The following is a 55147-nucleotide window of genomic DNA, read 5'->3' as shown; positions in this document are numbered from 1 at the left end:
CACGCGACGTCCGCGGTCGCGGTGCTGCGCTACCACGCCGCGGCCGCCGCCCCACTGGCCCCTGAGGAACGCTTCGGCCGCCTGGCCGCGGTCCGGGACGCGCTGATGGCCGAGAACCTGCTCGCGATCCGTTCCGCCGAGGCACACCGCGGACCCACGCTCGTCTTCGGACACAACACGCACCTCCAGCGCCAGCCGGGCACGATGACGCTTGCCGACACGGAGGTGTCGTGGGCCGGCGCCGGCGCGATCGTCGCGACGCTGCTGGGTGACCGGTACGCGGTGATCGTCGGCAGCCTGGGCGCGAGCCCGGCGCTCGGCATCGAGGCCCCCGCCGCGTCGACCTACGAGGGCAGACTCCAGCAGGAGACCGACCTCCCCCGGTACGTGCCGGCGTCCGACATCGGGCCGGCCGAGCGGCGGACGCACGACTACCGATACTTCCCGCTGGGCCGGGCCACCATCGAGCACGCCGACGCGGTCCTGCACGTCCCGACCGGCGTCGACGCGGCCACGCTCGCCGACCGGATCGTCGCGCTGCCCGGAGTCGCGCAGGTCGTGGCGAGCGAGGAGAACGGATCACCCGAGGCGGCCTGGGGCGACCGGTTCTTCTTCGTCGGCCCGGACCACCGGCAGCCGTTCGCCACGATCGTCGAGCACGACGTGCCCGGCTTCGACGAGGCCGCGCAGCTGGACCGTCCCGGCGTCTTCCGCCTCAACCTGGACCTGGGCCGAGACGAGTTCGAGCGACGCTTCGGCTTTCCGCCCAAGGCGTTCGAGGAGCACCGGGACGACTTCGACTTCGCCCGGCTGGACACCCTCATGCCGCACCCGGGCTACGCGCTGTACGGCTTCGGCAGCATCGTCATGCCCGGCCCGCAACTGCTGCCCGAGATCGACCGGCTACTCGCGATCGCGTACGGCCGAGCAGCCGACCGTCACCAGCGCGCGGACCGCCGGGCAGCCGACCAGCAGGACTGAGCCAACCGCCAGCGCCACGGTCGCGCCGTTCTACGCTCGACGCGGCTGGTCCGTCGTGTCGTGGTCGGGCGGTTCGACTCCGGCGGTGCTGAGGTCGGTGATGCTGCGGCGGTGGCGTGGGAGGGGATCGCCGTCATCGACTGCCACGCCGATGGCGGTCATGGTGAGTATCTGCCAACCGGGTGCGACGCGCATGGTGTCGCGGAGGGCGTCGAGGTTGAAGGCGCGAAACTGCCGGCACGCCAGGCCCATGGAGTGGGCCTGCACGGTCATGTGCGCGACCGCTTGGCCGAGGTCGTAGTAGGCGAACTCGGAGTACTCCATCCCGCTGTCGTCCACTCCCCGCTGTGCGAGGTTCACGACAAGCGCGCTGGCCTGCGGGGCCCATCGGCGTGAACTCGCGGCGAGGTGGTCGACGAGCGCGGCGTGCCCCGCGTCGCCGCGTCGGCGGAAGTGGAACGCCCACGGTTGGGAGTTGCCGGCCGACGGCGCCCACCGGGCCGCCTCCAGCAGGACCGCCACCTCCCCGTCGGACAGGTGGTGGTCACTGTCGAAGCGCAGCGGGCTGAAGCGGCTCTGCAGCACCGGGGCGATCCTCGCGGCGGCGGTCAGGCGGCGGCTTCCGGCTCCCGCAGGTCCAGCCAGTCGGCCCAGCGGGGGTCGGGGGCGCGGTGCCCGAGCACCCGCCAGGCGGTGCCCTTCGGGGCGGCGGGAAGCGCGTGCAACCGCCACCCCATCTCCGCCGGCGTCTTGTCGCCCTTCGTGTGGTTGCACCGGGCACACGCGGCGACCACGTTCTCCCAGGCGTGCCGGCCACCCCGGCTGCGGGGGAAGACATGGTCGATGGTCTCGGCCGGGCCCCGACAGTAGGCGCACCGCCACCCGTCGCGGGCGAAGATCGCCCGCCGGGACAACCCCACGTGCGTCCGGTACGGCACGCGGACGAAGCGGGTCAGCCGGACCACGGAGGGCACCGGAAGCGCGTCGCGGGCGCTGTGCAGGATGCCATCGCCATCGGCGACGCAGACCGCCTTGGCGGAGAGAACGAGGATCGCGGCGCGACGCACCGACACGACACACAGCGGCTCGTAGGTGGCGTTGAGAACCAACGCGCCGGAGCCCACCGCGGGTCGTATGTCAGGCATCGCGATCACCCTCCCGGTTCAGCGGCTGCTGCGTACCGCCGTCGACCGCTGTCGGGCATGACCACCCACACGGTCGACGCCGGGCCGATCACCGACGTCCGTTGCGCCAATAGTCCCTGATCGGACCCCGGATTGCACGTACTAATCCCGCATGAGGTATGAGGATCATCCGCATCCGGGCGCATCGCCGTCTGGGCCTGGGAGAACACTGCCGTTGTCGGACACCGGACGACAGCTTCTGCCGGCCCCAGTCGTGCCGGATCCGTGCCCGATGATCTTCCGCCCCACCGTCGCCGAGGGTCATGCCGACACCACCCCAATCATCGCTAAATCTGGCTATCATCGCGCTATGGCGATTGATTGCACCCCCGGCCTGACTCCGGCCGTGGCGCTGTTCCGGTCCCTGGGGGACCCGACCCGGCTGGCGATCCTGCGACGGATCGCGTCCGGCGAGGCTCGGGTGGTCGACCTGACTGGAGAGCTGGGGCTCGCGCAGTCGACCGTGTCCAAGCACCTCGCCTGCCTTCGTGACTGTGGCCTGGTCGACTACCGGGTGGAAGGTCGCCAGTCGTTCTACGCCCTGACCCGGCCCGAACTGCTGGACCTGCTGCGCTCGGCGGAACTGGTTCTCGCCGCGACTGGCGAGGCCGTAGCCCTGTGCCCGGTCTACGGGGAGCCCGCCGACTCCACCACCTCGGGAGTGCACGCATGAGCGCGTCGTTGCTGACTCCGGAGCGACGGGCAGTGCTGTCACGCCGCAGCCTGTGGCTCGCCTACGCCACTGCTGGCTACAACCTCCTCGAGGGCCTGGTCGCCATTGCCGCTGGCGCAGCGGCCTCCTCCACGGCATTGATCGGCTTCGGCCTGGACTCGTTCGTCGAGGTATCCAGCGCAGCGGTGCTGATCTGGCAGTTCCGCTCTCGGGTGCCCGAGGATCGGGAACGAATGGCGCTGCGCCTCATCGGCGCGTCGTTCTTCGCCCTGGCTGCCTGGGTCACTTTCGACGCCGCTCGCTCGCTGCTGAGCGGTGGAGACGCCGAGGCCAGCCCGGTCGGCATCGGCCTCGCCGTCGCATCACTGCTCGTGATGCCGCTGCTCGTTCGGGCCAAGCGTCGCACCGGCCGGGAACTCGGCTCCGCAACAGTCATGGCCGACTCGACGCAGACGATGCTGTGCACGTACCTGTCTGCGGTGCTGCTCGTGGGCCTGGCCCTCAATGCGGCCTGGGGTTGGTCGTGGGCCGACCCGATCGCCGCACTCGTGATCGCGGGGGTAGCCGTCAAGGAAGGTATCGAGGCATGGCGCGGTGAGCACTGCGACGACTGCGCACCCCTCCCTGCCAGCGGTGCCGGCGGCCAGACCTCGGGTTGCGCCGACGGCTGCTGCGCGGACCAGAAGGCCTGAGGTCCGGCCTGGGTGTACGCCGTGGTGCTCGCGCTACTCAACGTCTTCGTGGCTGGGGTAACCGCCGCTACCTCTGCTGATTTCGCGGTGCACCCGGTTCCCTTCGCATCAACCCGCAACACTGACAATTGATGTTGATTGAGCCGTAAGACACACCACGCTCGCTCACGCCACCACCCCCGCCCTCCAGTTGGAGAGCGGGGAGGCGTCCCGGCATCAGCAGCGGCAACCGGTGGCCGGTTCCTTCTCGGCGGCGGGTGTGCAACAGGCGCTTTCGGTGGCCTTCTCCAACTGGTCGGAGTCGGCCTTCACGGTGTAGACCTCCCAGGGCTCGTTACCAGGGCCGCGCACCCACACCTTGTCCTGAAGGGCGTAGCAGCACTCGGTGCCGTTCTCCTCCAGGGTGATCAGACCGGAGCCGGTGAGGCGCGTGGTGGCCGCGTTGACGTCGTCGGTGCTGAACACCTCGACGCCCAGGTGGTCCATCACGGTGGGCTGGTCGGGCTCGCCTTCGAGCAGGACGAGCTTCAGCGGCGGGTTCTCGACGGCGAAGTTGGCGTAGCCGGGGCGGCGCTTGGCGGGCTCGACGCCGAACAGCGTGGAGTAGAAGGCGACGGAGCCTTCGAGGTCGGACACACGCAGGGCGAGCTGAACGCGGGACATGACTCTCCTTAGCGATCTGGAGGGTGTGATGGCTGGTCCGAGTGGGCCTCGGCGCGGCAGGCCGCCGTACAACGGCTTGCCCACCACGCCCTTGTCTTGATGCTTTTCGAAGCAGGACCAACGTTGCACCTTATTTTGAAATCTGTCAACCTAGAGAAATGTCGAAGCAAGCCCTGCCGGTGATGAGCCTGGACGCGGCGGCCTGCTGCGCGCCGATCGCGGTTCGCCCCATTGACACCGACCAGGCAGCAGTGGTCGCGCCACTGTTCAAGGCCTTGGGCGACCCGGTCCGGCTACGGCTGATGTCGATGATCGCTTCGGTGCCGGAGATGTGCGTCTGCGATCTGACCCCCGCGTTCGAGCTGTCCGGGCCGACCATCTCCCATCACCTGAAGGTCTTGCGGGAGGCTGGCCTGGTCGACTCCGAGCGGCGCGGCACGTGGGTCTGGTACCGGGTCCGCCCGGACGCGTTCCGGCAACTCCGCGCGCTTCTGGACCTCTCCGCCACCTCCGCGGAGGCCACCGCGTGATCTCGCCGCCTACGTCGCCGCCCAGGTCTGTGGCGCGATCACCGGGACCGTTCTGGCCAACCTGATGTTCGAACTACCAGCCGCCACGTGGTCCCGCACCGATCGCATCGGCGGAAACCTGTGGCTGGCCGAGATCATCGCCACCGCCGGCTTGATCGTCCTGATCTTCGCCCTCGCCCGCACCGGCCGCGGCAGTGCGGCTCCGGCCGCCGTGGGCGCCTACATCGGTGCCGCCTACTGGTTCACCTCGTCCACCTCATTCGCGAAGCCCGCCGTCACCATCGGCCGCGCCTTCACCGACACCTTCGCCGGAATCGCCCCCACCTCGCTTCCCGGCTTCGTCGGCGCGCAGCTCGTCGGCGGCCTGGTCGCCATCGCCGCCATCGCCGCCTGGTACCCCGGTGTCGAGAACTCCGCCGACGCCGTGGTCGCCCCCCGACTCTCTCCGGAGACAGAAGCCCGATGACCGACAAGCCCAGCGTCCTGTTCGTCTGCGTCCACAACGCCGGCCGCTCCCAGATGGCCGCCGGCTGGCTCCGACACCTCGCCGGCGACGCCATCGAGGTCCGCTCCGCGGGCAGCGAACCCGCCGACCAGATCAACCCCATCGCCGTCGAGGCCATGCACGAAGTCGGCATCGACATCACCGAACAAACCCCAGCCCGGCTCACCTGGGACGCCGCCCAGGCCGGCGACGTCATCATCACCATGGGCTGCGGCGACGCCTGCCCCGTCTTCCCCGGCAAACGCTACGAAGACTGGAAGCTCACCGCCCCCGCCGGCCAATCCGTCGACGTCGTCCGCCAGGTCCGCGACGACATCAGAACGAGGATCACCGAACTGCTCGCCAGCATCCAGCCCAAAGGCCAGGCGTAACATCCCCGCGCTCGCCCCCACCTGCCGGTGGGTCGGCGGTGGGCGCTCGGGCTCCTTGCGGTACGAAGACAGGGTGAGTGCCGCAAGCGTGATGCCCCTTGCCCTGTCCACCGGCGGGTCGGTGAACTGCCAGGGCAGTTCCTCCTGCAAATTCCTGTACGAGCTGACCAGTTCGGCCTGGTTCGCCGAGGGCAGTTACTGGATCCTGCTCAAGCCACTGCGGGTGCTGCTGATCCTGGCGCTGGCGATGGTGGCCCGCTGGGCGGTGCACCGCACGATCAACCGGTTGGTCCGCACCACGACCGACGGCGCGGTGCCGACGATGCTGCGACCACTGCGCGAGCGGGTGCCCAGCGCGGCCGTCGACCCGACCGAGTTCGTGCCCGAGCGGCGACGGCAGCGGGCCGAGGCGATCGGCTCGGTGTTGCGCAGTCTGACCACCGCGTTCGTCTTCGGCATCGCTCTGCTGATGATCCTGCGTGAGTTCAGCTTCGATCTGGCGCCGCTGCTGGCCAGCGCGGGGATTGCCGGCGTCGCGCTGGGCTTCGGCGCGCAGAGCCTGGTCAAGGACCTGATCGCCGGCCTGTTCATGCTGATCGAGGATCAGTACGGCGTGGGCGACAACGTCGACCTGGGCGAGGCGATGGGCGTGGTCGAGGCGGTCGGGCTCCGGGTGACAACTGTGCGCGACGGTCGCGGAGTGCTCTGGTACATCCGCAACGGCGAGATCATCCGGGTGGGCAACAAGAGCCAGGGCTGGGCGCTCGTGGTGGTGGACCTACCGATCGGGTTCAACAGCACCGAGGAGGCCACCGCCGTCCTGCGGACCGCGGCCGCCTCGGTCGCACTCGACCCGGAGCTGTCACCGGAGATCGTCGAGGCGCCGGAGGTGCTGGGTGTCGAGCAGGTGACGGTGGACGGTGCGGTCATCCGCACGGTGGTGAAGACGACAGCGGAGGGGCAGTTCGCGGTGGGCCGCGAGTTGCGTCGGCGGCTGGCGGAGGCGCTGGAGAACTCGGGGATCACCGCGCAGATCGCGGCGGCCCGCATCTTTCCCGGGCTTCCCCCCCGCCCGTTGCCGGACGGTGAAACTGGTCAGGGCGGTGCCACCTGACCCACCCGTCGTTGTCCTCGAATTCAGGGGGTCGCGAGCCGCCCGGCCCCTCAGGTATCGTCCGTTCGTTCAGTCGGGGATGCGACGAATGAGCCGTTCGGCCTAGATAGTTGTCAGACGATCGGGCAGAATCCGGAGCACGCGTTCCCGCCAAAGCGTGATCACAACCTCGCTGATCCGTAGATCTGACGAGCGCATCCGGCCGGGCTGCCACGAGCGGCCAACCCGGAGGCCGATGGAGGCGACGGTGCCCGACGAGCGACCTTCCGCGGAAGGCCCAGCTACTTTTCGCGAAGTGTTCGCCCAGCACGAGTTCCGCGCCGTGTTCATGGCGGGCGCGCTCTCCTGGGTCGGCGACTATGTCGCGAAGGCCGCCGTCACCGTGCTGGTCTATCAGAAGACCGATTCGGTCGGGCTCTCCGCGGCTGCCTTCGCGGTGAGTTTCCTGCCCTGGCTGCTCGGTGGTCCGGTGCTCGCCGCACTCGCGGAGCGATACCCGTACCGGCGGGTGATGGTGGCGTGTGACCTCATCCGGATGGGGTTGATGCTGCTCATCGCCATCCCGCAACTGCCGTACCAGGCGGTGCTGGTGCTGATCTTCGCCGCCACGCTCGCCAACCCGCCGAGCCAGGCGGCGAAGTCCGCGTTGATGCCGCAGATGCTCGCCGGGGACCGGCTGGTGCTCGGGCTGTCACTGAACGGCAGCGCGGGGCAGGCGGCCCAGATCGTCGGATACGTGCTCGGCGCCGCCGCCGCCTCCTACGACCCGCAGGTCGCGCTGCTGTTCAACGCGGCCACGTTCGGCGCGTCGGCGCTGCTGGTCCGCCTCGGTGTGCGACACCGCTCGGCGGTGCCGAACCCGGCGCAGCGCAGCCACCTGCTGCAGGAGACCCGCCAGGGCTTCACCATCGTGTTCGGCACACCGGTGCTGCGGGCTATCGCGGTGCTGGTGTTCAGCGCGATGCTCTTCTCGATCCTTCCCGAGGGGTTGGCCGTCGGCTGGGCCAACGAGGAGGGCCGCGGCGACATGAGCGCGACCACGGCCCAAGCAGTGATCATGGCGGCCAGCCCGGTCGGCTTCATCCTCGGCGGGTTGCTGGTGAGCCGCCTGTTCGGGCCGGACCGCCGGCTGAAGCTGATGCGACCGCTCGCGGTTCTCGCCCCGCTGGCGCTGGTGCCGACGTTGTTCGATCCGCCCCCGCTGGCGGTGGCTCTGCTGGCCGCTATCTGCGGGTTCGCGGTCGCCGGCATGCTACCGATGGCCAACGGGCTCTTCGTCCAGGCGATCCCCAACGGCTTCCGCGCCCGCGCCTTCGGGGTGATGGCGACCGGCGTCCAGGTCATCCAGGGCTTCGCGGTGCTGGCCACCGGGTTGATCGCCGATCGCTTCGACAACATCCCCCTCGTGGTGGGGCTGTGGAGCGCGGCCGGCGTGGTGCTGATGGTGGTGGCCGCGCTGCGCTGGCCGGATCGGCAGGCGTTCAGCGACGCGATCGCGGCAGCCACGGCGGCCAATGCCGAGCCGCCCGGCCAACCGGACGACGCCGCCGCCGGCGGTGCGGCGGCAGGCCCACCCGAGCCGCGTACCGGCGACGGCCACCGCCGGCACGCGGTCACCTGACCCGGCCCGCCCGTGCGGACCCGAGCGGGCCGGACGCGTGGCATCGGCCCGGCGTGATCCGACGCACGGTGCGCGGGTCGGTCTCGCGCCCGGCGCACCTGGCAGGATGGAACGGTGAACCCCGCAGGTGAATCCGAGCGTCCCGGTGCTTCGACGACCCTCTTCGAAGCGGTCGGCGGCGAGCCCACCTTCCGCAGGCTTGTCGACGAGTTCTATGCCGGTGTGGCCACAGATCCCCTGCTACGGCCCATGTACCCGGAGGGGGACCTGGCGCCGGCCGCGGATCGGATGACCCTGTTCCTGATGCAGTACTGGGGTGGACCGAACACCTACTCCGCCCAGCGTGGCCACCCGCGACTGCGGATGCGGCACGCGCCGTTCCGGATCGGGGCGGCCGAGCGGGACGCCTGGCTACGGAACATGCGCCGCGCCGTGGACCGGCTCGACCTCGAACCGGCGATCGCCGCCACGCTCTGGGACTACCTGGAGCGGGCCGCGTACTTCATGGTCAACGCCGAGGAGGACCCGGCCAACGGTGGCTGATCGCCGGGCCGGAGCAGCGTCAGAGCAACGCACCCTCGTCGTGCAGCCAGTCCACGAAGCTGGTGGCGACCGCCGCGCCGCAGTCGAGCATCTCGACGAGCAGCGCGTCGTGGGTGCCGGCGCCGAGCGGCACCTGAAGCTCGGCGTAGATCGGCAACTGGCCGCGCTCCGTCGGGTCGCCGATGTATGCCTTGCAGAACCGGCGGGTGTGGTTCCACTCGTTGACCACCCGGTAGGCCCGGTCGGCCCAGTCCGGCGGGACGGTGGCGTGCGGGCGTGCCCGCATGACCAGGATCTCGTCCTCCGGCCCTTCGAGGGTGACCAGCACGGCGTGCCGCTCCCACATGGCCAGCAGGTTGCCGTCGCCGTCGGCCAGGTAACGCACGTCGAGCAGGTCGAGTGCGTCGCACACGCGGCGCAGACTCACCGGCTCGACGGTGGCCAGCATCTCGGGCAAAGCCGGTCGCTCGCTGGCCGGGCAGTCGTCCCCCGGCTGGCGAGGGTTGGGCGGTCCGACCCGGACCGCGCTCTCCACTGTGATCCCGCTTCGGGTTTCCGGATCGCCGCCGTCGGCGGGACCGGGGCGCCATGACCACCACGGCATCGCTCGCGCACCTCACTCCCCAGCGGATCCAGTCGCCTACGGTGCGTTGGATCCGAGCATGGACGGTACCCGGACAGCCGAGTTGAAGCACCCCCCCAACGACCGCCCCGGCCCAGAAGAATGAGCAGGGGTCATCCGTTCGGAGGAGTACCGAGGGGTGTTACCGCAAGATCCGTGGCCGTCTGCAACCATGCCGCTCCGTATGGTCCCGCCAGGCCCACCCAACGTCCGGCCACCCGGACCTGAACGGTCGCCTCGTCGTGGTCGGTGGATGGGCCGTCGGCGGCGCCGAGGAAGCCCATCCGGACCACCCCCTGCACCAGCCGCTGCGACACCTCGACCGGCGGGGCGGGCGGCCCGTCCGGCGTGACGAGCACCGCAACGTGGTCGAGCAGCGCGTCCCGCAGCGCCCGCTGACCCACCGCGCGGCCGGCCACGCCCTGCTCGCTGGCCGTACGCAGGGTGCCCGCCGCCGCGTCCGCGATCCGCCGCAGCTCGGCAACGGGCAGCGCCTCCACCGTCCGGCTGCGCGTCGGGGGCAGCGGCCACCGCCACTGCGCGTCCCGGCGGGCCGGCCGGGCCGTACCGCCGCGTTCCAGCTCGGCGAGCAGCTCCGCGGCGGCCACCGTGACGTCCTCGGCGCTGCCGTCGGCCGGCTCACCGGCCACCGTGCGGACCACCAGCACCTGCCACGGCAGCCGGGCCCAGAGGGCGATCCGACCGGGCACACCGGCCGGCCGCAACCGGACCGGCGCGGCCCGATCCAGCCGGACCAGCCGGGCCAGGAAGGCACCGGCGTCAGCCACCCCGGCCACACCGTGCGTCGGGGTCGACGCCGCCGCCTGTCCCGTGCCCGGCCGGGTCATGCCAGGCCGCCCTGCGGTGCGTAGGTGAGCAGGAAGTCCCGCTCCTCCTGGGTGATCCGGCGGGGCACCTGGCGGGTCAGGTCGAACGGCACCAGCACCGAGCGGGCCCGGCTGGCCAGCACCTCGCCGTCGTACAGCTCGTAGGCGACGGTGAACGAGGCCGCCCGGATCTCCTCCACCCACAGCTCGATGCGGACGGTGGGCGCGGCCTCCGCGGTGGCCCGACCCAACGCGTAGTCGACGGGGCGCAGGTAGTCGACCTCGTGCCGGCGGATCACCACCCCGTCGGCGAACGAGCCGACCCCCCACGCCCGGCCACCGGCGAACATCAACGCCACCCGCGCCTCCTCGTACAGCGTGAGGAAGCGCGAGTTGTTGATGTGCCCGTACGCGTCCAGGTCGGACCAGCGCAGCGTGCAGTGGTAGACGAAGCGGTCAGACACCTTCTCGGCCGGTCAGTCGCGGGTCAGCTTGCGGTACGTCACCCGGTGCGGCCGGGCAGCCTCCGCGCCGAGGCGGTCGATCTTGTTCTTCTCGTACGCCTCGAAGTTGCCCTCGAACCAGAACCACTTGGTCGGGTCCTGGTCGTCGCCCTCCCAGGCCAGGATGTGCGTGGCGACCCGGTCCAGGAACATCCGGTCGTGCGAGATGACCACGGCGCAGCCGGGGAACTCCAGCAGCGCGTTCTCGAGGCTGGACAGCGTCTCCACGTCCAGGTCGTTCGTCGGCTCGTCGAGCAGGATGACGTTGCCGCCGATCTTCAGGGTCAGCGCCAGGTTGAGCCGGTTGCGCTCACCGCCGGAGAGCACCTTCGTCGGCTTCTGCTGGTCCGGTCCCTTGAAGCCGAACGCGGCGATGTACGCCCGCGACGGCATCTCGACCTTGCCCACCATCAGGTAGTCGAGCCCGTCGGAGACGACCTCCCAGACGGTCTTGTCACCGTTGAGGCCCTCGCGGTTCTGGTCGACGTACGACAGCGAGACCGTCTCGCCGACCCGGACCTGGCCGCCGGTCGGCTGCTCCAGCCCGACGATGGTCTTGAACAGCGTGGTCTTGCCGACGCCGTTGGGGCCGATGATGCCGACGATGCCGTTGCGCGGCAGCGAGAACGACAGGTTGTCGATCAACAGTCGGTCGCCGAAGCCCTTGCTGAGGTTTACCGCCTCGATCACCGTGCTGCCCAGTCGCGGGCCCGGCGGAATCTGGATCTCCTCGAAGTCGAGCTTGCGGGTCTTCTCCGCCTCGTTGGCCATCTCGTCGTACCGGTCCAGGCGGGCCTTGGACTTGGTCTGGCGGGCCTTGGCGTTGGAGCGGACCCACTCCAACTCCTCGGTGAGGCGCTTCTTCATCTTGGCGTCGCGGCGACCCTCGACGGCCAGGCGGGCGGCCTTCTTCTCCAGGTAGGTGGAGTAGTTGCCCTCGTAGCCGATGGCCCGGCCACGGTCCAGCTCGAGGATCCAGCCGGCCACGTTGTCGAGGAAGTACCTGTCGTGGGTGATCGCCATGACGGTGCCGGCGTACTTGGCCAGGTGCTGCTCCAGCCACGAGACGCTCTCCGCGTCCAGGTGGTTTGTGGGCTCGTCGAGCAGCAGCAGGTCGGGGGCCTCCAGCAGCAGTTTGCAGAGCGCGACCCGGCGACGCTCACCACCGGAGAGCTGGGTCACGTCGGCGTCCGGCGGCGGGCAGCGCAGGGCGTCCATGGCCAGTTCGAGCTTGGAGTCGACGTCCCAGGCGTCGAGGTGGTCCAGCTCCTCCTGGAGCTTGCCCATCTCCTCCATCAGCTCGTCGGAGTAGTCGGTCGCCATCTGCTCGGCGATCTTGTTGAACCGCTCCAGCTTGGCCTTGGTCTCGGCAACCGCCTCCTCGACGTTGCCGAGCACGGTCTTGGCGTCGTTGAGCGGGGGCTCCTGGGCGAGCATGCCGACGGTGTAGCCGGGCATGAGCCGGGCCTCGCCGTTGCTCGGCTTGTCCAGTCCTGCCATGATCTTGAGGAGGCTGGACTTACCCGCGCCGTTCGGACCGAGCACACCGATCTTGGCTCCCGGCAGGAAGCTCAACGTCACGTTGTCGAGCACGACCTTGTCGCCGTGCGCCTTGCGGGCCTTTTCCAGGACGTAGATGTACTGGGCCACGGTGCGGGCTACCTCCGTCGGTTGCTGTCGCTGATCGGCGGCGCGGGCGCGGGCTGCGAGGACCGCCCGCCGCCGCCGGCCGGTAGCCGGCCGCGCGCACGCCATCGTCAATCCTGACAGGTACGCCGCGCTTCGCCCACATCACCCCGCCCCAGGGGCACGCGGGCGCGCCTCCTTGCCAGAGCCGGTAAGGCAAATTACGGTTTTGGTATGACCAAGAAGATCACCATCAGCCTGCCCGACGATCTTGCGGAAAGACTGGCCGACGAGCCGAACGCTTCCGCCTACGTCGCCGAGTCTCTGCGACGGAGGGTGGCCGGGGAGAAGACGCGGGAGATCCTCCGGCGGGTCGGTTTCGAGATCAGCGACGAGGAGGTAGCGCGGGTGCACGCCGAAATGGAGCAGTTGCGGGCGAGCATCACCCCCGAACTACGCGAACAGGCGGCCCAACTCCAGGCCGAGGTTTTGGCGGCACGCGCGAGAGCCACCCGGTGACGGGCTACGGCTTGGCGCTGGACGCGACAGCCCTGCTGGCCTACTCGTCGTCGGAACGGGATGTCGGTCACCGCATCGCGGAAGCCGCCGACTATGGCGTGCACGTGCTGGTGCCGGCGCTCTGCCTCGTCCGTGCACACCAGGAGGCCACTCCCGGCCAGTGGGAAATGCTCGAAGTGCTCGCCGCGTTGCCGCACATCCGGGTAACCCCGGTCGAGCCGAACATGTGCTCGTTTCTCGGCGGATGGTCACGCCGCATGGCCGGGCACACGGACCTGGCCCAGCTGGCGATGGACGCCGCCGCCCACCCCCTCGTGCCGATCATGACGGATCGGCGGGAGTTGCTCGGCGAGGTGCTGCCCAAGGAATGGCCGATCATCGACCTCTGATCGACGGGCTGTCGACAAGATCACCCTGGGGATTCCAGCGCGTACGAGGCGGGTAGGAGACTCCGGCACGGGGCACAAGACGCCGCAGCTACGCTCAGTACGCTCATTCGCGGTGGACCCGTCAGTACCCGGAGGTGGCCGATCGTGACCGTCCGTAGCTCCTTTGTCGTAGTGGCGAACCGTCTGCCGGTCGACGAGGTGAGCACTCCCGAGGGCCGACAGTGGCGACGCAGCCCTGGCGGGCTGGTCACCGCGCTGCACCCCGTGCTCGCCGAACACCAGGGCACCTGGGTCGGCTGGGCCGGTGGCACCGGTGCCGCCCCCGAGCCGTTCGACCTGGAGGGGATCCGGCTGCACCCGGTCCCGCTGAGCGCCGAGGAGCTGGAGCGCTACTACGAGGGCCAGTCCAACGCGACGATCTGGCCGCTCTACCACGACGCGGTCGAGACACCTGCCTACAAGCGTCGCTGGCGGGAGGCGTACCGCCTGGTCAACGCCCGGTTCGCGGAGGCCGCCGCCGACGTGGCGGCCGAGGGCGCGACGGTCTGGGTGCAGGACTACCAGCTTCAACTCGTCCCGGCGATGCTCCGTGAGCTGCGCCCGGACCTGCGGATCGGGTTCTTCCTGCACATCCCGTTCCCGCCGATCGAGCTGTTCATGCAGATGCCGTTCCGCACCGAGATCCTGCGCGGCCTGCTCGGCGCCGACCTGGTCGGCTTCCAGCAGCGGTTGGCCGCGCAGAACTTCGTCCGGCTGGCCCGGCACCTGCTCGGGCTGCGTTACGAGGGGCAGATGATCCAGGTCGACGGTCGGCAGGTGAAGGCGGGCGCCTTCCCCATCTCGATCGACACCCAGGAGATGGAGCGGATGGCCGCCGACCCGGCGATCCAGGCTCGGGCCAAGCAGATCCGCGCCGAGTTGGGCGATCCGAAGACGATAATCCTGGGCGTGGACCGGCTGGATTACACAAAGGGCATCGAGTTGCGGCTCAAGGCCTTCCGCGAGTTGCTTGCTGACGGAAAGTTGACAGTTCCCGACGCGGTTATGGTGCAGGTGGCCACGCCCAGCCGCGAGCGGGTCGAGCACTACCAGGCACTACGGGTCAAGGTCGAGCGCGAGGTTGGCCGGATTAATGGCGAATTCGGCAGGGTCGGCGTGCCGGCGGTGCATTACCTGCATCAGTCGTACAGTCGCAGTGAACTCGCCGCGATGTACGTCGCCGCCGACGTGATGATGGTGACACCGCTACGCGACGGCATGAACCTGGTGGCCAAGGAGTACGTGGCGTCGCGCGCCGACCAGGGTGGCGCGCTCGTGCTCAGTGAGTTCGCTGGCGCCGCAACGGAGCTGCGTCAGGCATTTCTGTGTAACCCGCACGACCCGGACGCGGTCAAGGACGCCCTGCTCCGGGCAGTGCACGTGGAGAAAACCGAGGCACGCCGCCGGATGCGGACAATGCAACGTCACCTGCGTACCCACGACGTGGGCCACTGGGCCAAGTCTTTCCTCTCCGAGCTCGGAGTTCCCGAGGCGGAGGCCGAGTGAACACGACCGCCAACGATGGAGCCGCCATGGCCACCGGGGTGATGGACCCCGAGCTGCGCTCCGCCATCGGCCGGATCGCCCGGGTCCCCCAACTCCTGGTCGCCTGCGACTACGACGGCACACTCGCGCCGATCGTGGAGGACCCGAGCACGGCCGTCCCACTGCCCGAGTCGGTTGCCGCGGTCCGCGCGCTCGCCGCGCTGCCGCAGACAACCGTGGCGGTCGTCTCCGGCCGGGCGCTGCGCGACCTGGCCGCACTGTCCCGGCTGCCCAGCGAGGTGCACCTCGTCGGCAGCCACGGCTCCGAGTTCGACATCGGCTTCGTCGAGCGGCTCTCCCCAGAGCTGGTCGCGGTGCGCCAGCAGGTACGCAACGCGCTGCGCGAGATCGCCTCCGCGCACCCGGGCATCCGGCTGGAACGCAAACCGGCAAGCGTGGCCGTGCACACCCGCGGGGTCGACCCGGAGGTCGCCGCCGCCGCCATCGAGGCCGTCCGCAACGGCCCGGCCAGCTTCGACGGTGTCACCGTGACCCAGGGCAAGGAGGTCATCGAGCTCTCCGTCGTGGCCACCCACAAGGGCACCGCACTCGACCAACTGCGGACCCAACTCGCCTCCAGCGCGGTGCTGTTCATCGGCGACGACGTCACCGACGAGAACGCGTTCGGCCACCTGCACGGTCCCGACCTCGGCATCAAGATCGGCCCCGGGGACACCCAGGCCAGCTACCGGGTGGGCGACCCGCTGGAGGCCGCCCGCGCGCTGGCGCTGCTACTGGAGACCCGACGGCACTGGCTGTTCGGCGAGCGGGCGGTGCCGATCGAGCGGCACTCCATGCTGGCCAACGGCCGTACCGTCGCTCTGCTCACCCCCGAAGCCAAGGTGAGCTGGCTCTGTCACCCCAAGCCGGACTCGGCGGCGATCTTCGCCGACCTGGTCGGTGGCAGCCCGGCCGGTCACTTCAGCGTCGCCCCGGAACGCGGCGGCATCCCGCTGGGCCAGCGCTACCGTTCCGGCACGATGACAGTGGAGACCCGGTGGTCCGGGCTCACCGTCACCGACTGGCTGGACAAGCCGGCCCGGGAAACCACTCCGGACGACAGCCCCGCGGTCATCACCGGCGACTCGACCCTGATCCGGGTGCTCACCGGCAGCGGCAAGGCCCGGGTGGAGTTCGCGCCGAGGCCCGAGTTCGGTCAGGTCGCCGTGCAGTTGCAGCCGATCGGCGACGGTCTGCTGGTGCTCGGCTCCAACGAGCCGGTCGCGCTCTACGCCCCCGGCGTGGAGTGGGAGGTCGGCAACGACGGCGGGTACGAGACCGCCAAGGCGATCGTCGACCTCTCCGCCGCCGGCGGGCAGGTCGTGCTCGAGTTGCGCTTCGGCACGCACAGCCTGGAGCACCACCGGGTGCCGATCCACGAGCGGCAGGCCGCCGCCGAGCAGCCGTGGAAGGACTGGGTCGCCTCGCTGCGGCTGCCGTCCACCGCCCGTGACCTGGTCGCGCGCAGCGCCCTCACCCTGCGCGGGCTCTGTCACGAGGCCACCGGCTCGATCCTGGCCGCGGCGACCACCTCGCTCCCCGAGGAGCTGGGCGGCGTCCGCAACTGGGACTACCGCTACTGCTGGCTGCGCGACGCCGCGCTGACCGCCCGCGCGCTCGTCGACCTGGGCTCCGTCGAGGAGGCCGAGGCGCTGCTGCGCTGGGTGGACGGCTGCATCGAGCGCACCGGCGGCCACCCGGAGCGACTGCACCCGCTCTACACGATCGACGGGTACGAGCTGGGCGCCGAGGCGGTCATCGACACGCTGCCCGGCTACGCCGGCTCCCGGCCGGTCCGGGTCGGCAACCTCGCCAACCACCAGTTGCAGCTCGACGTCTTCGGCCCGATCGCCGACCTGATCGCGGCCGTCGCCGACGCTCGCGGCTCGGTCCGCGAGGACGAGTGGCGGGTCCTGGAAAACATGGTCGAGGCGGTCCGCCGCCGTTGGCACGAGCCCGACCACGGCATCTGGGAGGCGCGGCTGCCACCACGGCACCACGTCTTCTCCAAGGTGATGTGCTGGATGACCGTCGACCGGGCGCTGCACGTGATGCGCGAGCACGGCGGCGAGGACCGGCCGGAGTGGAAGGATCTGCGCGACCGGATCGGCGCCAACGTCCTGGAGCAGGGTTGGCACTCCGACGTCGAGGCGTACAGCGTCGCGTACGGGGACGAGGACATGGACGCCTCGTCGCTCTGGATCGGGCTCTCCGGCCTGCTCCCGGGTGACGACCCGCGCTTCCTGTCCACAGTCCTGCGCATCGAGGCGGACCTGCGCAGCGGCCCGGTCGTCTACCGCTACCACTGGGACGACGGCCTGCCCGGCCGTGAGGGCGGCTTCCACATCTGCACGGCGTGGCTGATCGAGGCGTACCTGCGCACCGGCCGCCGCACCGACGCCGAGGAGCTGTTCGCGCAGATGGTGCTGACCGCCGGCCCGACCGGGCTGCTCCCGGAGCAGTACGACCCGCTCGCCGAGCGCGGGCTGGGCAACCACCCGCAGGCGTACAGCCACCTCGGTCTGATCCGCTGTGCCCTGCTGCTGGACAACATGCTCAAGCAGTAGTTCGACCGCACGTGTGACGGGGCCGGAGCGCAAGCGCGCTCCGGCCCCGTCGTACGCCGCACGCGCCGACAGACGTCGGTCAGTGCGGGTACGGCAGGCTCGGTTGCCACCCGTACAGGCGGGCGTCGAGGTCGGTGGGCACCGTCCAGTGCGCGTACGGCAGCACCGCGCTGCTGCCGGTGTGGGTCAGGCACAGCAGTGGGGCGTCGCCGGTGTGGTCGAGCGCGAGCTTCGGTTTACGGGCCGCGCCGACGCCGCCGAGGCCGAACAGGACAACCGGATCCCGGACCGGCAGCCCCAGTGCCTGCCGGCCGTCACGCCACCCCCGGTACGCCGCGTCCAGCCGCCAGGGCGCGAGGTCGGCGAGACCGCGATACAGGTTCGCCACCCAGGTCGGGGTGAGTTCGGCGGCGGAGAGCCGGTACGGCACCCCGGTCAGCAACGCGTCGAGTTCCGGTTCCGTCTCCACCCCGGCGCTTGTCAGCGCCCCGGGCAAGGCGCCACGGCGGACGGCCGCGACCGCGGGGGCAGCCTGCTCGACCCGATCGACCTGCCAGCGAAGCCCCGCCGGGGTGCCCGCCTGTCGGCGGTCCCACAGCCAGCGGGAGGTGTCCCAGCGGTGCCGCTGGTTGGCCGGGATCAGCTCGTCGACGCCGATGACCAACTCCTCGCCCTCGACCCTTGCGGTGAGCCACCGGCCCCGCAGGTGCGGCCGCTGCTCGCCGTAGCCGGCCAGTGCGACAACCGCGGACCGCAGGTAGGCGCCTGTGTTCCCGCGCGGGAAGTGCCAGCACAACGCGGACCTGTCGATGGCGTCGACGTCGGCGGCGGCCTCGTCCGACACCGCGCCGATCCGGACCAGCGGCGATGTCGCGCTGGCCTGGCGATTGTCGAACTGTCGACGGTCCCGGCGCTGCCGCACCTCGGCCCGCTCGACCGGCGGGCTGACCGAGTACGCCGCCTTCTTCCCGGCCCATCGCAGCACCTCCGCCCCGGCCGCCTGCGGGTCACCGAAGAGCCGGAACGCCAGCAGCTCGTCCTCGTCGGACCCGTCGTCCTCGGTCACCTGCAGCTCGTACACCAGGTTGCCGGGCGCGTCCAGGTCGTAGCCGGTGTGCGGGTCACGGCCGAACTCGTTGCCGACGAGCGAGTCGCCGGGCTGTTGGGGATAGCCGCGGACCACCGTGACCAGGACGGCCCAGGAGCCGTCCGGGTCCGCGCACCGCAGAGTCCGGACCGGAGCGTCGCGCCATCGTGAGGGGAGGTCCTCGAAGGTGGTGGTCAGGCCGGGGCCTGCGCACCGCAGCGCGACAGGTGTGAGCAGTTCCGTCCGCCACGTCTCGTGAGGATCCTTCACGGTGAGCATGAGCGACATTCTGTCGACAGCCACCGACAACCGCCGCAGCGGGCAATCTTGGATAGTTTCCGTTACGCGCTAACGGAAACTATCCAAGATCTACCGTTCGGGTCGCCGGTCAGCCGTCGAGGGCGCCCACCACGTCACCGAGTACGACTACCGCGGGCGGGCGCAGGTCGGCGGCGAGCGCGTCGGCGGCCACCGCGCCGAGCGTGGATCGCAGCACCCGCTGGGCACCCGTCGTGGCTTCCTGCACCACGGCTGCCGGCGTCTGCGGGGACCGACCGTGGGCGATCAGGGTGGCCGTGATGGCGGCGAGGTTCTTCAACCCCATCAGGATCACCAGGGTGCCGCGCAGGCCCGCCATCGCCTCCCAGCGCACCAGCGACGCCGGTGAGTCGGGTGCCACATGCCCGGAGACCACTGTGAACTCGTGCGCCACCCCCCGATGGGTGACTGGAATCCCGGCCGCGGAGGGAGCGGCGATCGAGCTGGTCACCCCGGGCACCACGGTCACCGACACACCGGCCTGCGCGCACGCCAGCAGCTCCTCGCCGCCCCGGCCGAAGACGTACGGGTCGCCGCCCTTGAGCCGTACCACGAAGGCGCCGGCCAGCGCACGGTCGACCAGGATCTGGTTGATCTCCTCCTGGGCCCGGGACGGTCCGTAGGGGATCTTCGAGGCGTCCACCAGCTCGACGTCCGGGCGCAGCTCGTCGAGGAGCAGGCCGGGCACCAACCGGTCGGCGACCACCACGTCGGCCTCGGTGAGCAGCCGCCAACCCTTCACCGTGATCAGCTCCGGATCACCCGGCCCCGCCCCGACCAGCGCCACCCGCCCAGCCGGCCGCCCGGTCACACCAGCCGAGCCCGTCACGCCGGCCGAGCCCGTCACACCAGCCGAGCCGCTCGCGCCGGTCACGCCACCCGCGCCAGCCGCGCCAGCCGCGCCAGCCGCGCCAGCCGCGCCGGTCGCGCCGGTCGCAGCGGCGGGCCGGCTCTGTCCTCCGCCCGGTGCCAGGCGGACGGCGAGGAGGTCGCGGATCGCGTCCCGGACGGTCATCGCCCGGCGGGGGTCACCGCCGCCGAGCACCGCCACCGTGACCGGGCCGTGCCGGGTCACCGCCGGGGTCCAGGCGGTGGCGGCGGTCCGGTCGTCGGCCCGGACGCAGAAGATCCGCCGCTCGGCGGCGACGGCGCTCACCGAAGCGGCCGCCATCGGGTCGTCGACCGCCACCTGGACCAGCCACGCGCCGTCCAGGTCCTCGGGCAGGAACCGGCGTGGCACCCAGTGCAGCCGACCCGCGTCGACCCGGGCGCGCAGCGCCGGGGTCAGCTCCGGGGCCACCAGCAGGACGTCCGCGCCGGCGTCCAGCAGCGCGGGCACCCGCCGGGTGGCGACCGCGCCACCACCCACCACGACCACCCGCCGCCCGGCGAGCCGCAAACCAAGGGGGTACGGATTGGAGGTCACGCCGCACCACCGAAGCGGACGGCTCGCTCGCTGCGCCTCGTCACTTCTCGGCCACCCCGGCGGAGTCGAAGGTGGCCACCTCGTGCAGCACCCGCACCGCGCCGCTGACCACTGGCAACGCCAACAGCGCGCCGGTGCCCTCGCCGAGGCGCAGCCCCAGGTCGATGAGCGGGTCGAGGCCGAGGTGCCGCAGTCCCGCGGTCGCACCCGGCTCGGCCGAACGGTGCCCGGCGACCATGGCGCAGACCGCGTCCGGGGCGAACGCGGCGGCGGCCAGCGCGGCCGAGACCGCGATCACGCCGTCCAGCAGCACCGGCGTACGGCGGGCGGCGGCCCCCAGGATCAGCCCGGCCAGCGCGGCGTGCTCCAGGCCACCGACGGCGGCCAGCACACCCAGCGGGTCGGCCGGGTCGGGCGCGTGCCGGGTCAGCGCGGCGCGCACCACGGCAACCTTGTGCGCGTAGGTCGGGTCGTCGATGCCGGTGCCCCGACCGGTGGAGTCGAGCGGGTCGGCGCCGGTGAACGCGGCGATCAGCGCGGCGGCCGGGGTGGTGTTGCCGATGCCCATGTCACCGGTGAGCAGGATGCCGGCTCCCGCGTCGATCAGCTCGTCGGCGATCCGGATGCCGGTCTGCACCGCCGCCAGCGCCTCGTCCCGGGTGAGTGCGGCGGTCACCGTGAAATCGCGCGTGCCCCGGCGGACCGACGCGGCAACCAGCCGGGGCACCGCCGGATCGAGCACGGCCGAGCCGGACCCACCCGGGCCGGACCCACCCGGGCCGGACCCACCCGGGCCGGACCCACCCGGGCCGGACCCACCCGGGTCGAGCACGGCGGCGGCGAGCACCGCCGGGTCGGTGGCGGGCAGCGGGGTGGCCACCCCGACGTCGACAACGGTGACCGACGCGCCGGCCTGTCGGGCGAACGCGTTGACCACCGCCCCGCCGGCCAGGAAGTTGCCGATCATCTGCCCGGTGACCTCCTGCGGCCAGGGGCTGACCCCCTGGGCGTGCACCCCGTGGTCGCCCGCGAAGATCGCGACCGCGGCCGGCTCGGGCAGCGGTGGTGGGCAGGCCCCGGCGAGGCCGGCGAGGCGTACCGACAGCTCCTCCAACGCGCCCAGCGAGCCCGCCGGCTTGGTCAGCCGGCCGTGCAGCTCACGGGCGGCGGCCATGGCCGCTTCGTCCGCTGGTCGGATCGCCCCGATCGTGGTCTCCAGCATCATGCCTCCATGATCTCGCGCAGCGCCTCGATGAACGCGTCGGTCGTGTTTCGGTCGCGTACCGCCACCCGCAGCCAGTCCGGGCCGAGGCCGGGGAAGGTGTCGCCCCGGCGGACCGCCCAGCCGCGCTCGCGCAGGGCGGCCCGGATCGCTGTCGCGCCCGGCCGGTGCAGCAGGACGAACGCGCTGGCCGGGCGGCCGACGACGCGTACACCGGGCAGGTCGGCGAGGCGGGCGACCAGGTGGTCGCGGTCGGCGGCGAGGTCGGCGGCGATCGCGCGCTCGGCCTGGACCGCAACGGTGGTGGCGCAGGCCGACGCGGCGGCCAGCGCGGGTGTCGAGACGGCCCAGAGCGGCTGGACGGCGGCCAGCCGGGTCAGCAGCTCCGGAGCCCCAAGCAGATAGCCGATCCGGAGGCCGGCCAGGCCCCACGTCTTGGTGAGGCTGCGCAGGACGAGCAGACCGGGCAGGTCGCGCCGCCCGGCAAGCGACTCCGGTTCGCCGGGGTGCCCGGCGGCGATCGTGGTGTCGGCGAACGCCTCGTCGACCACGAGCACCCGGCCGGGGCGGGCCAGCGCGGCCACCGTCCCCGCAGGGTGCAGCACCGACGTCGGGTTCGTGGGATTGCCGATCATCACCAGGTCGGCGTCGGCGGGCACCCGGGAGGGGTCGAGCCGGAAGTCGTCGGCGGGGTCCAGCAGCACCCGCTCGACCGGATGCCCGGCGGCCCGCAGCGCCGCCTCCGGCTCGGTGAACTGGGGGTGCACCACCACCGGCCGGCGTACCCCGCGAAGCGCCTGGGCGATCAGCACGAAGCCCTCGGCGGCGCCGGCGGTGAGCAGCACCTCGTTCGGGTGACGGCCGTGTCGGGCCGCGACGGCCGCCCGGGCCGGCGCCGGGTCCGGGTAGTGGGCCAGATCGGTCAGGGTGGCGGCGATCGGGTCGGCCAACCAGGTGGGCGCCGGCGCCTGCCGGACGTTGACGGCCAGGTCGATCAGCCCGTCGCCGACCTCCGCGTCGCCGTGGTGCGCGAGGTCCGGTTCGACCCCGGCGGTGGCGACCATTCCGCTCGGCTGATCAGACATGCCCGCGATCCTGCCGGGAAGGCGGCCGGTGGGACAGCCGATCTCAGCGTAAGCCGCGTCACCACTTGCCGGTTTAAGAGTTCTTCTCAGGTACGAATCGGAAATGTCATAACTTGGCAATGTGAGTAACCGACCCCTTGCTGCCGCTGGTCGACTCGTCCCTCTTCTTCGCGCCGGACTGATCGCCGGAATCGTGATCGCCGCCGCCGCGTACCCACTCGTCGCCCTCACCGGGCTCGGCGCGAAGGCCACCGCGCACGCCGTGGAGCAGAAGACCCGAGTGCTGACCACCGCCCTGCCCGCCGAGACCTCCTACGTCTACGCCCCGGACGGCAAGACCGTGCTGACCATGTTCTACGAGGAGTACCGGCAGTACACCAAGCTGTCGGACATGTCGCCGAACATCCAGCAGGCGATCATCGCCGCCGAGGACTCGCGCTTCTACCAGCACCACGGCGTCGACCCGAAGGGCGTGGCCCGCGCCTTCGTGTCCAACGCCCGCTCCGGCGGCTCCCAGGGCGCGTCGACCCTGACCATGCAGTACGTCCGGATGGCCCTGCGGGACAGCGCGACCACGCCCAAGGAGGTCCAGGAAGCCACCCAGCAGACCAGCCTGCGCAAGGTCAAGGAAATGCGGATGGCGATGGACCTGGAGAAGGAGCTGAGCAAGGAGCAGATCCTGGAGCGCTACCTCAACTCGGCGTACTTCGGACACCGGGCGTACGGCATCTACGCGGCCAGCGAGATCTTCTTCTCCAAGACCCCGAAGGACCTCACCCCGGTCGAGGCCGCCACCCTCGCCGGGCTGGTCAAGTCCCCGTCGGAGTACGACCCGGCCGACTCCGACCAGAAGGAGGCCACCGGGCGGCGGGACTACGTGCTGGACCGGATGAGCCAGCTCGGTTACCTCTCCCCCGACTCGGCCGCCGCCGCCAGAGCCGAGCCGATCCGGCTGAAACTGACCACCCCGCCGCACGACTGCGCCGCGGTGGCGGAGAAGTACAACAGCTGGGGCTTCGCCTGCGACTACCTGAAGAACTGGTGGAGCGCGCAGCCCGCCTTCGGCGCGAACCCGCTGGAACGCATGGACAAGCTGCGCCGGGGCGGCTACCGGATCGTGCTCAGCCTCGACCCGAAGATCCAGGCGGCGGCGGAGAAGAACGTCGGCAGCAAGGAGGCCACCGGCAGCCCGTTCGCCAACGGGATCGTGGTCTCCGAGCCGGGCACCGGCCGGGTCAAGGCGATGGCGGTGAACCGGACGTACTCGCTGGACCTCGACGAGAACCCGCAGAGCTCCAACCCCGAGGCCGGGCCGAAGGTGAAGGCCAACTACCCGAACACGGTCGCGCCGTTGCTCGGCGGCGGTGACCTGGCGGGCTACCAGGCCGGGTCCACGTTCAAGATGTTCCCGATGCTTGCCGCGCTGGACTCGGGGATGACGCTCTCCACCTCGTTCAACGCCCCCTACCGCTACAAGTCGGCCGTCTACGACGGGTGGGCGCCCTCGAACGCCAGCGGCGCCATGACCGGGCAGCAGACCATGTGGTCCGGCTTCGGCAAGTCGGTGAACACGTACTTCGTGTGGCTGGAGGAGAAGGTCGGCGCGGACCGGGCGGTCCGGTTGGCCGAGCAACTCGGGCTGCGGTGGCGCACCGACGTCGACCGGGAACAGGCGTCCCCGACAAAGGTGAAGAAGTGGGGCGCGTTTACCCTGGGCGTCTCCGACGCCACCCCGTTGGAGATGGCGAACGCCTACGCCGCCATCGCCGCCGACGGCCGCTACTGCGAGGCGATCCCCGTTCAGTCGATCATGAATCGGGACGGCACGCCCGCCACGTACACCACCCCGGGAGGCATCCACCGCGAGGTGGCCAAGCCACGCTGCCGACAGGTGGTCAGCGCGGACGCCGCTCGGGCGGCCACCGACGCCGCCCGCTGCCCGACCGGAGACACCCCGGCGCGCGGCAGCTGCGGCGGCTGGTCCACCGCCGACAGCGTCCGAGGCACGGTCGGACGCCCGGTGGCCGGCAAGACCGGTACCACCGACAGCACCCGGTCCGCCTGGTTCGTCGGCTACACCCCGGAGCTGGCCGCGGCGAGCTTCATCTCCGACCCGGACAACCCGTTCAACGCCGTGGGTGACGGGCAGTCCCAGATCCCGATCAAGGCGGTCTCGGAAACCCTCCGCGACGGCCTGAAGGGCACACCGACCCGCCAGTTCACCCCACCGTCGGACGCGATCGTCGGCTGACCTGGCGGCGGTGGCGCACCGCCAGCCGAGGAATCAGGCCGGCACCCCGCCGGACTCCACCGGCACCACCTCGGTCGTCGGGTCGGTCGCCGCCGCGGCGACCAACCGGGCGGCCGTGGCCGGATGACCGGCCCAGTGCAGGGTGAGCTGCGAGGCGTGCACACTGCGCCAGACGAAGCCCTCCGGGGTGCCGCCCTCCCAGCTCCACGCCGGGCGCTGACCAGCGCGCGGGGTGAGCACCGCACGGTGCGCCTTGTGGCCGACAAGCACCGTGCCGTGGGCGGCGACCACGCTGTCGGTCTGGGCGGTCGCCTCCCGGTAGCCGGCCACCAGGCCGTCCCGACTGACACCTACCGCGTCGAGGACCCCGCACATCGGCAGCCCGTCCAGCTCACGGGCCAGCCAGAGCAACCCGGCGCCCTCGGCGATCACCGGACGCCCGGTCCGCGCCAACTCGGCCACCGCGATGCAGAGCCGCCGGTTGGCCGACAACTGCTCGGCGTACGCCTCGGGCAGCGCGCCCCCGACGACAAGCGCGCGGGTGCCGACCGGCAACGCCTCGTCGCGCAGCGGGTCGACCACGACGACCTCGGCACCCGCGGCCCGCAGCAGTTCGGTGGTCTCCGGGTGGCTGAAGCTGCCGCCCGGCCCACCGGCCACCGCCACCAGCGGCCGGTTCGCCGGGGGTGGGAACACGCCGAGCGCCTCCTCGGGAGACCAGGCCGGTGCCGGCAGCGGCGGGGCCGAGCGGGCCAACCCCAGAAGCCGTTCCAGATCCACCGTGGCGGCGACAGCCTCGCCCAGCCGGCTGACCGCACGGACGGCGTCGGCCGACCCGTCGACCACCGGCGCCACACCGTGCCGCCGCGACGGCAGCACCGCCGGCAGGTCGTGCCGACGCAGCGCACCGTAGACCGGCACACCCACGTCGTCCAACGCCTCGCGCAGCATGCCCTCGTGCCGCGAGGAGGCCACCCGGTTGAGGATCACCCCGCCGAGCCACAACTGCTCGTCGTACGAGCGGAAACCGTGCACCAGGGCCGCCACCGACTGACCCATCGCGGCCACGTCGACAACGAGCACCACCGGGCTGCGCAGCGCGGCCGCCGCGGCGGCGGTGGACTCCTGCTCGGGGCGGCCACCGACCGAGTCGTACAGCCCCATGCTGCCCTGGACCACGGCGAGCCCGGCGCCGGCCGCGCCGTGCGCCACCAGCGGGGCGAGCCGGTCGGTGCCGACCAGCCGGGGATCGATCACCCGGCCTGGCCGACCGGCGGCCAGGCCGAGGTACGCGGCGTCGACGTGGTCCGGCCCGAGCTTGAACCCGGCGACGTCGACCCCACGCTCAGCCAGGGCGGCGAGCAGCCCGATCGCCAGCGCGTTCTTACCGTGCCCGGAGGACGGCGCGCTGAGCACCAGGCGCGGCACGACGGTCATCATCGACTCCTCGCGAGCGGCGGCGGGTACGCGACGGGGACGACCGGGGCCGATCCGTCGGCGTGACGATACCCGTCCGGCTGTCGAGGCGAGCACCGCCAACCGGGGCCGGCGGCGCGGTCCCGGCCCGGTCCAGGTCAGTGGTGCCGGTCATACGGGTAGCCTCGTGCTGTGTACCGGTTCCTGCTGAGCCCACGCTGGCTGGGCGCTCTCGCGCTGACTCTGGTCGCCGCCGCCGTGATGGTGTTCCTCGGCAACTGGCAGCTGGACCGCTACCGGGGGCGTACCGCGGTCAACGAGCGGATCGACGCGGGCCAGCGGATGGCTCCCACGCCACTGGCCGACGCCCTGCGAGCCCCCACCGGCGGCGCGGGGACGGTCGGGCCCGCGCCGGCCGAGGACAAGGTCTGGACCCGGATCACCGTCACCGGCCGGTACGACCCGACGAACACCGTGCTGGTCCGTGGCCGCACGGTGGACAGCCGGGTCGGCTTCGAGGTGCTCACCCCACTGGTGCTCACCGACGGCACCGCGCTGCTCGTGGATCGGGGTTGGATCCCGCCGGCGCCGGGTGGGGCGACGGCCCAGCCGTCGGTGCCCGCCGTGCCGACCGGCGACGTGACGGTGGTCGGTCGGGTGCACGAGACCGAGAGCGGCGCCGGCGCGGTGGCGCGACGCGACGGGCGACTGGAGATCCGGCGGATCGGCGTCTCGCGACTCGCCGGCGAGCTGCCGTACCCCGTCTACGGCGCCTACCTGCTGCTCGACGAGCAGACCCCGGCGGCCGACCCGGTGTTCAAGGCGGTGCCCGTCGGGCACGCCAACAACTGGCAGAACTTCGGCTACGTCGTGCAGTGGTGGCTCTTCGCGGTGATGGCCCTGTTCGGCTACGGCTGGGTGGCGCGCCGGGAGGCTCGCCGCGCCGCCGGGATCGGCGTCACCGCGGCCCCGTTGGACCGGGCCGCCGAGCCGACGCCGAGCGCGTCGGCCTGACCGAGGCCCGGGTCCGCGTCCCACCCAGACACGCGGGGCATGCGGCACGACGGGGCAGCCGGTAGCCTGCGCCACGTGACGATCCCGCGTTGGAGGTCTCGGTGAGTTCGGATCCCACGGCCGCGGCGCCGGAGCCGGTGACCCAGCCGCAACCGCCGACCGATCCGTGGAGCGCCACCTCGTCCACCGGGGCGCTGCCGACCACCCCGCGCACGACGCCCTTCCCGAGCGTGCCGCCAGAGGCCACACCGCCTCCGGCACCGCCGTTCCCCGCGCCTCCGGCACCGTTCCCGGCGCAAGCGGCACCGCCGTTCCCGGCGCAAGCGGCACCGCCGTTCCCGGCGCAAGCGGCACCGCCGTTCCCGGCACCACCGGCACCGCCGTTCTCGGCACCACCGGCACCGCCGTTCTCGGCACCACCGTTCTCCGGCCCGCCCGCGCAGCACTCGACGCCGCCTGGCGGGGCGTGGCCGGTGTCCGGGCCGTACCCACCGGCGCAGGTGTCGGCGCACCCGGCGCCGCTCGGCCACGCCGGGCCGGAGGTGGTCGCGGTGCAGATCGCCGAAATCTCGGTGTGCCCGCCGATCATCCGCACGCCCACCGGGGTGCTGCCGTTGGCCGGCGCCACCTGGCACGTGGCCGACTACTGGCAACGCGAGGAGAAGGTGGCCACCTGGGCGCTTGTCTGCGCGATCGTCGGCTTCTTCTGCCTGGCCTTCTTCAGCCTGCTCTTCCTGCTGGTCAAGGAGACCCGCCACCACGGCACCGTGCAGGTCACGGTCACCAATGGCCATCAGCAGTACGTGGCCCGGATCCCGGTCAGCGACCAGAGTCAGGTGCAGCACGTCAACAACCAGGTCAACTACGCCCGGTCGTTGTCCGGCAGGTGACCGGGGCTGGCGCGGCCGTCAGCCGGTGACCCGGCCGGCGTGGATGGCGCGGACCGCGTCGATGGTGTCCGCCTCGGCGGCGGACTTGTCGTCGCGGTATCGCACCACCCGGGCGAACCGCAGCGCCATCCCGCCGGGATAGCGCGAGCTGGTCTGCACCCCGTCGAAGGCGATCTCCACCACCTGCTCGGGGCGGACCCGCACCACCCAGTCGCCGCGCTCCACGGCGAGGTCGAGGAAACGCTCGGTCTGCCAGCGCAGCAGCTCGTCGGTGAGCCCCTTGAACGTCTTGCCGAGCATGACGAAGCCGCCCGTGTGCGGGTCACGCGCGCCCAGATGCAGGTTTGACAGCCAGCCCTTGCGCCGGCCACTGCCCCATTCGACGGCGAGCACCACCAGGTCGAGGGTGTGTCGTGGCTTGACCTTGACCCAGGCGGCACCGCGCCGACCGGCGTCGTAGGGGGCGTCCGGCGCCTTGACCACCACGCCCTCCTGCCCGGCGTCGAGCGCGGCGGCGAACGCGGCGGCCGCCTGCTCCGGGCCGTCGACCTCCATCCGCCCGACCAGCAGCGACGAATCCATCGCACCGGCGAGGGCGGCCCACCGCTCCCGGCCGGGCCTGTCGATCAGATCGTCGCCGTCGAGGTGCAGCAGGTCGAAGAAGTACGGAGTCAGCACCGTCGCGCCCGTGCTGGCGGCCGCCGCGAGCACCGCCGGGGCGACAGGTGTGCGCCCGGTGGTGCTCGGGGTGGTGCGTCGGGCGGCCCGGCTCGACGTCTGCTGGAACGGCAGTGGTCGCCCCGTCTCGTCGAGGCCGATCGCCTCGCCGTCGAGCACCAACTCCCGCCCCGGCAGGGCCCGGACCGCGGCGACCACCTCCGGCACCCGGCTGGTGATCTCGTCGAGGCTGCGGGTGAAGACGGCGATGTCCATGCCGGAGCGGTGCACCTGGATGCGGATGCCGTCGAGCTTGACGTCGACCACCGCCGGCGTGCCCGTCGCGGCGAGCGCCTCGTCGACCGAGGGTGCGCTCTGCGCGAGCATCGGCGCCAACGGTCGGCCGACCCGCAGGCCGAACCCGGCCAGCTCGGCCGCTCCTCCGGCCAGCGCGGCCACCGCCACGGCGCGCAGGTCACCGGCGAGCAACAGCGCCCGGCGGACCGCCCCGACCGGCACGTCGGCGGCCCGCGCCACCGCGTCGGCGAGAAGCCCGGCCTGCGCGCCCTGCCGCAGCTCGCCGCTGAACAGGCCGGTGAGCAGGCGCTGCTCGTCGGCCGTCGCCGCCGCGTAGAGGGCACCGAGCAGCGCCCGACGCCGCGCCTGCGAACCCGTGCCGTGCACCGCGGCGATCTGCGCGATGGCCGCGTCGACGGCGGCCACGGTCAGCGTCGGCTCGACCGCCGGTGGCGGCAGGTCACGAAGGCTGGCATAGCCCACCCCGGTCTGCCGTTGACGCAGCTCACCCGCGAGGTAGCCGGCGCCGGGCTCGACCTCGGCCGGGTCGAGCCGGCGCAACGCGTCAGCGAGCAGCTCCACCTTGGCCCGCCGGCCGCTGGTGGCGCTCACGGCCGCGGAGGTCGCTGCCAGGTCGAGGAACCGCACGCCGCCCATCCTGCCAGTCACCTCCGACACCGCCCGGGCATTGCCGTGCCCGGGCGGTGTCGGCAGGGTGCCGCCCACGAACGCGGACGACGGATCAGGGCCTGAGAACAGGTCCTAGGCGGAGACGGGCTCCTCGATGCGCAAGCCCCGCGCGCGGACCTCGCCGGCGACCCGGGAGAGCACCGAGTCGAGGGCGACCAGAGCGGCGGAGAGCTCACCGAGCTGTTCGTTGAGCGTGTCCTCGGACCACGCGGAGACGTCGACATCTCCCAGTGCGCTGACAGCGGCCCCCAACCGGGCCATCACCTCGTTCGTACTCATGTACGAAAGGCTATAACAGACGGCCGTGCGACACGCCGTAAAGCCCCAGATCAGACCCAAGTTGCCGATCCGATACGCAACGTCCCTCCGAGTGCCCCGACCGGGAGCCAGGCGAAACAGGCTTAGGCGCCGGCCGCCACCGCCACCTTGCCCAGCAGCAGCGCCTCGGCCAGACAGACCTTCGCGAACTCCCCCAGGTGCAGACTCTCGTTCGGGCCGTGCGCGCGGGCGTGCGGGTCCTCCACGCCGGTCACCAGGATCGCCGCCTTCGGGAACATCTCCTGGAAGGTGGCGATGAACGGGATCGAGCCGCCGACGCCGATGTCCACCGGGTCGGTGCCGTCCCAGGCGGCCCGGAAGGCCGAACGGGCGGCGTCGAACACCGGCCCGGACGCATCGATCACGCACGGGTTGCCGTCGTGCTCGAAACTGACTGTCACCTGGGCGCCCCACGGCGCGTGCTGCTCCAGGTGCGCGCGCACCGCCGCGTACGCCCGCTTGGGGTCCTCGCCCGGCGCGAGCCGGATGCTGAGCTTCGCCTTCGCGGCCGGGACCAGGGCGTTCGGGGCCTCGCCGGTGGCCGGGGCGTCGATGCCGAGCACCGCCAGCGCCGGCTTGGTCCAGAGTCGGTCGGTGATCCGGCCGGTGCCGATGAACTGCACGCCCTCGGCCAACCCGGCCTCGGCCCGGAACCGGTCCTCCGGGTAGTCGACGGTGGCGCCCTCCCGGCCGACCAGCCCGGCCACCGCCACGTCACCGGCGTCGTCGTGCAGGGTCGCCAGCAACCGGGCCAGCGCGGTGAGCGCGTCCGGCGCCACACCACCGAACATGCCGCTGTGCACCGCGTGGTCCAGCGTGCGTACCTCGACAAAGCAGTTGACGAGGCCGCGCAGCGAGGTGGTCAACGCCGGTACGCCGATGTCCCAGTTGCCGGAGTCGGCAATCACGATGACGTCCGAGGCGATCTTGTCCCGGTGCTCGGCGAGCAGCCGCTCCAGCGAGTCGGAGCCGAACTCCTCCTCGCCCTCGACGAAGAGCACGACACCCACCGGCAGCGCGTCCCCGTACGCCCGCAGTGCCGCCACGTGCGCCATGATGCCGGCCTTGTCGTCAGCCGCACCCCGGGCGTAGAGCCGGCCGTCCCGTTCCACCGGCTCGAACGGGTCGGACTCCCACAGCGACAGGTCGCCGACCGGCTGCACGTCGTGGTGGGCGTAGAGCATGACGGTCGGCGCACCGGGCGGGGCGGCGCGACGGCCGATCACCGCCGGCTGACCCCCGGAACGCACGATGTCGACATCCAGGCCGCAGCCGCGTAGCAATTCGGCGACCGCCTCGGCGGAGCGTTCCACGTGCGAGTGGTCGAAGCCCTCGAAGGCGATGCCGGGGATGCGGACGAGACGTTCCAGGTCGGCGCGTACGCCGGGCATCTCCCGCTCGACGGCGGCCCGCACCTCGGACTCGGACAGGATCGGAGAGGTCATGACCGGAATCGTATGCCGGCCTTACCGGGGCGTGCCGGCGGAGCCCGTGCCAGCATCGCCGTCCGCCGGGGCGGCACCCGGGGCGGCCCGGCCGGCGCGCTGCGCGCGGCCCGCCGCCTCGGTGGCGGCATCCACCCAGGAGCGGGCCCGGCCGGCGGTGCCGCCGACCCACTCGCCGACGTCGCTCGCGCCGTCGCCGAACCGGCGCAGCAACCCGACAAGCGGGTCGGTGGAGCGGCTGAACTCCTCGCGGTACGAGTCGGCAGCCGCCTTGATCTCCTCGGAGACGCTTGTCGAGCTGTCGTCTTCACGGCGCGGATAGTCCCCGGCCAGCACCCGCCCGTACGCCCCGGAGTCGACCCACTGGCGCAGTTGTGCCGCCCGTGCCACCGGCGCGGGATGGGTGCTCCACGCCGTCATCCGGATCTTGTGCAGGCTGTCGCGCAGGTCGCCGCCCCCGGCGTACTCGGCGGCCTGCTCCAGGAACGCGGTCGTGTCGATCTGGGACAGGTCACCGCCGCCGGCGAGCTTCATCAGCAGCCGCAGCGCGGCGGCCGGGTCCTGCCCGGCGAGCAGACCGGCCCGATCGGCGGACAACTCCGCCTTGCGCCACCACTCCAGCATCGCCGCGATGATCGCCCGCAGCGCGATCGCGCCCACCGGCAACCAGCTCAGGTTCGTCGCCCACCGGGTGAGGATCATGAGCATGGTCTTGTAGACCGCGTGGCCGCTGCCCACGTGCCCCAACTCGTGGCCGAGCAGGCAGCGCAGCTCGTCCTCGTCGAGCTGCTGCACGCACGCGGAGTTCAGCACGATGAACGGCCGTTCCAGGCCAACCGCCTCGGCGCCCAACCAGGGCGACTGGGTCACGTACAGCTCCGGCAGCTCGGCCACGTCGAGCACCGCCGCCGCCTCGGTGTAGCGCTGCCACACGGCCGGATACTGCCGATGGTCGACCCGGATGCCGGAGGCCAGCACGGACAGCCGGAAGCCTCGCTCGTTCCACATACCGAAGAACGACCGCACCACGTCGTCGAAACCGCGCAGCTCCCGCAACGCCACAAGGGCGCCCCGGTCGGCCGGGTGCTCCCAGGCCCGCGAGCTGATCCCGGTGAGCGTGATCCGGCGCCGCGCGGGCGGGTCCGTTGCCGACATGATGAGTCCCCCGTTCGCCGTCGCGCATCGTGCCGCGGCCTCCTCGCATCGTGCCGCAGCCGATGCCGGGAGTCCACCGCCCACTCAGCGGATGCGCGCGTAGTACCGGTCCACGTCGTACGGCAGCGTCGGCGCGCCGTCCACCAACAGGTCCGCGCGGGCGGCCGTACCGTCGGCGGCGAAGTGCGCCCGCTCCCCGGCGTGCCAGCGACGCAGCTCCGGCAGGATCTCCGACCCGTCCCGAGCGACCGCGCGGGCCAGCCGCAACGACGCGGGCGCGGTGACGAACACCGCCAGGGTCAACTCCGGCCGGACCACCGCGCGGGCGGCGCTCACCCCCTCCGCCACCAGCACCGGCGCCGCCGGCACCGGCACCGGCCGGTCCAGGAAGCGTTGCCGCACCCAGCTGTAGCGCCGGTAGGCACCTGGTCTCCCCTCGCGCAGCGGGGCGAGCACCTGCTCGTCGAGCCGGGGCCAGAAGGTGACCTGGTCGTCCCAACCGTCGAGCAGGTCGTCGGTGTGCACCACGGGCGGGCGGTCACCGCCGAGCTGCGCCGCCAGGGCATCCGCGAGGTGCGCGGCGAACCGGCTCTTGCCCGCGCCGCTCGGCCCGTCGACCGCGACGAGCCGGGTCCGACCCAACCGCGCCGGGCCCGCGAGCACCCGACGAGCCAGTTCGGCGTACGCCTCGACAACCACCACGGCCAACCCACCACCCCGACGGCCAACCAACTCCCCGACCCCGCCGCCGTCCCCGACCTTGTCGACGCCCCCGACCCCGCCGGGCTTGTCGACACTCCCGGCCCCGTCGGCGTTCCCGGCCCCGTCGGTGTTCCCGGCCCCGTCGGTGTTCCCGGCCCCGTCGGTGTTCCCGGCCCCGTCGGTGTTCCCGGGCTTGTCTGCGCCCTCTAGCTCGTCGGCAGACCCGGCCTTGCCGGCCGGGGGTCCTGCGCTGTTCGGGGCGTCGCGGCCCGACACCGGACGGCCGGTGTCGGGACTCAACACAGCCTCGCCCGGTGCATGACCGAAGTATGCCGGCGCGACCGCAATCCGGGGATGGTCGACTCCACATCATTGATGTCGCGGTATCTGGATAGCGGGACACCCCGACATCCCTGAGGGCGAGTGGATCACGCTGCAGCGGTGGTCGACGTCGGCCGTGCTGACACGTCCGGCTGACCACCCTGGCCGGGTGCCGTCACGTCCGGGGGAATTGGGGCGGCGACGGGTGACGGGCGGCCGGTTCGCCGCCCGGGGTGCCACCAAATCGGCATGATCGGGTGGTGCTCCGAGACGTGATGAGCCCCGGTATCGACGCCCTACTCGAACAGGCCCGCGCCGGGCTGCACCGACTGACTCCGCAGCAGACCGTCGAGGCGGTCCGCGGCGGCGCGCTGCTGGTCGACACCCGCACCGACCTGCAACGCCGTGAACAGGGCGACCTGCCGGGGGCGGTCGTCGTCGACCGGACCGTACTGGAATGGCGGCTCGATCCGGCCAGCGCCTGGCGGATCCCGGAAGCCACCGGATACGACCGGGAGATCGTGCTGGTGTGTCGGCAGGGCTACAGCTCCAGCCTCGCCGCCGCCAGCCTGCAGACCCTCGGTCTACGCCGGGCGACCGACATGATCGGCGGTGTGGACGCCTGGCTCGCCGCCGGCCTCCCCACGACCGACCGGCCAGCCGACATCCGCCCCTGAATCCCGCCGCTCAACCAGTCCCCTCCTGTCGCCCACGAGGCCACTACGACCAGGATCGTGCACGATCATGCGGTGGTGGTGACCCGCGACACCGTCCGGAGCACGACCACGCCGTGAGCGCCCCGCGCGCGGCCCCGTCCCCGACACTCCGCAGGGGACGGTGGGTGGGTCAGGGCGGCGGGGCGCCGGGTGGAATGAAGGGTAGGCCGACGGGTGGGCCGGCTTCGATGAGACGCCAGAGGGCAGCCGTGTCCAGGTGCTCCTCGACCAGGTCACCGAGCAGATCGAGGGACCGTTCCCGAGCGGCGGCGAAGCTCGTCGTCGGCGCGACCCGGAACCCGGTGCGCCCGGCCAGGCGAGCCGCCTCGGTGAGGAACCAGCGGCGGAACCCGTCGGACTCGAACGCCCCGTGCCAGTGCGTGCCGTGCACGGTGCCGAGCACGGCTCCCTCGCCGACACCGTCGTCGCCGGTCAGCAACGGGGCCAGGGTGGGGTCGGTGTGCGAGACGTACCCGTGGTGGATCTCGTAACCGCGCACCGCGACGTCGCCGTGGGCGGTGCCCACCGACTGCCGGACAGTCTTGCGGGGATCGAAGGTGATCTCGATGGGCAGCAGACCGAGCCCCGCTACGCTGCCCCGTCTGCTCTCCACCGTGTCGTGGATGGCGCGGCCGAGCATCTGGAAACCGCCGCAGAGGCCGAGCAGCGGCTTACCGGCCGCCACGTGGGTGATCACCGCGTCGGCGAGGCCGGTCTCGCGCAGCCAGGCAAGGTCGGCGACGGTGGACTTGGAGCCGGGCAGGACGACCAGGTCGGCGGCGGCCAACTCGGCCGGCTCGATGGTGAGACGTACGCGAACGCCCGGCTCGGTGGCCAGCGCCTCCACGTCGGTGGCATTGCTGATCCGGGGTAGGCGGACGACCGCCACGTCCAACCACTCGCTGCCGTGCGGGGCCGCGGGGCGGCCGAGCACCCGGCCGTAGGCGAGGGAGTCCTCCGCGTCGAGCCACAGGTCCAGTGCCCAGGGCAGCACCCCGTACGTGGGCCGACCCGTGACCTGGCGCAACATGTCCAACCCCGGCTGGAGCAGCCCGCGGTCACCCCGGAACTTGTTGATCACGAAGCCGGCGATCAGCGCCTGGTCGGCCTGGTCCAGGAGAGCCACGGTGCCGAACATCGAGGCGAAGACGCCGCCACGGTCGATGTCGCCGACCACGATGGTGGGCAGGTTGGCGTGCCGGGCCAGCCCCATGTTGACGTAGTCACCGGCCCGTAGGTTGATCTCCGCGGGGCTGCCGGCGCCCTCGCAGATCACCACGTCGTACGCGTCGCGCAGCTCGGCGAGTGCCGCGTACGCGGTCTCGGCGAGCCGGGGGCGCAGGTGCCGGAACGTGCCCGCGGTGATCGTGTCGACCGCCTCGCCGAGCAGGACCACCTGGCTGGCCAGATCGCTGCCCGGCTTGAGCAGGACCGGGTTGAACCGCAGGTCGGGTGCGAGGCCACAGGCGGCGGCCTGCATGGCCTGGGCTCGTCCGATCTCGCCGCCGCGCCCGTCCGGCCCGACGACCACCGCCGAGTTGTTCGACATGTTCTGTGCCTTGTACGGCGCCACCTTCACGCCCTGTCGGTGCAGCCAGCGGCAGATGCCTGCGGTGAGCACGCTCTTGCCGGCGTCGGAGGTCGTGCCGGCGACCAGCAGCCCGCCGCTCATCGCCCGCTCCCCCGCCCCGCTTCGACAGCTCGCAGCCCGCGCCCGCCGGCACCAACCAGCCTGCGCCCATTGCCCACGGCAAGCCCACCGACCGCAGCGCCCATCCCACGCCCCGCAGTCAGGCCAGAGACCCCACGCCCCGCGATCAGGGCAGAGACACCGCGCCCCGCGATCAGGGCAGAAACCCCGCGCCCTGCGGTCAAGGCAGAAACCCCGCGCCCTGCGGTCAAGGCAGAAACCCCGCGCCCTGCGGACAGGGCAGACAGCCCGCGCCGGCTCGCGGCACCGACCAGACGGCCGAAGGTCACCGGGTAGGCGGCGGCCAGCCCGACCGCGGCCAGCCCGACCGCGCCGGAGATCCGGGCGGCCCGCTTGAGGTGACGCGCCTCCGGGCGGGGGCCGTCGCCGAGGAACGGCCGCACCTCGGAGCGCCCGAAGTAGACGTTGCGCCCGCCGAGGCGGACGCCGAGCGCACCGGCCATCGCCGCCTCGCACTGCCCGGCATTGGGGCTCGGGTGGTCGTTGCGGTCACGCCGCCACACCCGCCAGGCCCGTTGCCGATCCCCGTGGGCGACCGGCGCGACGGCGATGGTGAGCAGCCCGGTCATCCTCGACGGCACCAGGTTGAGGAGATCGTCCAACCGCGCGGCCGGTGTGCCGAACCGGGCGTAGCGCGCCGACCGGTGCCCGACCATCGCGTCGAGGGTGTTTGCCGCCCGGTAGCCCAGCAGGCCGGGCAGGCCGGCGACCGCACCCCAGACCAGGGGGGCGACGACCGCGTCGGAGGTGTTCTCGGCGACCGACTCGACGGTGGCGCGGGCCAACTCCGACTCGCCCAACGTCGACGGGTCCCGCCCACAGAGGTGGCCGAGGCGTCGCCGGGCAGCGGGCAGGTCACCGGCACGCAGCGTCCGGCCCATGGCCGTGGCCTCGTGGCGCAGGGTACGACCACCCAGCACGGTCCACGTGCCCGCGGCCACCAGCACCGCCCGGGTCACCGGCCGGTGCCGGGTAGCCGCGGCGGCTACCGCCCCGAGCAGTACCGGCCCGCCCACGGCCAGCGCGGTGAACGCCGCGCCCGCCGTCCGGTCCGGGCGGTAGAGGCGGCGTTCCAGCGCACCCGCGGCCTGCCCGAAGCCGGCCACCGGGTGCCACCGGTGTGGATCACCGAGCAGCCTGTCCAGCGCGTACCCGGCCAGCAGCCCCACCGCGTTCGCCACCGGCGCGGTCCGTCGCACGTGCACCACCTCCAAGCCGGCCAGCCTAGACGAGCGTCCCGAAAACCAGCCTGACCCACCGCGCGCTCGGGCGGCCAGCACCTCGTGGCGGACCGCGGCCGACGCGGCTCCGCTGACCCCACAGTTGTTGTCACGCGGGGTGACGGCGCTGGCCGCGCCGCCACCCCGCCCCCGTCGTGCCAGGCCACGTGGGCCGTCCTGCCGCAGCCATGACGATCAACACCGGAACCTCCTGTCGCCCGGTCCGTGATCGCCGAACCGCCAGGCTCGTCGAACCGGCCGGTCAGGCCGGCTGCGGGATCCGGCCTCGACCACGCCGCGCCCGGCCGGCCGGCACCGGCTCGGGCTGCCCCTCGTCCGGCACCGGCCCCAACTCGTCGTCCGGGTCGCGGTCGCTGCCGTTGTCATTCGCCTCGAGCGGGAGCCCCACCTCGGCGTCGAGACCGGTCGGGACCGCGCCCTGCCCGATCTGCCCGCTGGTCGGGGGAACCCGGTCGGACGTCGACAGCGCGCCGGACGAGTCGATCGGGGGAACATCGGCGTCCAGCGGGTCGTCGGCGAACGGGCTGGTCCGCAGCGCGGCGTAGTCGGGCAGCTCGAAGTCGTCGTCCAGCGGCCGGTCGTCCGGCAGCACGGGCTCGTCGCCGGGCGGCACCGGCTCGGTGGGTTCGCCGTGCACCCGACTCTCGGCCTCGGCGTCCTCCGTGGTGCTGGTGGTCATGCTCGGCCGGTTGCGCAGGAACCGGGCTCGACCCCGGGACAGGTCGTGGCCGACGGCAACCGCCTCCAACTCGTAGAGGGTGCGGTGGTTGCCCGCGTCGTCGGTCCAGTCGCGGGTGTAGAGCCGCCCGCAGACCACCACCGGATCGCCGACCATCACGGAGGCCGCCACACCTTCGGCGAGCTTGCGCCAGCAGTTGACGCGTACGCGGAGCGAATTGCCGTCGACCCACCGGCCGCTGTCGCGGTCGAGTCGGCGGGCGGTGGAGGCGACCTTGAAGTTGGCCACGAGCGTGTTGCTCTGGCTGGTGCGTCGCCATTCGGGAGCAGTCAGCACATTGCCGACAATTGTTACATAGGTGTCGAACATCGTCCCTCCAGGGGGATCGGGGCCTGCCAGCGCGAGTCGACTCGACATCGAGCCTCGGTGCTGCGGGCGAGCATCGCCAGCGCCCCGCTCGAACCTGTGGACAACGAACCCACCTGTGGACAACGCCCTGATCACGCCCTGATGTGGTACGGCCGACCCGCCCAGTCGGGCGTCGGCGGTTTCCGAGACCAACCACAGTGGGTAAGCACTTGATCAACGCACCACCGACTGCTCCACGTCGACGAGAGGTCAGCGCCATGATGATCACCAGAATCGGCTCCGCGATCGTTTCCGAGGCGCGGCGATGAGCGCCGCGGCGAACCCGGCCACCGTCGCCGAGTGTCTGCGGGTGGGCGCGGGGTTCTCGCAGGGCGACCGCAACTGGATCGCCGAGCAATTCACCACGCTCGACGCCCGGCTGGCCAGCTTCCACGCTGACGCCACCGAGCTGGAGGTGTCGGTGAAGGACCGGGAAGCACGGGGTCAGAAGGTCACCCTGGAGTGCTGGATCGCTGGCCGACAGAAGATCGTCACCACCTCCACGGAGGAGGACCTGCACGCCGCGCTCAACGACGTCCGCGACGACCTGCGCCGCCGGCTCAACGACGCCAAGACCCGCCAGGAGCCCCGGCACAACAAGCACCTGCGCGACATCCCCCAGCCCCAGGGCGGGCTGGACCTCACCGACGAGCAGGACCCCGAGCGCGCCGACGCCGAGACCGCCTGACCCCACCGCGCCCCGCGATCTTGCACTTTCGTATCCCGAAAAGCGGCCGTTCACGTGTTATGTCGCCGCAGTAAGTGCAAGATCGCGAGGGCGGGGCGCGACGGGCGAGACGAGGGCTACCGGTGGGTAGGTTGGCGGCGTAGCCTCGCGGTCGTGGAACCGGACGTGTTGGGACCGCCGTACGAGCGGCAGACGATCGACCTGGGCACCGACGACGAGGGACCTGTCGTCGCGACCCTGGTCCGGCGGCGGGCCGAGCGCCCCACCGGGCGGGCCGTCCTCTACGTCCACGGGTTCGTCGACTACTTCTTCCAGACCCACCTGGCCGACTTCTTCGCCGAGCGCGGCTGGGATTTCTACGCGCTCGACCTGCGCAAGTACGGTCGCAGTCTGCTCCCGGGCCAGACCCCGAACTTCTGCCGCGACATCAGCGACTACTTCGCCGAGCTGGACGCCGCCGCGGAGATCATCCGTGCCGACGACGGGCACGACACCCTGCTGGCGATGGGCCACTCCACCGGCGGTCTGATCATCTCGCTCTGGGCGGACGCCCGACGCGACACCGCCACCGTGGACGGCCTGGTGCTCAACAGCCCCTTCTTCGACCTGAACGCTCCCTGGGCGGTGCGTCGACCCCTCGCGGCCGCCGTCTCCCGGCTGGGCCGCAGGGCGCCGCACCGCATCCTGCCGCTCGGGCTGGGCACCGTGTACGGCGAGAGCCTCCACTCCGACCACCGCGGCGAGTGGACCTATGACCTGGCGTGGAAGCCGTTGGCCGGGTTCCCGGTCCGGGCCGGCTGGCTGAACGCTATCCGCACCGGCCAGCGCCGGCTACGCGCCGGTCTGGACATCCAGGTGCCGGTGCTGCTGGCCTGCTCGACCCGCTCCTTCCGAGGCACCCGGTGGCACGACAACGCCACCCTGGCCGACGCCGTGCTGGACGTCGAGCACATGGTCCGGTACGCGCCCCGCCTCGGCCGCCACGTCACCCTGGCCCGCTTCGACGGCGGGATGCACGACCTGACCCTCTCCGGTCCGGCCGTCCGCAAGAAGGTCTTCGACGAGGTCGGCCGCTGGGCCGAGGCGTTCCTCGCCGCCGGCCCCACCGCCCCGGCCGCCCCCCACCCTCCCAACCCCGTTGATCATGGGGTTACCGCCACCCACCTCGGCGTGTCGCAGCTATAACCTCATGATCAACCAGCGGCGCCGCTCGCGGAGCGGAGGGTGGCGGCGCTTGCGGGTCAGGCGTCGCCGGGGGTTGATGGGAGGACGGCCGGGAGGACCGCACGGATGCGGTCGAAGGTCGCCACCGGGTGCTCTCCGATGCCGGGCAGCACCAGACCCAGGCAGTACGGCGACAACTCCCCCGTGGCGTCGGGCTGGACGACGAAGACCGGCGCGCCGACGTACCCCTTCGGCAGTTCGGTGGTGATCCGCGCGGCGTCCCCGTCGCGGACCACCCGCTCGATCGCGACCTCCAGCGGGCGCGACCCGTCTTCGCGTACCCCATGGGCCAGCACGAAAGCGGAACCGGCCTCGGCGGTGACGCGGGCGACCACCTCGGGCCCGGCGGCGATCCCCGCGGGCACCGGCTGGACCCGCCACCGCCAGCCGCCGTCCCCGGCGTAGCGGTGCAGGCCGGCGGTCGGCAGCACCGCGACCCCGTCGCCCGGGAAACGGGACCAGCCGGGCACGATCTCGACCGCGGGGACGGCGGCCGGGGCGACCCCGGCCGGCTCGGTGATGCTCGCCCGCAACCCCAGCTCGCCACCCGGCGCGCCGACCAGGTCGGCCGCCGTCAGCAGCGACTCCCCCACCGGGTCCTCGCCGCCCTGGAAGAAGAACGCGGTGCCGACATCATCGCCCGACCGGTACGGGAGGATGGCCCGACCGACGATCTGGCACAGCTCGTAGGCGACGTCGTTCTCGACGTCGGGATCCAGCAGCACCAGCCAAAGGTACGGTCCGGGGCCAGCTCCGACCGCGGGAACCCGGATGCCCGCCGCGCGGTCGACGTGAGACCCTGCTCGGCAACGTGGACGCGGGCACCCTTTTCGCCGCCGGGCAGCAGGGCGGCGGTACCCTCTGGGCGCGACATCCACGCCACACGCGCCCGTAGCTCAGCGGATAGAGCAGGGGACTTCTAATCCCAAGGCCGCAGGTTCGAATCCTGCCGGGCGCACAGGTACTTCCTCAATCTGATCGGCTCCCGGAGGGCTATTAGTGGTGCGAGCTCCTGCGAGCGGTCGAAGGGCATGAAGACCGTGGGGCGCCGCCCGCACCCCGGCGCTCGGCGGCGTCAGCGCTGGCCGTGGCGCCTCGCCATCTCGGCGAGGATCGCGCAGGGACGCTCGGCCCCCTGGTGCCAGGCGCTGCCCGCTACCGCCACGGAATAGCTGATCTCTCTGACCTGCCGGTCGGCGGTCTCGACGGAGAACCGTATCGACAGCGGCTCGCTCCCGAAGGCCAGAGCGCACTCGATGCGCAGCTTGACGCTGATCCAGGCGGTGCCGCCGGGACGCACCAGTCGAGACTTGCCGGTGTCCTGGACCTGGACACCAGGTCGTTGACCGGTGGCCGACTTCACCGTGATGGGCGCGGGGCCGGCGTTGATGACCGCCAGTTGCCCGTCCATCTGGACGATCTCGGTGTCCCCACCCGAACTGCTGGTGGATGCGGGAAACGCCACGAGTGAGACCGTCGAGTTTCGCTGCCGCTCCTCCCGCGACGAACGCAACACACCGACACCGGCACCGCCGAGCACGGTGCCGACCGCGAAGGCGGCCACGAGCCGCACGTTCCACGTCCGGCTGGCCGCACGGCGGGCAGGGGCGGCTCGGTCCGCCGGCTGGCGGTCGTTCTCGACGAGGTCAATCACGTGGTGCTCGGCCGACATTGGGTCAGCCTAGGGCTCTGCGGGACCGGCCGACCGGCCCGAACCTGTTCGAAGGTGTTCGCGGAGAGCGGGAAGGCCGTACGCCTCGATGGCGGTGACGACCTCGCTCGCGACGTCCGTGGCCTCAACGTCCTCGTTCAGGTCCCACCAGACGTCCTCATTCACTGGCATCAGGTGGCCGATCCGCCAGGACCACACGAAGTCACCGTAGTAGGTGCCCGGCGAGGGCTTCAGGGGTAGCTGGCTCTGCTCACGCCTGCGGGACTGCCAGACGATCCGTGGTACGGCGCAGAGGTTGACCGTGAACGTCAGGCGTCCTCTGGTGTTGTACCGCGAGGACTGGAAGCCCAGCAGCGCCCAGGACTCCGGGTCCGGCAGGGTGTACCGCGAGCCCGAACCCGTGAAGCCGAGGGCGCGCAGAGCGGGAGCGACATCGTCGCGCAGCATCGCTCGATAGGCAGCCTGCACGTCGCCCATGTCCTCACCCGCTCGTGCTCGGAGAGCCGGAACCCGAAGTCAAGCATGGACGACCGGCTAGATCGAACCGGCGGCCCCCCGGCAGGTGTCCATCGTCAGGCACGGCCTCTTCAGCCGTCGCACACCGTCTTGGCGTAGCGGGCGAAGCCCTCGAGCGTATGGAACGTCGCGACGTAACCGCCCTGCTCCTCGCCCTCCCACCGCTTGGCGAGGATCACGGCGGAGCCGGTCCGGCCGCGCAACTCGCTGATCCGGAACGGGAAGTCTTCCACCGGCCCACCGTCGCTGTTCCACGAGCGCAGGTCGTAGATCTGGTCATCGTCCAACGTGGACGGCGTCAGCTTTGTCTGCCAGCCGTCCGCCGGGTTGAGCAGCACGACTTCCTCTGCCGTGCGGGGGCTGCGGCCGGGGTCCCGCTCGAGCTGAATCACCTTGTCGGTGACCCCGCCGTCAGCACTGCCGAGATAGAGGGTGATGTCGTCAGTCCCCTTGCCCCGGCACCAGTCGAACACCCCAACCAGCCGGCCGTCGGCGTCCAGCCGTACCCCGACCGCGCCCTCCTTGACCGGGCTGCAGCCGGTCAGCCCTGCCAGCACCAACGCGCAGATCAGTCCCAGCATCCCCGTCCGTCGCATCCCTTCAGCGTGAGCACCGACGGTCACCGGGTGGTCACGACGAGAGGACGGCTTGACGGCATCGAGGGTCGGCTTCTGCTCAAAGGCGCTGGGGAGGTCGGCACAGCGGCAGGCTTGACGCGGTGTGGGACGCTCACTTTCAGTAGGGATCCGGTTGCGCAGACAGGAGCCTGGTGAGCCACAAACCCCCCAAGCAGCGCTCGACCCGGATCCTGGTGGTGGGCCGGACCGGCGTGGGCAAGTCGAGCATCATCAACTCGGTTGTCGGCGCGGCGGTCGCCGAGACGGGAAAATACCGACCGACAACCGCCAAGATCGAGCGGTACGACGCCGAATATCGTGAGTCGACGATGGTTCTCATCGACACGCCCGGTTTCGGTGACGCCGGGTGGGACCGGTCCAACGACGAGCGTTATCTGGCGCTCATCGAGCAGGAGGCCGGCGAGATCGATCTTGTCCTGTTCGTCACCAAGCTCGACGACACCCGGGTCGAGCGCAGCGAATACGACACGCTCGGAGCGCTCACCAAGAAATTTGGCCACGGCGTGTGGGACCGTGCCGTCGTCGTGCTCACCCGTGCGGACAAGTTCACCCGCCGTGATTATCCCGAAGAACTTGCCCAGCGGAGCGCGGCGCTGCGCGAAGCGATGGAGAAGGTGGTCGGCGACCGCGCCCACCACATTCCCTTCGTCCCGGTGACGAACACTCGCGAACGTACCCCTGACCGGTCGCGATGGATGGCAAAGCTCTGGCTCGCCATGTTGGAACGCGTGAGCGCGCCCGGGTTCGACGCGTTCGTGCTGTCGACCATCTCGCGGGTCACCAGCGAGGACGCCTCGGAGGAGGGCGACCCTGACCCGCCGCGGCAGTCGACCCCGGCACCTCCCCGATCCCGGCGTGGCAAGGGCGTCGCAGTCGCCCCGGCGCCCACGCCCGCTCCGCCAACCACGCCCGCTCCGGCTCCGCGACGGGCAACCACGCCCACGCCGGCTCCGCGACGGGCAACCACGCCCGCTCCGGCTCCGCGACGGGCAACCACGCCCACGCCGGCTCCGCGACGGGCGACCACGCCGGTTGTCGCGACGCCGGCTGCCGTTGTCCGGCCCGCCGGTCGGCGCCCGACGTCCACCCCAACCACGACGACCCAGTCGTACGTCTCCGACGGGGTACCCGTTCAACACACGACGATCAACGTCGGGGCTGGTACCGCCAACATCACCGTGAACACTCAGCAGATCAACACCACTGAGTCCGTGATCGCCACGAGAGCGTCGACTGGCCTGTTGGACAAACTGAAGGCTGCCGGCTCCTGGCTTGTCTCGGGAATTGTGGCCGCAGCCGTCAAGTTCCTGGGACAGTAGCGGTCCGCCCGAGCCCCATCGATCCGTGAGCCGCACCGCCGTTCGCTGACCCGCCGCAGGACGCCCCTCCGGGACGACGAACGGTCCCTGCCCTGGTGGGAGGGACCGCGTGGCGTTCGGCGTCACAGGTGCGGGAGGCCGCAAGCGTGGGGTGTGTTCAGCCCTGCTGGTAGCGCTCGTTGCGTCGAAGGGCCTCTTCGAGTTGGTCCTCGAGAATGATGATCCGGCAGGCCGAGGCGATGTCGGTGCCCTGGTCGCACATCTCCCGGGCTCGCGCGGCAAGGCGCAGCTGATAGCGGGAGTAGCGGCGGTGCCCGCCACTGGAGCGCTGCGGGTCGATCAGTTTGGCGTCGCCGAGCCGACGGAGGAAGTCCTGCGAGCAGCCGAGGATCTCGGCGGCACGACCCATTGTGTAGGCGGGGTAGTCCTCGTCGTCGAGCATGTCGTCGGATTGGGTCAAGAAAACCTCCATCACGAGGGCCCCGGTGCTCGAAAGCACCGGGGCCCAAGGGTTGTGGGTCAGGAACACCATCTGCCGACGGAACGTCGGCTTGTCTTGTCCGCACCGGCCGTCGACGACGACATCGGGTGCGAGGATCGCATAAGCGTGACCGGAGACCACCTCTCGTTCGATGGAAACTGCGGTGTCCGCATCCAGCCCACGAGTGCGGCTGGCAGCGGGCGATCCAACGGTGTAATGCCCTCCCTTGCCTCTGATTTCCTCTGTCATTCCTCGTGCTGTCCGTCGGTGTCCGAGCCCCACGCGACTTCTTGGCCCTGACACGTACGACGAATCTTGCCTACCTCGGGTGAAGCCCTGAACGAGCCTCGGCCTCACCCGCTACTTCTCGTGCGTGAAACCAACTGCGGCAGAACCGAGCGGGCCCACGAACGTCCTGGCCCAGCTCCTTCGCCCTCGGGTGGGGCGGTCACGTCAGCGTCTTTACGTGCTCCGTCTTCGACCTCAGGAACGTTATCCCACGGCGGCAAGAATATCTAGCGCTTCGCGCAGAGATTTTCTCTGCCGGCGGAAGCAGCCCGTCGGCCGTGCGGCGGAGAGCGACGCCGGCGGGCCGGGCAGACGCCGCGCAGCCGACGGAAACACCCGGCGGATGTCTACGGGCCGGCCAAGCTACGGCGTTAATAGGGCGTGACGTTCGAGGAGTACGCGTTCGCTCGCACTTCGGCGCTGATCCGGCTCGCCCGGCTGCTGACCGATGACGAGCACCGAGCCGAGGATCTCGTTCAGGAGGTCCTCGCCAGGGCGTACGCCCGGTGGGGGCGCATCTCCCGGACGGACCGACCGGATGCCTACGTCCGTCGGATGCTCGTCAACGCCCACAACTCGTGGTGGCGTCGGCGCAGCAGCCGGGAGGTCTCGGTCGCCGCCGTGACGGACCGGGCGGGCAGTGCGGACGAGGCCGCCTTGGTCGCCGAACGCGACGCGTTGTGGCGGCTCGTCCGTGAGCTGCCGACCCGTCAGCGCACCGTGATCGTTCTGCGGTACTACGAGGATCTGGACGACGTGCTGATCGCCGAGATCCTGGCGTGTTCGGCAGGCACCGTTCGCACTCACGCGAAGCGTGCCCTGGCGACGCTGAGGAAGCGACAGGAAGCCACGATCCCCGCCCGGACAGGAGGGTTCTGATGTTCAGCGACCTCGATCAGCGGCTCACCGCGACGCTCACGCAGCGCGCGGGTGGCGACGTGGACCCGACACCCATCGTGGCACAGGCCCGCCATCGGGGTCGACGGCTTCGACGGCGTCGCCGTGGGTTCGTCGCCGGGGGCGTGGCAGCGATGTGCGTCGCCCTCACCGCGGCGGTGCTGACGATGCCGATCGACGGGAGCACCGATGACCCGATCGTGCCGGCCGCGGCGCTCATGCTGCCGGAAGCGTCGGGGCAGATCGGTGCCACCGCACGCCCCGAGGACGTCGGCGTCGATCCTGACACGGTGCACTTCTCGACCGACTCCCTCGTCGACGGCGCCGAGTACGCGACCTGGCGCGCCGGGCGCGGCGTCGAGAGCGTCGAGTTTCGGGGACCGACCGGTCAGGCTCGGTTCGCGTTGGCGCGCACGGTGACGTCGTTGGACGAGTTACCGCAGACGTTGTCCTCGGCGGGACGGCCGCAGGCCCGCACCGACGTGCGAGTCGGTGACCGCCCGGGGGTCGCCTGGTTCGACACGTCCGGTGACCAGAGGCTCTGGTTCGTGCGCTGGCAACCCGGCGACGGGCTCTGGGCCCAACTGGACACGTACGCCGGCAGTCGCGACGAGGCGACAGCCACGGCGAGCCGGGTCCGGTTCGACGCGGCCCACCGCTGTGTCGTGCCGTTCCGCCTGGAGTCGCTACCTCCCGGCGCACGGTTGCGCGAGTGCGAGGTCACGCTCGGCCGGTCGGAGCGTGGCGACTTCGTCAAGGGCTCACTCGTCGTCGGTGACGATGCGGGTCGCTGGCTGACGGTGCGGGCGCAACTCGCCCCCGACGGCGACAAGGCCCGGTCCGGGGATCTCGTCGCGGGCCCCTACCGGGCTCGCCGGCAGGGCAGCGACGTGCTGGAGATGACCGTGAAGCCCTGCGTCGTCGAGGCGTTCCGCAAGGGTTGGGGACAGGGCTACGGTGAGTCGGACGGCCTGGTGGTCCTCGGCGGTTACCGGCCGACCCGCGACCTGGACCGCCCCGACACCTGGTGACGCCACCGCAGCCCCCAGGTGTCACCCTCGGGTCCGGCGGGCCGGCTCAGACCGGCCCCAGCAGGGCCGCCAGTGCGTCGTCGCCCTGGCCGAGTTGCCCGCCACCGGCCGACGCCGCGACCAGAAAACGTCGGCAGCCGTCGAGTTCCACGTACCGGTCGGGGCCGGCGCCACCGTCCAGCGGGCGCAGCACCGCGAAGCGGGACGCCGGTGTGGCGCAGTCGGCAACCGCCCGGCGATTGGAAAGCGCCCGCAGCACACCCGCCTGGCGCTCGGCGGGCAGCGGCCCGCCGTACACGAAGTCGCCTGCCGGTTTGCCACCGCCCCGCTGCGCCGGTGGCACCTCGTAGACGCAGAGGCGCAGCGGCCCGGCGGCCGGCGAGGTGGCTGGCGCGGGTGGCGCCGGCCGGCCGTTGCGGGTCTCCACGGACACCAGGTCCGTCCACCGCTGCGCGCATCCGGAGGCCTCGGCGGCCGGGTCCTCGACCTGCTCGACCACCCGGCTGTCCACGGTGGTCGTCGACAACTCGTCAAGTGCCGTCCGCACCTCCGGGCGTGGCTTGCCGCAGCCGCCGGACGGCAGGTACGGCCGCAGCCAACGGCCCCGGTCGTCGAGCAGGGCCAACCACGGTGGGACGAGCATTTCCAGGCTGCAGACGGTGTCCCGGTCGGATTCCTGATCGGGCAGACGCAGCGCGGCGACAAGCGACTCGATCTGGGTGGCGCGTCGCTCGGTGGCGACCTGGTCCCGCCCTCCGCCGGCGCCCGGACGGATCCCCCGCCCGCAGAGCACTGCCGCGACCGGGGTGAACGCGGAATCGATGCGCCCGATCCTCGGTTCGACAGCGGCCGGTGTCGGCGCCCCAGTGCTTGGCACGGACAGGATCGCGCCAGCCTGTGGTGCCGCTTCGGCGCAGGAGGTCCACGTCTCGACGATTTCCGCCGGGCCGGGCCTGTCACCCCCGCCCGGCCCGATGTCCGTGCCACCGCAGCCGCTCAGCGCCACGCCGAGCAGTGCCACCGTCAGTGCCGTTCGACCCGAGCGCATCCGGCTCACCACCTTTCCACCCGGGGATAGGACGAGCGGCGGGCGCGCTCGGTTCCGACCACCTGGTCGCGACGCCGTGCCGTCGCGCGTGACGCGCCTGACCGGCGGGGACGCCGCCGGGCAGAGGGGCGACGTCCGCCGGCATGATGACCGAATGGCACATCTGGGACTTGTCGCGCTGCTGGTCAGGGAGTACGACGAGGCGATCGATTTCTATGTCGGCGACCTCGGTTTCGAGTTGCTGGAGGACACCGCCCGACCGGACGGTTCCCGCTGGGTGGTGGTGCGCCCGGCGGGTGCCCGGGAGACGGCGTTGCTGCTGGCCCGGCCGAGCACGGCCGAGCAGCGGGCCCGGGTCGGCGACCAGACCGGCGGCCGGGTCGGGCTGTTCCTCTACACCGAGGACTTCGCGCGCGACCACGCCCGGATGGTGGCTGCGGGGGTGCGTTTCCTGGAGGAGCCGCGGCACGAGGCGTACGGCTCGGTGGCGGTCTTCACCGATCTCTACGGCAATCGGTGGGACCTGCTGCAACCCCGCAGCACACCGTGACGCATCGGCGATATTGCACGTACAGTGGGTTACGCTCAACCTAGCTCGTGCTATTCTCCGATGTCGATCTCTGCCGCGCGGACCCCTACCGGGTCGTTGTCGGAAGGACACTTCCCGATGCCGGCCGTTGCCGCCCCCGCCGTGCCGCCCACGCTGGACAATCCGGCCGGTGGCGCGCTGGGCCTCATCTTCACCACCATCCCGGCGTTGCTGCGCCTGACCTGCGGCGTGATCGGCGGGGCGGTGGCGCTGTCGGTGCAGGCCCCGCCTGTCGATCCGGCCGTGCTGCTACCCGTGGTGGCCACGCTCACCGGCTGGTCCCTCTGGTACGCCTACCGGGCGATACGCCACGGCATCACTGGGCACCTGGTCGCCGCCGACGTCGCGCTCACCGCGGTGGCCTGCCTTCTCATCCCCGTGCTTGTCGCGCCCGGTGTGCTGCCCGGCGAGGGCAGTTGGATCGCCGTGCTGGCCAGCACTACGGTGATCAACGCACAGGCCGCCGCCCCGGCACGCTGGTCGATTGCGGCCGGGCTGCTCGTCACCGCCACCTACGCGACGGGCGCGCAGGCCGCGGGTGATCCCACCGAGGCTCGGGCGCACGCGACGACCCTGCTGGTGCAGACCGCCTGCACGGCGATGATGGTGGCGGTGATGCGTCGGCGCATCGGTCGTGCCGACCGCGCGTTCGTCGAGCACCAGCGGCTGACCCGGGCGGCGCTTGTCGCGCGCGCCGCCCGTGACGCCGAACGCCAGCACAACCGCGACCTGCACGACACGGTGCTCGGCACCCTCACCATGGTCGGGCTCGGCGCGGTGGCCGAGTCCTCGGCCAGCTTCCGCGACCGGTGCGGTGGCGACCTGCGTACCCTCGTCGCGCTCAGCGAGGTCGGCCCGGTGGCCGGCGACGGACCGGTGCCGCTGGACGGGCGGTTGCGGGCGGTGGCGGGCCGCCTGCCCGAGCTTTCCGCGCACCTGGACCTGACGCCCTGCACGGTTCCGTCCGGTGTGGCCGACGCGATGAGCGAGAGCGCCTACGCGGCGCTGTCGAACGTGGTCCGCCACGCGCCGGGCGCGCGGGTCAGGATGCGGTTGAGCCGGGACGCGATCGGCGTCGCGGTCGAGGTCGACGACGACGGCCCCGGCTTCGACCCGGCCACCGTCCCACCCCACCGGTACGGGTTGCGCGAGTCGATCCACGGCCGGATGGCAGCGGTCGGCGGGCGAGCCGACGTGCGATCGGCACCCGGGGCTGGCACCCGGATCCGACTGGAGTGGCCAGGTGTCGGCTGATCTCGGCGCTCCGGCGCCCCCCACCGTCGCGACGGAGGCACCGGACCGGACCAGCGTGCCCCCACCCCGGGAGCCGGCGACCACGGCGAGCGTCGCCGCGCCGGCCGCCGTGGCGCAGGCGTCCGACCGGGGCGCCCGGATCGCCGCCGTGGCCATCGCACTGGCCTGGCACGTCGCGATCGGGCTGCCGGCGGTGCTGGCCGCCCGCGCGGACTTCACCGCGCCACCTGTGGTCCTCGGCGGCTGGGTGGTGGTCGCGGTGGCCGGCGCGGTGGCCGGAGTGCGGCTGCTGCGCGGCTCACCGCTGCCGCCGTGGCCGCTGGCCGGACTGCTGCTGACCGTCGACGTGGCGGTCTTCGCCGCCGTCGGCGAGGCGCAGTTGTTCACCGCCGCCAACTGGGTCTGGGGCACGCTCGGCTGGTTCTTCGTGCTGGCGCTCTGGGGCCGGCGGGTGCCGGGGCTGGTCGCGCTGCTGAGCTCGCATGCGGCGATCGCGCTGCTCGCGGTGCTCGGGCACGGCCCCGACCCGGCCGACGTGGCCCGCTACGTGATGTACGAATACGGCACGTTCTCCCTACCGGTGGCGGTGTTCGTGGGCAGCGCGACGATCGTGAGCCTGGCGCGTGAACGGGCGGCCGTCTCCGCCGCCGGCCACGCGATCGCGGCGGAGCGCGACGCCGCCGAGCGTGGCCTGCGGGAACGCCGGGACCGGCTCGCGCTGGTCGGCTCGACGGCCGGGCGTGTGCTCGGGGAGTTGGCCGCCGGCCAGGCCGACCCGGACGACCCCGAGGTGCAGCGGCGCTGCGTGTTGGCCGCCGCCCGGCTGCGCCGACTGATCGCCGAGTCCGACGACGTGCCCGACCCGCTGCTGCACGAGCTGCGAGCGGCCGCCGACCTCGCCGAACGCGGCGGCCTGCCGATCGACCTGGTCACCATCGGCACGCCGCCGCCGCTGCCGGTGGAGATCCGACGTCGGCTGGCCGACCCGCTCACCGGCGTCCTCGCCGACGCCCGTGACTGGGCCCGGCTGACCGTGGTCTCCGGTCCGGACGAGGTGGTGGTCAGTCTGGTCACACCGGACCGGGAGGGTCCGGACGCCACGGGTCCACCCCCTGGGGAGCACGACGACGGACGGGTGGAGCACCTCTACGAACGGGACGGAAGCATCAGATGGGCGCAGACCCAGTGGCGGCGGTGACCGGCGACCGGCCGATCGGGGTGGCGATCGTCGACGACCACCCGGTGGTGGTCGATGGGGTCCGCGCCTGGCTCGCCACCGAGCCGCGGCTGACCGTACTGGCCACCGGGGACGACCCGGACGAGGTGCTGCGGACGGCGCCGGACGCCGACGTCATCCTGCTCGACCTGCGGCTGCACGGGCGGATGGCGCTGGACAAGCTGGCCGAGCTGAGCGCCGCCGGGCGGCGGGTGGTGGTCTACTCGGAGCACACCGACCCGCCGACAATGCTCGCCGCGCTGGACGCCGGGGCGGTGGCGTTCCTGGCCAAGCACGAGGGCCGGGAGCACTGCGTGGCGACAGTGCTGGCCGCCGCGAGCGACCGCCCGTACGTGCCGCCCGCGCTGGCCGGGGCGATGGTCGGCGACCCACGGCCGGACCGGCCGATGCTGTCCGACAAGGAGCGTGAGGCGCTGCTGCTCTGGTTCCAGTCGATGTCCAAGGCGTCGGTGGCCCGCCGGATGCAGATCAGTGAGCACACCGTGAAGCAGTACGTCGACCGGGCGCGGATCAAGTACACCCGGGCGGGGCGGCCGGCGGCCACGAAGTCGGCGCTGCTCGCCCGCGCGATCGAGGACGGCCTCGTCCGCCCGGAGGAGATCGGCATCTACCGGTCACACGCGACACACGACCGGCCGACCCCCTAACAGGCGTCATGACAGCGTCCCTCCGATCCGCCAGGCTGCTTACACAAGCCAGCTGACCGGAAGGTCGTGACGATGCACGCCGACACGTCCCCCTTCTTTATCGGTCCCCACCGGTTCGACGCTGCGGACGACGACGTGGGGCCAATCCTGGATCGCCGCTACGACCTGCGCCCCGCGCCCGGTGAGCGGGTGCTCGGGCGGCACCGGCTGCTGGTCGCGGGCTACCTGCTCGGGCCGAGCGAGGCACGGCGGCGCTGGCAGCTACCCGGGCCGGTCTCGGTGACCGTCACCGACCAGCGGATCTGTTGGGTGGGCAGCGGCGCCCAGCTGTCGCTTGTCGTCGACGACACGCCCCGGGCACGGCCGCCCGCGCGGCTGAACGGCCTGATGAGCGGGCAGATCCGCTGGCAGTGGCCGTCCCGGTTGGAGTTACCGACGGCCGAGCCGGACGTGCCGACACAGTTGTTCATCGTCTGCGACGCGTTGCGCACCATCCAGCAGCCGGCGCTGGCCCTGGGTGGGCCGTCCGCGGCGGTGGCGGCGCTGGCCAGGCAGGTCCGTCGGGCGGTGGCCGAGTTCCGGCTCACCCGTCCCCAACTTGTCGACCTCTCCGCCCAGGAGCGCGACGTGCTGCTGCTGCGGGCCGGGCCGGGCCTGCTGGCCGGGGACTCCCGGGTCACGCTGCCCGGTTCGCTCCCGGTGGAGTTCTACTCCCGAGACGACTACTACCGCTCCGGGCCGGACCCGGCACCGTGGGGCGGGCTCGCAGGCGGCGCAGCGTCCGGGCATCGGTGAAGCCGACGGCCCGAGCCGGCCACCGTGACGTCAGACGCTCGTGGCGCGTCGCTGCTCCTCGGCGGCCTCCAGGGCGGCGGCCTCCTCCGGAGTGGGGGCGCTGCCGCCCAGGTGCGCGGGCAGCCACCAGGTGTCGTCCGGGCCGGTCGGCGCGTCCGGGTATTCCCGCTGGGCCCGGTCGACGAGCGCGCCGAGCCGGGTGTTCAGCTCGGTGGCCAGCAGGTTCGGGTTCGGGAAGTCCGCCGGGTCGATCGGCTCACCGATCAGGATGGTGATCGGCGTGTGCCGGCGGGTGAGAGTGCGCGGGCGGCCCTTGGTCCAGAGCCGCTGGGTCCCCCACAGCGCGACCGGCAGCACCGGGACCTTCGCCGAGCGGGCCATCCGGACCGTGCCGCTCTTCAACTCCTTGACGGTGAACGACTGGCTGATCGTCGCCTCCGGGAAGACGCCGACGATCTCGCCGCGCTTGAGGGCGGCGACGGCGGTGCGGAACGAGGCCGCGCCGGCGTCCCGGTCCACCTCGATGTGCCGCATCCCGCGCATCAGCGGGCCGGAGACCCGGTGCGTGAAGACCGACTTCTTGGCCATGAAACGCACCAGCCGACCCGACGCGTTCGCGCCGAAACCGGCGAAGATGAAGTCGAGGTAGCTGATGTGGTTGCCGGCCAGAACCGCCCCGCCGGTACGCGGCACGTGGTGGGCGCCCTCGATGGTGATCTTCAGATCGAGAAGACGGAACATCGTCTTGGCAGCGGCGATAACGGGCGGGTACACGAGCTCCGGCATCCGCAGAATCTACCCTGCCCGGCTGGGTGGTGGACCGGCGGCGGCGCGGGTCGCGCGCCGCCGCCGGCTCGGCGGGCCGGTCGGTCAGTCGGAGAGCTTGTCCAGGTCCAGTCGGCCCCGGGCGAACGCGTCCACCCGACCCCAGCGACCAGGGATGTCCAGCACCTCGATCCGCCCCATGCCCACCGGCAGTCGTGGCTCGACCGCCAGGTGACCGTCGTGCGGCTCCAGACCGAGCATCGTCCGCAGCAGCAGCAGCGGGGTGCCCGTCGACCAGGCCTGCGGGCTGCACGCCGTCGGGTACTCCACCGGGAACTTGGTGAGGTCCCGCGGGTAGCCGCCGAACGCCTCCGGCAACCGGCCGTCGAAGTACGTGGCCGCGTCGAGGATGCCGTTGGCGATGGTGGCGGCCTCCTCGGCGAAGCCGTACCGGCGCAGGCCCCAGGCGATGAACGAGTTGTCGAACGGCCAGATCGTGCCGTTGTGGTAGCCGATGGGGTTGTACCGGGCCTCCCCCTCGGCGAGCGTCCGCACGCCCCAACCGGAGAAGAGCCGCGGCCCCACCAGGTGCTGGGCGAGCTTCTCCGCCCGCTCGGGTTCGACGATCCCACTCCACAGCAGGTGGCCGATGTTGGAGCTGAGGATGTCGCACTGGCGGCCGTCCGGGTCCAGGGCCAGGGCGTAGAACTCGCCGTCGGCCACCCACCAGTCCCGGTTGAACCGCTCCTTCAGCGCTGCCGCCTCTCGCTCCAATTCGTCGGCGAACTCCGGGTCACCCCAGAACTGGCGGGCCATCCGGGCCGCGCGGACCTTCGCGTCGTACGCGTACCCCTGCACCTCGCAGGTGGCCCGCGGAAACGGTGGCAGCGTGCCGTCGGAGTAGGAGATGGAGTCCCAGGAGTCCTTCCAGCACTGGTTCTCCAGACCGGTGTCGGTGTTGCGCCGCTCGTACCAGATGTAGCCGTTGCCGACCAGGTCGGCGTAGTTGTCGATCCAGCGCAGCGCCGCGCGGGCCTCCTGCTCCAACTCCTTGACCAGCGCGACGTCCCCGGTCCACCGCTCGTACTCGTCGAGCAGCACCACGAACAGCGGCGTCGCGTCCACCGAGCCGTAGTACGGCGAGTGCGGCTGCTCCTCGAAGGCGGCGGTCTCGCCGTACCGCATCTCGTGCAGGATGCGCCCCGGGTCCTCGTCGCGGAAGTCGTCGAACCGGCTGCCCTGCAACGAGGCGAGGATCCGCAGCGTCGTCTTCGACAACTGCGGGGTGAACGGCAGCGTCTGCAGGCAGGTGAAGATGCTGTCCCGACCGAACATGGTCATGAACCAGGGCAGGCCGGCGGCAGGCAGGGTGGCGCCGCCCAGCGACAGGGGCGAGAAGCGCAGCGCGGCCAGGTCGATCAGGCTGCGCCGGTAGGTGCTGGCCACCCGACCGTGCTGACTGTTGACCTTCGGAGCGTCGGCGATCCACTGCTCC

At 71.8% G+C, this 55147-nt stretch carries 54 protein-coding genes, 1 tRNA gene and 1 pseudogene (2 of these 56 cut by a window edge); 28 read left to right on the top strand and 28 right to left on the bottom strand.

The window, feature by feature from the left end; all coding sequences use genetic code 11:
• Positions 1 to 981: the 3' portion of a DUF6194 family protein gene (locus ACLQ29_RS06285; protein WP_425770670.1), read on the top strand. The gene continues 609 nt to the left of window position 1, outside the view; 981 of the gene's 1590 nt are visible here — the last part of the coding sequence; its start codon lies beyond the left edge, outside the window; its stop codon occupies positions 979 to 981.
• Positions 982 to 1011: 30 nt separating this feature from the next.
• Here the strand turns inward: ACLQ29_RS06285 and ACLQ29_RS06280 are convergent, their stop codons facing one another.
• Both ACLQ29_RS06280 and ACLQ29_RS06275 read right to left on the bottom strand, forming a co-directional pair.
• Positions 1012 to 1566: a nitroreductase family protein gene (locus tag ACLQ29_RS06280; RefSeq protein ID WP_425770668.1), complete on the bottom strand. Its 555-nt coding sequence runs from the start codon at positions 1564 to 1566 to the stop codon at positions 1012 to 1014.
• A gap of 23 nt (positions 1567 to 1589) precedes the next feature.
• Entirely contained in the window at positions 1590 to 2126 is a 537-nt protein-coding gene (locus ACLQ29_RS06275; RefSeq protein ID WP_179780615.1) for an HNH endonuclease, read from the bottom strand.
• A 349-nt stretch (positions 2127 to 2475) separates the two neighbouring features.
• On the opposite strand from ACLQ29_RS06275, the gene ACLQ29_RS06270 reads away from it, so the two are divergent.
• Both ACLQ29_RS06270 and ACLQ29_RS06265 read left to right on the top strand, forming a co-directional pair.
• The gene (locus tag ACLQ29_RS06270) at positions 2476 to 2838 is read left to right on the top strand and encodes an ArsR/SmtB family transcription factor (protein ID WP_425770665.1); all 363 of its coding nucleotides are present in this window, start codon (positions 2476 to 2478) and stop codon (positions 2836 to 2838) included.
• Positions 2835 to 3530 carry a cation diffusion facilitator family transporter gene (locus tag ACLQ29_RS06265; protein ID WP_425760691.1) on the top strand — a complete coding sequence of 232 codons (696 nt, stop codon included), beginning with the start codon at positions 2835 to 2837 and terminating at the stop codon, positions 3528 to 3530. The genes ACLQ29_RS06270 and ACLQ29_RS06265 overlap by 4 nt, the downstream gene beginning before the upstream one ends.
• 216 nt (positions 3531 to 3746) lie before the next feature.
• On the opposite strand, the gene ACLQ29_RS06260 is transcribed toward ACLQ29_RS06265, so the two are convergent.
• The gene (locus tag ACLQ29_RS06260) at positions 3747 to 4193 is read right to left on the bottom strand and encodes an ArsI/CadI family heavy metal resistance metalloenzyme (protein ID WP_425770663.1); all 447 of its coding nucleotides are present in this window, start codon (positions 4191 to 4193) and stop codon (positions 3747 to 3749) included.
• Between the two features lie 158 nt (positions 4194 to 4351).
• Between ACLQ29_RS06260 and ACLQ29_RS06255 the strand changes: the two genes are divergently transcribed.
• The 6 genes from ACLQ29_RS06255 (at position 4352) to ACLQ29_RS06230 (ending at position 8877) form a co-directional block, all read left to right on the top strand.
• Complete coding sequence (locus tag ACLQ29_RS06255) at positions 4352 to 4723, top strand: ArsR/SmtB family transcription factor (protein WP_425770661.1); 372 nt, start codon at positions 4352 to 4354, stop codon at positions 4721 to 4723.
• Positions 4724 to 4787: 64 nt separating this feature from the next.
• On the top strand, positions 4788 to 5189 hold the full coding sequence (locus ACLQ29_RS06250; RefSeq protein WP_425770659.1) for a hypothetical protein: 402 nt from the start codon (positions 4788 to 4790) through the stop codon (positions 5187 to 5189).
• Positions 5186 to 5599 (top strand): arsenate reductase ArsC, encoded by a 414-nt coding sequence (locus ACLQ29_RS06245; RefSeq protein ID WP_425770657.1) that lies wholly within the window; start codon positions 5186 to 5188, stop codon positions 5597 to 5599. Before ACLQ29_RS06250 ends, ACLQ29_RS06245 begins: the two co-directional genes overlap by 4 nt.
• A 91-nt stretch (positions 5600 to 5690) precedes the next feature.
• Positions 5691 to 6713, top strand: coding sequence for a mechanosensitive ion channel family protein (locus ACLQ29_RS06240; protein WP_425770779.1), 1023 nt, complete (start codon positions 5691 to 5693; stop codon positions 6711 to 6713).
• A gap of 235 nt (positions 6714 to 6948) precedes the next feature.
• Entirely contained in the window at positions 6949 to 8334 is a 1386-nt protein-coding gene (locus ACLQ29_RS06235; RefSeq protein WP_425770655.1) for an MFS transporter, read from the top strand.
• Positions 8335 to 8448: 114 nt separating this feature from the next.
• Positions 8449 to 8877 (top strand): globin, encoded by a 429-nt coding sequence (locus ACLQ29_RS06230; protein WP_425770654.1) that lies wholly within the window; start codon positions 8449 to 8451, stop codon positions 8875 to 8877.
• A gap of 19 nt (positions 8878 to 8896) precedes the next feature.
• Here the strand turns inward: ACLQ29_RS06230 and ACLQ29_RS06225 are convergent, their stop codons facing one another.
• From ACLQ29_RS06225 to ettA, 4 genes are all read right to left on the bottom strand, one after another.
• On the bottom strand, positions 8897 to 9481 hold the full coding sequence (locus ACLQ29_RS06225) for a YbjN domain-containing protein (RefSeq protein ID WP_393373764.1): 585 nt from the start codon (positions 9479 to 9481) through the stop codon (positions 8897 to 8899).
• Between the two features lie 131 nt (positions 9482 to 9612).
• On the bottom strand, positions 9613 to 10347 hold the full coding sequence (locus tag ACLQ29_RS06220; protein WP_425770652.1) for a hypothetical protein: 735 nt from the start codon (positions 10345 to 10347) through the stop codon (positions 9613 to 9615).
• A complete protein-coding gene (locus tag ACLQ29_RS06215) occupies positions 10344 to 10790 on the bottom strand; it encodes an acyl-CoA thioesterase (protein ID WP_425770650.1) in 447 nt (148 codons plus the stop codon). Before ACLQ29_RS06215 ends, ACLQ29_RS06220 begins: the two co-directional genes overlap by 4 nt.
• 12 nt (positions 10791 to 10802) lie before the next feature.
• Positions 10803 to 12479 (bottom strand): energy-dependent translational throttle protein EttA, encoded by a 1677-nt coding sequence (ettA, locus tag ACLQ29_RS06210; RefSeq protein WP_393373771.1) that lies wholly within the window; start codon positions 12477 to 12479, stop codon positions 10803 to 10805.
• A gap of 210 nt (positions 12480 to 12689) precedes the next feature.
• Here ettA and ACLQ29_RS06205 point away from each other — a divergent pair, with 210 nt between their 5' ends.
• The 4 genes from ACLQ29_RS06205 (at position 12690) to otsB (ending at position 17514) form a co-directional block, all read left to right on the top strand.
• Positions 12690 to 12974, top strand: coding sequence for a hypothetical protein (locus ACLQ29_RS06205; RefSeq protein ID WP_425770648.1), 285 nt, complete (start codon positions 12690 to 12692; stop codon positions 12972 to 12974).
• Positions 12971 to 13363 carry a hypothetical protein gene (locus ACLQ29_RS06200; RefSeq protein ID WP_393242248.1) on the top strand — a complete coding sequence of 131 codons (393 nt, stop codon included), beginning with the start codon at positions 12971 to 12973 and terminating at the stop codon, positions 13361 to 13363. Before ACLQ29_RS06205 ends, ACLQ29_RS06200 begins: the two co-directional genes overlap by 4 nt.
• Before the next feature lie 144 nt (positions 13364 to 13507).
• Entirely contained in the window at positions 13508 to 14908 is a 1401-nt protein-coding gene (locus ACLQ29_RS06195; RefSeq protein WP_030488230.1) for an alpha,alpha-trehalose-phosphate synthase (UDP-forming), read from the top strand.
• 26 nt (positions 14909 to 14934) lie between these two features.
• Entirely contained in the window at positions 14935 to 17514 is a 2580-nt protein-coding gene (gene otsB / locus ACLQ29_RS06190; RefSeq protein ID WP_425770778.1) for a trehalose-phosphatase, read from the top strand.
• A 79-nt stretch (positions 17515 to 17593) separates the two neighbouring features.
• Here otsB and ACLQ29_RS06185 read toward each other — a convergent pair whose 3' ends face one another.
• The 4 genes from ACLQ29_RS06185 to cobC all read right to left on the bottom strand — a co-directional run bounded on the left by ACLQ29_RS06185 (position 17594) and on the right by cobC (position 22652).
• Positions 17594 to 18880, bottom strand: coding sequence for a hypothetical protein (locus ACLQ29_RS06185; RefSeq protein WP_425770646.1), 1287 nt, complete (start codon positions 18878 to 18880; stop codon positions 17594 to 17596).
• 109 nt (positions 18881 to 18989) lie between these two features.
• On the bottom strand, positions 18990 to 20345 hold the full coding sequence (cobA, locus tag ACLQ29_RS06180) for a uroporphyrinogen-III C-methyltransferase (protein ID WP_425770644.1): 1356 nt from the start codon (positions 20343 to 20345) through the stop codon (positions 18990 to 18992).
• A gap of 40 nt (positions 20346 to 20385) precedes the next feature.
• On the bottom strand, positions 20386 to 21567 hold the full coding sequence (locus tag ACLQ29_RS06175) for a nicotinate-nucleotide--dimethylbenzimidazole phosphoribosyltransferase (RefSeq protein WP_425770777.1): 1182 nt from the start codon (positions 21565 to 21567) through the stop codon (positions 20386 to 20388).
• The gene (gene cobC / locus ACLQ29_RS06170; protein WP_425770642.1) at positions 21567 to 22652 is read right to left on the bottom strand and encodes an Rv2231c family pyridoxal phosphate-dependent protein CobC; all 1086 of its coding nucleotides are present in this window, start codon (positions 22650 to 22652) and stop codon (positions 21567 to 21569) included. Before cobC ends, ACLQ29_RS06175 begins: the two co-directional genes overlap by 1 nt.
• A gap of 121 nt (positions 22653 to 22773) precedes the next feature.
• On the opposite strand from cobC, the gene ACLQ29_RS06165 reads away from it, so the two are divergent.
• A complete protein-coding gene (locus tag ACLQ29_RS06165) occupies positions 22774 to 24903 on the top strand; it encodes a transglycosylase domain-containing protein (protein WP_425770640.1) in 2130 nt (709 codons plus the stop codon).
• Positions 24904 to 24936: 33 nt separating this feature from the next.
• Here ACLQ29_RS06165 and ACLQ29_RS06160 read toward each other — a convergent pair whose 3' ends face one another.
• Positions 24937 to 26340 carry a cobyrinate a,c-diamide synthase gene (locus tag ACLQ29_RS06160; protein WP_425770638.1) on the bottom strand — a complete coding sequence of 468 codons (1404 nt, stop codon included), beginning with the start codon at positions 26338 to 26340 and terminating at the stop codon, positions 24937 to 24939.
• Between the two features lie 171 nt (positions 26341 to 26511).
• Between ACLQ29_RS06160 and ACLQ29_RS06155 the strand changes: the two genes are divergently transcribed.
• Both ACLQ29_RS06155 and ACLQ29_RS06150 read left to right on the top strand, forming a co-directional pair.
• Positions 26512 to 27333, top strand: a complete 822-nt coding sequence (locus ACLQ29_RS06155; RefSeq protein ID WP_425770637.1) for an SURF1 family protein — start codon at positions 26512 to 26514, stop codon at positions 27331 to 27333.
• 101 nt (positions 27334 to 27434) lie between these two features.
• On the top strand, positions 27435 to 28223 hold the full coding sequence (locus ACLQ29_RS06150; protein ID WP_425770635.1) for a hypothetical protein: 789 nt from the start codon (positions 27435 to 27437) through the stop codon (positions 28221 to 28223).
• Positions 28224 to 28241: 18 nt separating this feature from the next.
• Here the strand turns inward: ACLQ29_RS06150 and ACLQ29_RS06145 are convergent, their stop codons facing one another.
• The 5 genes from ACLQ29_RS06145 to ACLQ29_RS06125 all read right to left on the bottom strand — a co-directional run bounded on the left by ACLQ29_RS06145 (position 28242) and on the right by ACLQ29_RS06125 (position 33493).
• Complete coding sequence (locus ACLQ29_RS06145) at positions 28242 to 29834, bottom strand: ATP-dependent DNA ligase (protein ID WP_425770776.1); 1593 nt, start codon at positions 29832 to 29834, stop codon at positions 28242 to 28244.
• Between the two features lie 105 nt (positions 29835 to 29939).
• A complete protein-coding gene (locus tag ACLQ29_RS06140; protein ID WP_030333429.1) occupies positions 29940 to 30146 on the bottom strand; it encodes a hypothetical protein in 207 nt (68 codons plus the stop codon).
• A gap of 122 nt (positions 30147 to 30268) precedes the next feature.
• Complete coding sequence (locus tag ACLQ29_RS06135; RefSeq protein WP_425770633.1) at positions 30269 to 31630, bottom strand: dipeptidase; 1362 nt, start codon at positions 31628 to 31630, stop codon at positions 30269 to 30271.
• A gap of 21 nt (positions 31631 to 31651) precedes the next feature.
• The gene (locus ACLQ29_RS06130) at positions 31652 to 32785 is read right to left on the bottom strand and encodes a M48 family metallopeptidase (RefSeq protein WP_425770631.1); all 1134 of its coding nucleotides are present in this window, start codon (positions 32783 to 32785) and stop codon (positions 31652 to 31654) included.
• A gap of 84 nt (positions 32786 to 32869) precedes the next feature.
• Complete coding sequence (locus ACLQ29_RS06125; RefSeq protein ID WP_425770775.1) at positions 32870 to 33493, bottom strand: uridine kinase family protein; 624 nt, start codon at positions 33491 to 33493, stop codon at positions 32870 to 32872.
• A 590-nt stretch (positions 33494 to 34083) separates the two neighbouring features.
• Between ACLQ29_RS06125 and ACLQ29_RS06120 the strand changes: the two genes are divergently transcribed.
• Positions 34084 to 34485, top strand: coding sequence for a rhodanese-like domain-containing protein (locus tag ACLQ29_RS06120; RefSeq protein ID WP_357373975.1), 402 nt, complete (start codon positions 34084 to 34086; stop codon positions 34483 to 34485).
• Positions 34486 to 34654: 169 nt separating this feature from the next.
• On the opposite strand, the gene ACLQ29_RS06115 is transcribed toward ACLQ29_RS06120, so the two are convergent.
• From ACLQ29_RS06115 to ACLQ29_RS06105, 3 genes and pseudogenes are all read right to left on the bottom strand, one after another.
• A complete protein-coding gene (locus tag ACLQ29_RS06115) occupies positions 34655 to 36196 on the bottom strand; it encodes a cobyric acid synthase (protein WP_425770629.1) in 1542 nt (513 codons plus the stop codon).
• 239 nt (positions 36197 to 36435) lie between these two features.
• Positions 36436 to 37416, bottom strand: a pseudogene (locus ACLQ29_RS06110) (cobalamin biosynthesis protein); the annotation flags it as partial.
• A gap of 301 nt (positions 37417 to 37717) precedes the next feature.
• Positions 37718 to 38524: a single-stranded DNA-binding protein gene (locus ACLQ29_RS06105; RefSeq protein ID WP_425770627.1), complete on the bottom strand. Its 807-nt coding sequence runs from the start codon at positions 38522 to 38524 to the stop codon at positions 37718 to 37720.
• Between the two features lie 304 nt (positions 38525 to 38828).
• Between ACLQ29_RS06105 and ACLQ29_RS06100 the strand changes: the two genes are divergently transcribed.
• Together ACLQ29_RS06100 and ACLQ29_RS06095 are read left to right on the top strand one after the other, a co-directional pair.
• A complete protein-coding gene (locus tag ACLQ29_RS06100; protein WP_393373806.1) occupies positions 38829 to 39251 on the top strand; it encodes an HPF/RaiA family ribosome-associated protein in 423 nt (140 codons plus the stop codon).
• Between the two features lie 153 nt (positions 39252 to 39404).
• Positions 39405 to 40436, top strand: coding sequence for an alpha/beta hydrolase (locus tag ACLQ29_RS06095; RefSeq protein ID WP_425770625.1), 1032 nt, complete (start codon positions 39405 to 39407; stop codon positions 40434 to 40436).
• 56 nt (positions 40437 to 40492) lie between these two features.
• Here the strand turns inward: ACLQ29_RS06095 and ACLQ29_RS06090 are convergent, their stop codons facing one another.
• The gene (locus ACLQ29_RS06090; protein ID WP_425770623.1) at positions 40493 to 41200 is read right to left on the bottom strand and encodes a hypothetical protein; all 708 of its coding nucleotides are present in this window, start codon (positions 41198 to 41200) and stop codon (positions 40493 to 40495) included.
• A gap of 160 nt (positions 41201 to 41360) precedes the next feature.
• Here ACLQ29_RS06090 and ACLQ29_RS06085 point away from each other — a divergent pair.
• Positions 41361 to 41433: transfer RNA gene (locus tag ACLQ29_RS06085), tRNA-Arg, on the top strand.
• 117 nt (positions 41434 to 41550) lie between these two features.
• Here ACLQ29_RS06085 and ACLQ29_RS06080 read toward each other — a convergent pair.
• The 3 genes from ACLQ29_RS06080 to ACLQ29_RS06070 form a co-directional block, all read right to left on the bottom strand.
• The gene (locus ACLQ29_RS06080; protein WP_425770621.1) at positions 41551 to 42147 is read right to left on the bottom strand and encodes a hypothetical protein; all 597 of its coding nucleotides are present in this window, start codon (positions 42145 to 42147) and stop codon (positions 41551 to 41553) included.
• A gap of 9 nt (positions 42148 to 42156) precedes the next feature.
• Positions 42157 to 42624 carry a DUF4304 domain-containing protein gene (locus tag ACLQ29_RS06075; RefSeq protein WP_425770619.1) on the bottom strand — a complete coding sequence of 156 codons (468 nt, stop codon included), beginning with the start codon at positions 42622 to 42624 and terminating at the stop codon, positions 42157 to 42159.
• A 110-nt stretch (positions 42625 to 42734) separates the two neighbouring features.
• Positions 42735 to 43259, bottom strand: coding sequence for a hypothetical protein (locus ACLQ29_RS06070; protein WP_425770617.1), 525 nt, complete (start codon positions 43257 to 43259; stop codon positions 42735 to 42737).
• Between the two features lie 218 nt (positions 43260 to 43477).
• Here ACLQ29_RS06070 and ACLQ29_RS06065 point away from each other — a divergent pair, with 218 nt between their 5' ends.
• Complete coding sequence (locus ACLQ29_RS06065) at positions 43478 to 44620, top strand: GTPase (protein ID WP_425770615.1); 1143 nt, start codon at positions 43478 to 43480, stop codon at positions 44618 to 44620.
• 157 nt (positions 44621 to 44777) lie between these two features.
• Here the strand turns inward: ACLQ29_RS06065 and ACLQ29_RS06060 are convergent, their stop codons facing one another.
• Complete coding sequence (locus ACLQ29_RS06060) at positions 44778 to 45062, bottom strand: MerR family transcriptional regulator (protein ID WP_393374035.1); 285 nt, start codon at positions 45060 to 45062, stop codon at positions 44778 to 44780.
• Between the two features lie 708 nt (positions 45063 to 45770).
• Between ACLQ29_RS06060 and ACLQ29_RS06055 the strand changes: the two genes are divergently transcribed.
• Positions 45771 to 46268 carry a SigE family RNA polymerase sigma factor gene (locus ACLQ29_RS06055; RefSeq protein ID WP_425770613.1) on the top strand — a complete coding sequence of 166 codons (498 nt, stop codon included), beginning with the start codon at positions 45771 to 45773 and terminating at the stop codon, positions 46266 to 46268.
• A complete protein-coding gene (locus tag ACLQ29_RS06050; protein WP_425770611.1) occupies positions 46268 to 47317 on the top strand; it encodes a hypothetical protein in 1050 nt (349 codons plus the stop codon). Before ACLQ29_RS06055 ends, ACLQ29_RS06050 begins: the two co-directional genes overlap by 1 nt.
• A 46-nt stretch (positions 47318 to 47363) precedes the next feature.
• Here the strand turns inward: ACLQ29_RS06050 and ACLQ29_RS06045 are convergent, their stop codons facing one another.
• Complete coding sequence (locus ACLQ29_RS06045) at positions 47364 to 48365, bottom strand: hypothetical protein (protein ID WP_425770609.1); 1002 nt, start codon at positions 48363 to 48365, stop codon at positions 47364 to 47366.
• 154 nt (positions 48366 to 48519) lie between these two features.
• Between ACLQ29_RS06045 and ACLQ29_RS06040 the strand changes: the two genes are divergently transcribed.
• From ACLQ29_RS06040 to ACLQ29_RS06020, 5 genes are all read left to right on the top strand, one after another.
• Positions 48520 to 48915 carry a VOC family protein gene (locus ACLQ29_RS06040; RefSeq protein ID WP_425760641.1) on the top strand — a complete coding sequence of 132 codons (396 nt, stop codon included), beginning with the start codon at positions 48520 to 48522 and terminating at the stop codon, positions 48913 to 48915.
• A 117-nt stretch (positions 48916 to 49032) separates the two neighbouring features.
• The gene (locus tag ACLQ29_RS06035; protein ID WP_425770607.1) at positions 49033 to 50208 is read left to right on the top strand and encodes a sensor histidine kinase; all 1176 of its coding nucleotides are present in this window, start codon (positions 49033 to 49035) and stop codon (positions 50206 to 50208) included.
• Positions 50198 to 51406, top strand: coding sequence for a hypothetical protein (locus tag ACLQ29_RS06030; RefSeq protein ID WP_425770605.1), 1209 nt, complete (start codon positions 50198 to 50200; stop codon positions 51404 to 51406). Before ACLQ29_RS06035 ends, ACLQ29_RS06030 begins: the two co-directional genes overlap by 11 nt.
• Positions 51379 to 52092 carry a response regulator gene (locus ACLQ29_RS06025; RefSeq protein ID WP_425770603.1) on the top strand — a complete coding sequence of 238 codons (714 nt, stop codon included), beginning with the start codon at positions 51379 to 51381 and terminating at the stop codon, positions 52090 to 52092. Before ACLQ29_RS06030 ends, ACLQ29_RS06025 begins: the two co-directional genes overlap by 28 nt.
• 72 nt (positions 52093 to 52164) lie before the next feature.
• The gene (locus ACLQ29_RS06020; RefSeq protein ID WP_425770601.1) at positions 52165 to 52887 is read left to right on the top strand and encodes a hypothetical protein; all 723 of its coding nucleotides are present in this window, start codon (positions 52165 to 52167) and stop codon (positions 52885 to 52887) included.
• A gap of 30 nt (positions 52888 to 52917) precedes the next feature.
• Here the strand turns inward: ACLQ29_RS06020 and ACLQ29_RS06015 are convergent, their stop codons facing one another.
• The gene (locus tag ACLQ29_RS06015) at positions 52918 to 53673 is read right to left on the bottom strand and encodes a lysophospholipid acyltransferase family protein (protein ID WP_425770599.1); all 756 of its coding nucleotides are present in this window, start codon (positions 53671 to 53673) and stop codon (positions 52918 to 52920) included.
• 84 nt (positions 53674 to 53757) lie between these two features.
• Positions 53758 to 55147: the 3' portion of a glycogen debranching N-terminal domain-containing protein gene (locus ACLQ29_RS06010; RefSeq protein WP_425770597.1), read on the bottom strand. 671 nt of this gene lie beyond the right edge of the window; the window shows 1390 of its 2061 coding nt (coding positions 672-2061); its start codon lies off the right edge, out of view — the gene reads right to left on this strand; the stop codon is at positions 53758 to 53760.

This window comes from Micromonospora sp. DT228 (genome assembly GCF_049841595.1).
GTDB lineage: Bacteria > Actinomycetota > Actinomycetes > Mycobacteriales > Micromonosporaceae > Micromonospora.
The sequence above is the reverse complement of the archived record's forward strand: the minus strand, read 5'-3'. Positions and strand labels throughout refer to the sequence as shown.

What these genes read in the sequence shown, in the direction of transcription:
- ACLQ29_RS06275 (WP_179780615.1), bottom strand. Translation starts at nt 2,126, where the DNA reads ATGCCTGACATACGACCCGCGGTGGGCTCCGGCGCGTTGGTTCTCAAC.
- ACLQ29_RS06270 (WP_425770665.1), top strand. Translation starts at nt 2,476, where the DNA reads ATGGCGATTGATTGCACCCCCGGCCTGACTCCGGCCGTGGCGCTGTTC.
- ACLQ29_RS06265 (WP_425760691.1), top strand. Translation starts at nt 2,835, where the DNA reads ATGAGCGCGTCGTTGCTGACTCCGGAGCGACGGGCAGTGCTGTCACGC.
- ACLQ29_RS06260 (WP_425770663.1), bottom strand. Translation starts at nt 4,193, where the DNA reads ATGTCCCGCGTTCAGCTCGCCCTGCGTGTGTCCGACCTCGAAGGCTCC.
- ACLQ29_RS06255 (WP_425770661.1), top strand. Translation starts at nt 4,352, where the DNA reads ATGTCGAAGCAAGCCCTGCCGGTGATGAGCCTGGACGCGGCGGCCTGC.
- ACLQ29_RS06250 (WP_425770659.1), top strand. Translation starts at nt 4,788, where the DNA reads ATGTTCGAACTACCAGCCGCCACGTGGTCCCGCACCGATCGCATCGGC.
- ACLQ29_RS06245 (WP_425770657.1), top strand. Translation starts at nt 5,186, where the DNA reads ATGACCGACAAGCCCAGCGTCCTGTTCGTCTGCGTCCACAACGCCGGC.
- ACLQ29_RS06240 (WP_425770779.1), top strand. Translation starts at nt 5,691, where the DNA reads ATGCCCCTTGCCCTGTCCACCGGCGGGTCGGTGAACTGCCAGGGCAGT.
- ACLQ29_RS06235 (WP_425770655.1), top strand. Translation starts at nt 6,949, where the DNA reads ATGGAGGCGACGGTGCCCGACGAGCGACCTTCCGCGGAAGGCCCAGCT.
- ACLQ29_RS06225 (WP_393373764.1), bottom strand. Translation starts at nt 9,481, where the DNA reads ATGCCGTGGTGGTCATGGCGCCCCGGTCCCGCCGACGGCGGCGATCCG.
- ACLQ29_RS06220 (WP_425770652.1), bottom strand. Translation starts at nt 10,347, where the DNA reads ATGACCCGGCCGGGCACGGGACAGGCGGCGGCGTCGACCCCGACGCAC.
- ACLQ29_RS06205 (WP_425770648.1), top strand. Translation starts at nt 12,690, where the DNA reads ATGACCAAGAAGATCACCATCAGCCTGCCCGACGATCTTGCGGAAAGA.
- otsB (WP_425770778.1), top strand. Translation starts at nt 14,935, where the DNA reads ATGGCCACCGGGGTGATGGACCCCGAGCTGCGCTCCGCCATCGGCCGG.
- ACLQ29_RS06185 (WP_425770646.1), bottom strand. Translation starts at nt 18,880, where the DNA reads ATGCTCACCGTGAAGGATCCTCACGAGACGTGGCGGACGGAACTGCTC.
- ACLQ29_RS06175 (WP_425770777.1), bottom strand. Translation starts at nt 21,567, where the DNA reads ATGCTGGAGACCACGATCGGGGCGATCCGACCAGCGGACGAAGCGGCC.
- cobC (WP_425770642.1), bottom strand. Translation starts at nt 22,652, where the DNA reads ATGTCTGATCAGCCGAGCGGAATGGTCGCCACCGCCGGGGTCGAACCG.
- ACLQ29_RS06160 (WP_425770638.1), bottom strand. Translation starts at nt 26,340, where the DNA reads ATGACCGTCGTGCCGCGCCTGGTGCTCAGCGCGCCGTCCTCCGGGCAC.
- ACLQ29_RS06145 (WP_425770776.1), bottom strand. Translation starts at nt 29,834, where the DNA reads ATGGGCGGCGTGCGGTTCCTCGACCTGGCAGCGACCTCCGCGGCCGTG.
- ACLQ29_RS06140 (WP_030333429.1), bottom strand. Translation starts at nt 30,146, where the DNA reads ATGAGTACGAACGAGGTGATGGCCCGGTTGGGGGCCGCTGTCAGCGCA.
- ACLQ29_RS06135 (WP_425770633.1), bottom strand. Translation starts at nt 31,630, where the DNA reads ATGACCTCTCCGATCCTGTCCGAGTCCGAGGTGCGGGCCGCCGTCGAG.
- ACLQ29_RS06130 (WP_425770631.1), bottom strand. Translation starts at nt 32,785, where the DNA reads ATGTCGGCAACGGACCCGCCCGCGCGGCGCCGGATCACGCTCACCGGG.
- ACLQ29_RS06120 (WP_357373975.1), top strand. Translation starts at nt 34,084, where the DNA reads ATGAGCCCCGGTATCGACGCCCTACTCGAACAGGCCCGCGCCGGGCTG.
- ACLQ29_RS06115 (WP_425770629.1), bottom strand. Translation starts at nt 36,196, where the DNA reads ATGAGCGGCGGGCTGCTGGTCGCCGGCACGACCTCCGACGCCGGCAAG.
- ACLQ29_RS06105 (WP_425770627.1), bottom strand. Translation starts at nt 38,524, where the DNA reads ATGTTCGACACCTATGTAACAATTGTCGGCAATGTGCTGACTGCTCCC.
- ACLQ29_RS06100 (WP_393373806.1), top strand. Translation starts at nt 38,829, where the DNA reads ATGAGCGCCGCGGCGAACCCGGCCACCGTCGCCGAGTGTCTGCGGGTG.
- ACLQ29_RS06080 (WP_425770621.1), bottom strand. Translation starts at nt 42,147, where the DNA reads ATGTCGGCCGAGCACCACGTGATTGACCTCGTCGAGAACGACCGCCAG.
- ACLQ29_RS06075 (WP_425770619.1), bottom strand. Translation starts at nt 42,624, where the DNA reads ATGGGCGACGTGCAGGCTGCCTATCGAGCGATGCTGCGCGACGATGTC.
- ACLQ29_RS06070 (WP_425770617.1), bottom strand. Translation starts at nt 43,259, where the DNA reads ATGCGACGGACGGGGATGCTGGGACTGATCTGCGCGTTGGTGCTGGCA.
- ACLQ29_RS06060 (WP_393374035.1), bottom strand. Translation starts at nt 45,062, where the DNA reads ATGCTCGACGACGAGGACTACCCCGCCTACACAATGGGTCGTGCCGCC.
- ACLQ29_RS06050 (WP_425770611.1), top strand. Translation starts at nt 46,268, where the DNA reads ATGTTCAGCGACCTCGATCAGCGGCTCACCGCGACGCTCACGCAGCGC.
- ACLQ29_RS06045 (WP_425770609.1), bottom strand. Translation starts at nt 48,365, where the DNA reads ATGCGCTCGGGTCGAACGGCACTGACGGTGGCACTGCTCGGCGTGGCG.
- ACLQ29_RS06040 (WP_425760641.1), top strand. Translation starts at nt 48,520, where the DNA reads ATGGCACATCTGGGACTTGTCGCGCTGCTGGTCAGGGAGTACGACGAG.
- ACLQ29_RS06035 (WP_425770607.1), top strand. Translation starts at nt 49,033, where the DNA reads ATGCCGGCCGTTGCCGCCCCCGCCGTGCCGCCCACGCTGGACAATCCG.
- ACLQ29_RS06025 (WP_425770603.1), top strand. Translation starts at nt 51,379, where the DNA reads ATGGGCGCAGACCCAGTGGCGGCGGTGACCGGCGACCGGCCGATCGGG.
- ACLQ29_RS06020 (WP_425770601.1), top strand. Translation starts at nt 52,165, where the DNA reads ATGCACGCCGACACGTCCCCCTTCTTTATCGGTCCCCACCGGTTCGAC.
- ACLQ29_RS06015 (WP_425770599.1), bottom strand. Translation starts at nt 53,673, where the DNA reads ATGCCGGAGCTCGTGTACCCGCCCGTTATCGCCGCTGCCAAGACGATG.